Here is a 56,809-nt window from a genome sequence, read left to right as displayed (position 1 = left end):
CAGCCCCACCTGCTCCAGCCGGTCCTTGTAGTTGACGTTGACCTCGTAACGATGGCGATGACGTTCGCTGATCACGTCCTGACCGTAGATGTCATGCACCTTGGTGCCACGCCGCAGATGTGCCGGATAGGCGCCGAGCCGCATAGTGCCGCCAAGATCGCCATCAGCCTCGCGCTTTTCGACTCGGTTGCCCTTGGTCCATTCGGTCATCAAACCGACCACGGCGTGCTCGCAGGGACCGAATTCGCTCGACGAGGCATCCTCGATGCCCAGTAGATTGCGCGCCGCTTCGATCACCGCCATCTGCATGCCGAAACAGATGCCGAAGAACGGCACATCACGTTCGCGCGCGAACTTCACCGCATGGATCTTGCCTTCGGTCCCGCGCTCGCCGAAGCCACCCGGCACCAGGATGCCATGGACATGCTCGAGGCGGGCGACCGCATCGTCACGCTCGAATATCTCGGAGTCCATCCACTCCAGGCCGACCTTCACATTGTTGGCGAAGCCGCCATGGGTCAGTGCCTCGGAGAGCGATTTGTATGCGTCGAGCAGCACCGTGTACTTGCCGACCACCGCGATCGTCACTTTGCCTTCAGGCTCGCGCACCGACCGAACAACACCGCGCCAGCGCTCGAGGTTCGGCTCGGCTTCGGCGTCGAGGCCGAAGTATCGGCAGACCTCGGCGTCGAAACCCTGTTCGTGATAGGCGATCGGCACCTGGTAGATCGTGTCGACGTCGCGCGCCTCGATGACCCTTTCGGGCTTCACGTTGCAAAACAGCGCGATCTTGCGACGTTCGTTGGCCGGGATCTCCTTGTCGCCGCTGCGACAGACCAGCAGATCGGGCTGGATACCGACGCTCAGCAATTCCTTGACGGAATGCTGGGTTGGCTTGGTCTTGAGTTCGCCCGCTGTCGGAACCCAGGGAAGCAAGGTCAGATGCACGAACATCGTACGCTCGCGGCCGAGTTCGTTGCCGACCTGGCGGATGGCTTCCAGGAACGGCGTGCTCTCGATGTCGCCGACCGTGCCGCCCACTTCGACGAGGACGAAGTCCTCCTTGTCGGTATCGGTCAGCACGAATTCCTTGATGGCGTCGGTGACGTGCGGAATCACCTGCACGGTGGCGCCGAGATATTCGCCCCGCCTCTCCTTGGCGATGACAGTCGCATAGATGCGGCCGGTGGTGATGTTGTCGCTCTGGCGGGCATCGACGCCGGTGAAGCGTTCGTAGTGGCCGAGGTCGAGGTCGGTTTCCGCCCCGTCGTCGGTCACGAAGACCTCGCCGTGCTGGTAGGGGCTCATCGTCCCCGGATCGACGTTGAGATAGGGATCGAGCTTGCGGAGCCGGACCCTGTACCCGCGGGCCTGCAGCAGCGCGCCGAGCGCCGCCGACGAAAGACCCTTACCAAGCGAGGAAACCACGCCGCCCGTTATGAAAATAAAGCGCGTCATGGGCTTACAGCATACTAAACGTTGTTGGGTCCAGCCATGGGGATATCGTCTCGCCGGAGGTGCTTCGGCGAGGGAAACGGATGCGTTGCATCGAAGTTCCTAGCGGGTGGGAGCGGCGGGCTGTCCCGGCGCTGCAGGCGTCGTACCCGGTGCGGGCGTCGGACTGGTCGGAGCCGCCGACCCTGCAGGGGCCGCTGGCGCGCCGACCGGCGCACGATCCATGATCGATTTCGTGCCCCGGGTCGGATCGGTCAAGCTCCACGCCATCAGGAGGCTGAGGAACAAGAAGATACCGGCGAGGATCGCCGTCGCCCGCGACAGCACGTTGGCCTGGCCACGCACAGAAAAGAGTGCATCCGTGCGGCCCATGCCAAGGCCACCGCCTTCGCTGCGCTGAAGCAGGATCACGACGATCATCGCGGCTGTCACGCCGACATGGATGACGAGCAGCACCAGCCGCCATTCGTGAAGAAAGTGTCTTACGGCGTCCATTTTCGTCCAGCGCTAGGAGGGGTATCTCCGCAAGCGGGGGGCACCCGCAGCGGGCGCTTCTAGCCGCTTTACGCGGCCTTGGCGATAGCCAAAAATTCCGCAGCGTTCAGGCTGGCACCGCCAACCAGGGCGCCGTCGACATCACCTGCCGCCAACAGCTCGGCGGCATTGCTGCCCTTGACCGAACCGCCGTAGAGCAGACGAACCGCGCCGGCGTCGGTCATCAGGCCGCCCAGCACCTTGCGAATATGCGCGTGGGCTGCGGCCACTTCGGCAACAGTGGGGGTCTTGCCTGTGCCGATCGCCCAGACCGGCTCATAGGCGACCACGAGCTTCGCGGCCGTCGAGCCTGCCGGCACACTTCCCTTGAGCTGGGTCTCCAGCACCGTGAGCGTCTTGCCAGCTTCGCGCTCGGCCAGGGTCTCGCCGATGCAGACAATCGGCAGCAGGCCCGCACGCCAGGCCGCCTCGGCCTTGGCGCGAACGATCGCATCGGTCTCGCCGCAATCGCTGCGGCGCTCGGAATGGCCCACGATCACATGGCTGGCGCCGGCGTCCTTCAGCATCTCGGCCGAGATATCGCCGGTATGGGCGCCGCTTGCTTTGGCATGGCAGTTCTGGCCGCCAACTAGCAGACCGCTGCCCTTGGCTGCACCGGCCACCGCCATCACCAGGGTCGCCGGCGGGCAGACGAGCAATTCGCGGTCGGTCCAACCGGCTTGGCTCACACCGGCCGCGACATCCTTCGCAAGCGCCAAGGCATCGCTGGTGAGACCGTTCATCTTCCAGTTGCCGGCGATCAGCGGCCGCCTTGTACGCGCCATGATGTTCCCCTTTATTCGTCCGCTGGCGTGTCTAGCGGCGTCGGTGTTTGCGGTAAAGGCCGCTTGGTTGCCTGTCCGGAAGGCCGATGGTAGGCATGGCGCCCCGTTCGGACCCCCCATCACACCCCTGCAGAGCCGTGAATAAGTTCACCAAATACGCCCGCTTCGTCGTTCTGTTCCTGCTCTCCAGCATGCTGATCATCGCTTTTGCCTTCTGGGGGATCGGCGACATGATCCGCAGCGGGGGCCGCAGCGCCGAGGTCGCGCATGTCGGCGGCTATCACCTACCCATCTACGGTTGGGTCGGCGGCGCCTCGGTATCCTCGGCCGAAGTGCGCGAACAGTACAATCGGCAGCTCGAAGCCTTCGAGCGCCAGTACCGGCGTCGCCCGACGACCGAAGAAGCCATGGGCATGAGCCTGCATGTCAGCGCTCTCGAGGAGGTGATCCAGCGTACGGTACTCGACTATGCCATCCGCGAGTTCGGTCTTACCGCCAGTGAAGCGCAGGTAGCTGCTGCGATTGCGCGTAATCCGGCCTTCCAGGGCGCGGGGGGCACATTCGATCCCCTGCTCTACAGGAATCGTCTGCAGCAGGCGCGCATCAGCATCCCGCAGTTCGAGAACGACATGCGCCGCGAGATCGCGGCGGCCCAGCTCTTCGCCGTGGTGCAACCCAAGGGCCTCGCGCCCAATTCTTTGCGCGACGATATCTTCCGGCTCGACAGCGAGAAGCGCGTCGCCGAGACGATTTACGTGCCCGACGCGATCGTGGTCGACGTTCCCAAGCCCACGCCTGAGCAGCTCAACGCCTACTTCGAAGCCAACAAAAGCAAGTTCCAGATCCCGGAGTTCCGCGCCTTCTCCTACATCATGCTGACCGTCGACGATGTGCAGAGTCAGGTCGCCGTCACTGCCGACGCCGTAAAGCAGGAATACGAGGCGCGCGCTGCCGAGTTCGGCACGCCGGAGAAGCGCGACGTCGATCAAGCCATGACCGACAGCGAGGACAAGGCCAAGGCGATCATCGCAGTAGTCAAGGCCGGCAAGTCGCTCGAAGATGCCGCCAAGGAAGTCACCGGCAATGCCGACGGCGTGATCAAGCTCGGCCCCGTGACCAAAAAGGATCTGCCGCCGGGTGCGCTGGCCGACGGCATTTTCGGCCTGCCCGAGGGCATTGCGGCGGCACCGCTCCAGTCGCCGCTCGGCTGGCACGTCATCCGCATCAACAAGATCGAGGCCGGCAAGTCCGTGCCGTTCGAAGAGGTGAAGGACAAGCTCGAAAAGGAGCTAAAGGCCCAGCAGGCCCCTGACCTTCTCATCAAGCTCGTCACTGATTTCGAGCGCGTGCTGAGCAAGACCCAGTCGATGAAGGCCGCCGCCGAGGATCTTGGCCTCAAGATCCGGACCTACGATAATGTCAGTTCCAGTGGCCAGGATGCGACCGGCAAGCAGATCGTCATTGGTCCTGCGGCCGCCGAGCTGGTGCAGGCTGCCTTCTCGACCCGCGAGAGCGCCGAGAGCGAGCTGCTCGAAACGCAACGCGGCGAGTATTTCATTGTGCGTACCGATCGCATCACGCCAGCCCGCGTACCTGCTCTGAACGAGGTCGAGGCTAAGGTCGTCGATGCCTGGCAGGCCGACGAGCGCCGCAAGCTCGCCGACGAGAAGGTCAAGGTTGCAGTCGAAAAGGCCAATGCCGGAACCGATTTCCCTACCCTCGCCAAGGAACTGGGCCTGGAGGCACGCATCGCCAAGCCGGTAACGCGGTTCGAGAATGATACCGGCAACTACCTGAACCCGGCCGCCGTGCAGGAACTCTTCAAGCTCGCGCTCGACAAGACGCAGGCCGTACGCACCGCCGAGGGAAGCGTGCTGGTCCGCTTGAAGCAGATCGACGCCCCCGATCTCGCCAAGGAGAAGGACGCGCTGGAGCGCTATGGCAAACAGCTCGATACGATGATCGCCAACGATCTCATCCTGCAGCTCGTGGCGGCGCTGCGGGCCAAATATGGCGTCACGGTCGACCAGGACGCCTTCACGACGCTCTTCCAGCAGCAGCAGCAATAGGCCTCCTCCCATGTCGATTTCGCCCGACTTCGGCGCCTTTGAGGCTGTCTATGAAGCTGGCAAGCCGCAGGTCGTTTCGACCAAGCTCGTCGCCGATCTCGAAACACCCGTCTCGGCCTACCTGAAGCTGGCCGACGGACGCGCCAATTCCTTTCTGCTCGAATCCGTCGAAGGCGGTTCGGTGCGTGGCCGCTATTCGATCATCGGCTTCAAGCCCGACGTCGTGTGGCGTTGCACCAAGGGCCAGGCCGAGATCAACCGCCACGCTCGCACCGACGCTCGCGCCTTCGAGAAGCTCGATGGTCGGCCACTCGAAACACTGCGTACGCTGATCCGCGAATGCCAGATGGACCTGCCGCCCGGCCTGCCGCCGATGGCATCAGGCCTGTTTGGCTACCTGGGCTACGACATGGTCCGCGACATGGAGCGGCTGCCCGACACCAATCCCGATCCGATCGGCCTGCCCGACGCCATCATGGTGCGACCGACCCTGATCTGCATCTTCGACCGTCTGGAAGACAACGTGACCCTGGTCACGCCGGCCTGGCCGCAGGCAGGCGTCTCGGCCCGCGCCGCCTTCGAGGCTGCCCAGGAACGGTTGGGCGACGCCGTCGCCGACTTCGAGCGCACACTGCCTTTCCGCCGCGAAAGCGCCGACGCCCTCGATGGCCTGCCCGAGCCGCAGGCCAATATGTCGAAGGACGACTTCAAGCAGATGGTCGAAACCTGCAAGGAGTACATCCGCGCCGGCGACGCCTTCCAGATCGTGCCATCGCAGCGCTTCTCGCTGCCTTTCAAGCTGCCGCCGCTGTCGCTCTACCGGTCGCTGCGCCGCATCAACCCCTCGCCGTTCCTGATCTTCTTCGACTACGGCGATTTCACCATCGTAGGGTCGAGCCCGGAGATCCTGGTGCGGTTGCGCGACAACACCGTCACCATCCGACCTCTGGCCGGCACCATCCGGCGCGGGGCGACCCCTGACGAGGACAAGCAACTCGCCGACAAGCTGCTGGCCGATCCCAAGGAGCATGCCGAGCACCTGATGCTGGTCGATCTGGCACGCAACGATGTCGGTCGCGTCTCCAAGATCGGCTCGGTGCGGGTCGTCGAGCAGTTCACCATCGAGAAGTACAGCCACCTCCAGCACATCAGCAGCCACGTCGAGGGCACGCTCGAGGACGGGCTGGATGCGATCGATGCGCTCAAGGCCGGCTTCCCGGCCGGCACGCTGTCGGGTGCACCCAAGGTGCGTGCCATGGAAATCATCGAAGAAGTCGAGCCGGTGCGCCGCGGCATCTATGCCGGCTGCGCCGGCTACTTCGCCGCCAACGGCTCGATGGACACCTGCATCATGCTGCGTACTGGCCTGGTGAAGGACAACACCCTGTATGTCCAGGCGGGTGTCGGCGTCGTGGCCGATTCCGACCTCGAGGCCGAATACCAGGAGAGTGTGCTGAAGGCGCGCGCCTTGGTTCGCGCCGCGGAAGAAGCTGTACGCTTCGCCAGTGCCGGCCAGTGGAGCGCCGGCAACACGCGTCGTTGAGGCGCCGACACGAAGCGGGCTAGGCTCCTCCGCAACGGAGGAGACCTCATGTCCGATTGGCAAAAGAGATACCAGCGCCTGCTGTTCGATCGTCCGCACCCCAAGGTGCTGCGTGTCACGATGAACCGGCCGGAGAAATACAACGCCACGGACGCGATCATGCATCGCGAGCTGGTCGACGTATGGCGCGATATCGACGGCGATGACACGGTCAACTGCGTCATCATTCAGGGCGCAGGCGGCAAGGTGTTCTCGGCCGGCGGTGATTTCGACATCATCGAAAAAAACATAACCGACTACAACGCGCTGCTCCGCACGTGGAAGGAAGCTCGCGACATCGTCTACAACGTTATCAACTGCTCCAAGCCGATCGTCAGCACCATGCGCGGCCCCGCCGTCGGCGCCGGCCTCGTTGCCGGCATCCTGGCGGACGTGTCGATCGCCTCGAAGAAGGCCAAGATCATCGACGGACACACGCGGCTCGGCGTCGCCGCCGGCGACCACGCCTGCATCGTCTGGCCGCTGCTCTGCGGCATGGCCAAGGCGAAGTACTATCTACTGCTTTGTGAGGCGGTCGATGGCGAGGAAGCCGAACGCATTGGCCTCGTCTCCCTCTGTGTCGAAGACGACCAGCTCGAAGCCAAGGGACTCGAAGTCGCGACCAAGCTCGCTGAGGGTGCACAAACTTCCATCCGCTTCACGAAGTACGCACTGAACAACTGGCTGCGCATGATGGGCCCGACCTTCGACACGTCGCTTGGACTGGAAATGCTCGGCTTCCTCGGTCCGGAGGTAAAGGAAGGGCTCGCTTCGCATCTCGAGAAGCGCAAGCCCAAGTTCGATCCCTACTCGCCCCTCTGAGGAGCAGACCATGCGCGGATTGAACGGCAAGAGTGTCATCGTCACCGGTGGTGGCGGTGCGATCGGCAGCGCGATCTGTCGGCGCTTCGCCTCCTATGGTGCGAAGGTCGGCGTGTTCGACCGCAACCTCGACGGCGCCAACAAGGTCGCCGCCGAGGTCAAGGGATTCGCTTCCGGCGTCGATATCTCGGACTACGATGCCGTGGGCAGCGCCATCCTGCAGTTCGAGCGTGAAGTGGGCCCGACCGATATTCTGGTGAACAATGCCGGCTGGGATCGGTTCGCCAATTTCGTCGATACGACACCCGACCTGTGGGACCAGCTCATCGCCATCAATCTCCGCGGACCGCTCAACATGAGCCACTTCGTGCTGAAGGGCATGGTGGCGCGCGGCAGTGGCCGCATCGTCAACATCGCCTCGGACGCTGGGCGTGTCGGCTCGTCCCAGGAAGCCGTCTATTCAGCCTGCAAGGGCGGCATCATCGCCTTCACCAAGACAGTTGCGCGCGAAGTGGCGCGCAAGGGCATTACGCTCAACGCCGTGTGCCCCGGCCCCACGGATACGCCGTTGCTGGCGGCCGTCGCTGGCGACGACGAACGTGGCCAGAAGGTGCGTGCGGCCCTGGTTGGAGCCATTCCGATGAAAAGGGTCGGCCAGCCTGAGGATATTCCTGGTGCGGTGTGCTTCCTGGCCAGCGACGATGCCGCTTTCATCACCGGGCAGACGATCAGCGTGTCCGGCGGCTTGACCATGCACGGCTGACCGGCGGAAAGTCGCGACATGCCTGAATTCCAGTGGCTGGTCGCGGCCTTCCCCAACTTCGTCCGCTACGTCGTCGTCGGCTTCGGCCTGATTGGCCTGTTCCTGTTCGTCTACACACTGATCACGCCGTGGCGGGAATTCACGTTGATCCGGGCCGGCAACTCGGCCGCCGCAACGGCACTGGTCGGTGCCCTGCTGGGCTTCTGCCTGCCGCTGGCCAACACCATCGCCCAATCCGTCAGCCTGACCGACCTCGTGCTCTGGGCGTTGGTCGCTCTCGTCGTGCAGCTGATCGTGCATATCGGCATGCGCCTGATGCTCCCCCAGCTCAAGATGGCGATCGAGTCCAACCAAGCGTCAGCCGGCATCACAGCCGGTGGATTTGCCGCCTGCTTCGGCTTGATCAACGCTGCCTGCCTCACGAGCTGAGGTCGCCCAATGCCTTCGCCCAGCACCCCACCCCCCAACTCCCGTATGTCACGTGGCGTAAAGCTCGTGCTGATGGGCGTCGCCGGCGCGGCACTCCTCTATTCTTGCGCGCCGGGTGTCGGCGCTGGTCTCGGTGCGCTGCCCTACCTCTGGTTCCTGCCGAACCCGTTCTTTCGCGGGCCCGCCGTCTCCGGGCCGCAGACGCCAGGAAGCACGGCGACCACGACGCGTCCCGGCGGCACCGCGACCTCGCCAGGTGCCACCACGCCTGACGCCCCCAAGGCGACGCCGGCTCCCAGCCAGAGCCAGCGCGGCGGTTTCGGCAGCACAGGATCGAGCGGCGGCTCGTCCGGCTCGAGTTAGGCATGCGTCGCGAAAGCATTTCGCCACGGCCGGGCTGGCAGCAGAAGCTCGAACAGCTCGGGTTCGACTTCTACGTCCTCGATAGCAAAGCCTATTGGACCGAGCAGGCGTGTTACGCCTTCACGTCGGACCAGATCGACGAGCTCGAAGCCACGACCGAGGAGCTGCATGGAATCTGCCTCAAGGCCGTCGAGTATGTGATCGCGAACAAGCTGTGGGAACGCATGCGCATCCCACCTGTCTGGGGCGACTACATCGAACGCGTATGGCGCCGGTCCGACCCGACGCTCGTCGGCCGCTTCGATCTCGCCTACGACGGCAGGAATCCGCCGAAGCTTCTGGAGTACAACGCCGACACCCCGACCGCGCTCTACGAAGCCGCCGTCGTGCAGTGGTATTGGCTGAAGGACGCCAAGCCCGACGCTGACCAGTTCAACTCGATCCACGAAAAGCTGATCGAGGCCTGGCGTGCAATCCTGGCGCGCCTGCCGCCGGAAGGGCTCGTCCACTTTGCGCGCTTCGAGGACCATCCCGAGGATCTCGCGACCTCCGAGTATCTCCGCGACACCGCCCTGCAAGCCGGCCTCGCCGGCAAGCCGATCAGTGTCGCCCAGATCGGCTGGAATGGTCGCCGCTTCACCGATCCCGACGAGATGCCGATCCAGGTGATGAGCAAGCTCTATCCCTGGGAATGGATGGTGCGCGAGGAGTTCGGCATCCATGTGCTCACCGATACGACGGCCTTCCTCGAACCGGCGTGGAAGATGATCCTCAGCAACAAGATGCTGCTGCCGCTTCTGTGGGAGGGCTTTCCCAACCATCGCAACCTTCTGCCAGCTTTCGACAGCGAGCATCCCGATCTCGGCCGCGCCTTCGTGAAGAAGCCGATCTTCGGCCGCGAGGGCCACAACGTCACGGTCGTCGGTCCCGGTGTCTTCGACACCGCTGGTGGCAACTACGGCACCGAGGGCTTTGTCTGGCAGGCCTACGAGCCTTTGCCGGTGTTCGACGGCAACCATGCCCTGGTCGGCTCCTGGGTGATCGATGGCAAGGCCGCGGGTATCGGTATGCGCGAGGACGAGCGCCGCATCACGCACAACAACAGCCGTTTCGTGCCGCACTATTTCGATCCTGCAGGTGGCGTATGAGTGAACTCTGGATCCAACCGACTGGCGCAACCCTTGCCGCCGATATCCATGGCGTCGATCTTTCGAGTGCGATGAACGACACTACCTTCGGCCGCATCGCCGAGGCCTGGGCCCAGCATCTCGTGCTGCGCTTTTCCGGTCAGAAGATCGATGATCGCATCCTGATGGCCTTCAGTGCCCGCTTCGGTGAACTCGATCGTGTGCCGATCGCCGCCGCAAGCCTCGACCGCGCCGACTCCGATGTCGTCGCCGATGCACGCGACTGGGTCGCCGTGATCTCGAGCGTCAAGAAGGACGGCAAGGCCGTCGGCAGTCTCGGCAGCTACGAACTCGTCTGGCACACCGACATGTCCTACAATCCACTGCCGCCGCGTGCGTCGCTACTCTACGCGCTCGAAGTGCCCCCCGGTGGCGGTAATACCGGCTTTCTCAACATGTACGCGGCTTATGAGACCCTGCCGGACGATCTCAAGCGCGCGATCGACGGCAAGACCTGCATCCACGATTCCAGCCGCAACTCGGCCGGTGAATTACGTCGCGGCTTTCAGCGCACGCTCGACGTGCGCCAGACGCCGGGCGCCGTGCATCCGCTCGTCCGCCTGCATCCGGTTACGAAGCGCAAGGCGCTGTTCCTGGGCCGCCGTCCCGGCGCCTATATCCATGGATTGCCCGTCGAGGAGAGCGAGGCCCTGCTCGACGCGGTGTGGGCGCATGCCACACAGGAACGCTTTGCCTGGTATCAGAAATGGCGCGCCGGCGATCTCGTCCTTTGGGACAATCGTTGCGTCATGCATCGACGTGATGCCTTCGACGAGAGTCTGCGACGGCTGATGCATCGTACGCAGATCGTCGGCGAGGCCGTGCTCGCGGGATGACAATCGCAATGCGTATCCTTTTGCTGTCGACAGCCCTGCTCGCCCTGCCACTCGCGGTTCAGGCAGCTCCCGACGCATCCCAAACCGCCGCGATCTGCCAAGCACGGACCACCTGCAAGATCGCCAAGACCTACGATGCTGGAAAGTCTCCCGCGGGCACGCCGCTCAGTGTCGCGGCAGTGAGCCTCGGCCTCGCCGACAAGCCGGAGGACCAGGACGATGGCTGCCGTAGCGGCAACGGCGATAGGAACGGCGGCACCGAATACTGGCTGCTCGAAGGCACCTCCCCACCCAAGCAGATCCTCAAGCTGTGCAACGACGGCTATGGCTCGTCGGGTGTCGGTGAGGACGAAGTCACGATAAGCCCCAATCGGCTGGCCCGTTGGCAGACCGGTGGTTCGTCGTGGCGGTGGGAGGGCACCGTCACTTACTCGCTCTCGCCGTGGCGACCGCTCAGCGAGCGTTCGTGCAGTTATCATACGAGTTCGGAAACCAGCGGAACCAAAACCGACTTCGACTACGAGACGATGGTCGTTCGGTCGATCACCGAGGATCGCGCGACCCACCCTGATCCCGGAATCGGTTGCCCTGATTGGCCCAAAGGTCCGGCACCCTTCGCTCCCAAGCTGGCTCCCGGCGTGGTTGGCGCTTACGACATCGTCGGTCCGGTGCTGGGCGACGACCCGAAGATCCCGACCGGCACTGCGATCGGCAATTGCGTAGCAACGATGACGACCGCCGGCGCCAATGGTTTCATCGTCTACGGCAAGCCGGCGCCCACCGACCAGGTGGCCGAGATCAAGGCAATGGCGGTCGGGCTGAAGTCCCTGCTGATCCAGGTCTACGACCCCTTAGCCGCGTCCCAGCCCGCGACGGCCAATAGCTCCTGGATCAATCTCCCACATGTCGAGCTGTGGATCGGCCAGAACAGGGAATATGCCCGCACCAGCCTGCCGCTGAACCAGCTCCAGCAAATCGGCATCGATCTCGACGGTCGCGTTCATCGTGGAGTTGGCAAGGCAGTGCCCCTGCCCTCCGCGCAGCGCTGGTCGGCACGCGATGCTGACGGCCGGTCTGTGACTGTGCTGCGCCTCGATTGGACCGACGACTATGCCCTGCTGAACGGCGTGGCCCTTGTCTACTCGCAGGCCGAAGCGGGCAACCAAACGCGCCTGGTCTCGACGACAGGCATCATCAACAATCGGCCGCTCTACGTGCCGAGCATCGTCCAGCTCTACGATGAAAGCCCGACGAAGAAAATCGACCGTTGCGACCTTCGTGACGGCCGACTGTCGATCGTGTCGCCTTCCCCTTGAGATCCGTTCTCTCTGTCCCGGCTTTCTGCGCTGTCTTCATCGCTTCGATCGTCTTCGCCTACGCGACGCTCAATGCCTGGGTGAAGCCGGTCGTCTGGTCTGACAGCGGCTTTGGTCTGCTCGTGTGGGATGCGCGGCACGAGCGGCCCGTCAACGAGATGGCCGAGCCGGACGCCCGAGATTTGTCGAAAGTAACCGGCACGTTCATGGCCGCCTGGTCGCCAGGCCAATACCTGCTGCCCGGTCTGCTGGAAGAAGCCGGGCTGAGCCTCGGTGTTGCCATCGTCGTGGTCGTAACGATCTTCTCAGTCCTGGGGCTGTGGGGGTGGCTGACGCTCTACACGGCGTTCGGATTCCCGTTGCGAACCTCTGCCATCGCATTGGCGATCATCGCCGGGACACGTCACTTCTCCTTCCCATTCGGAATATATGTCGGGGGTGAGCCGCTGCTCTTCGGAGTTGCCCCCTGGTTCCTGCTGCTGGTCTGGAAACTCAGTGACTTGCGCTGGTATGCGATCCTGCCCCTCGCCGCCGGAACAGCGGTAATGTTCCTTGCTAAATTGAACGGCATCATTCTGTCCGCGGCGGCGATCTTTGCTGCCGTGCTTTCGGTGCCCAAGCCATGGGAAGCGTGGCGCGAAACCGTACGCAAGGGCTTCATTGCCGGGACGACACTCACCATCGTCGGCATCGCTTTCTACTATGCCTGGTACCGGCACGGCTGGAGCGGCGCCGTTGGCGGAAGCGCATTCGACTGGTCGAATGCGTTGGCCATGGCAGTGCTCGCGTTCAGCTCAACTTGGGGGGCTTCGCTCTCCCTCGGTGAACTCGGGAACTACATCTTCTCCCATCCGAGCCGCCCCGTCTTCCAATCACCGATCCCGGTTGCTGTCGCGATGGCTGTTCCCGCCACTGTGACGTTCTACTTCGTCTGGCATCGTTTGCGCGCGAGCCATGCCGGGTACCTTCGCTTTGCGACCCTGACGGCGCTCTCTTATGGCCTCGTGCTGGTCTGGATCAGGGCGCGCGGCGGCATGATCGGCGAGGAAGAACGCTACTTCCGGATCGTCTCGCTTTTGTTGTTCATCGGCATCGTGCAGACGGCTCTCGATCTGCCGTACAGAGCGGCTCGGTTGGCCGCCCTTGCGGTCGGCCTGCTGAGCATTGCCTACGGCATTTCTTCCCAGACGGCCCACCTCCTGGCCAATCTGCGTTATCCGTTGGGCCTTCGCGAGTTCAGGCATTCGACGGCCAATAGCGATGTCATCAAATTCATTCGGGAGATCGACGTCGCTTCGCCTGACCGAGCGTCGACGCTCGTCTATGTCACCTCCCCCGAGATCGGCCTCGAAGTCCGCAACGTCCGCGTCATGGCGAATCATGCCGACTTTGGAGATGCCAAGGACCTCGCCAAAGTCACCTTCCGGGGGCGCGTACCACACCTCTACTTCATCGTGCAGAACAAGCTCATCACTGACGGCAAGGCCGAGGTCATGCTCAAGTCCTTCCGCGACTATCCGATCGATGAATGGAAGAAGATCCCGCTCGGCGACTTCACGGCATTCTATGCCGGCAGTTGAGAAGGTGATTAAGTTAGGTCTTGGCGCCGCCCGGCATCTTGATTGCAGCGTTGCGGCGTTCGACCATCGGATCTTCGAACGCTCGAGGGTATCGGTGCGGCTGCTTGGAAATCTTGTCGAGCTTCGCCAGCGCTTCGCCCGGCAGGCGCCAGCCACCCGCTGCCAGGGTTTCGCCGAGCTGCTGAGCATTGCGGGCGCCGACGATGGCGCTGGTCATGAAAGGCTGGTCCATGCCCCAACGCAGCGCCACCTGAGCCGGCGACTTGCCGATCTCCTTCGCGACGTCGAAGAGGGCTTGCAGGATCTCAGCGTGGTTGGGCGCGAAGAAACGGCTCTGGAATCCCCAGCCTTCGGCTGAGCGCGTGCCCTGCACCTTGAGGCTGCCTGGGGTGTATTTACCCGTGAGGTAGCCGCCGGCGAGCGGCGACCAGGCGACGACGCCCAAACCTTCGGTTTGGCATGCCGGGACGATCTCTTCGTCGATGTCGCGCACGACCAGGCTGTATTGCGGCTGATAGGCCACGAAGCGATTCCAGCCCCTGGCGTCGCTGATCGACAGCGATTTCATCAGGCGCCAGGCTTCGTAGTTGGAGCAGCCGGTGTAGAGCACCTTGCCCTGGCGTACGAGGTCGTCGAACGCCTGCAGCATCTCGTCAAGAGGCGTCTGAACATCGACGTGATGGATGTAGTAGAGATCGAGATAGTCGGTCTGCAGGCGACGCAAGCTGTCCTCGACCGCCTGCAGGATGTGCAGCCGAGACATGCCCGAGTCGTTCGGCCGCCCGCCCATCGGATTGAAGACCTTGGAGGCGACGATCGCATCGGACCGCCGCCCCTTGAGCGCCTTGCCCAGCATCGTCTCCGACACACCGCCGACATAGGCGTTGGCGGTGTCGAAGAAATTGACGCCGGCATCGAAAGCGGCGTCGACCATCCGTTTGGCCTCCGCCTCGTCAGCGCCATTGCCGAAAGTCATGGTGCCGAGACAGATCTCGGAAACTTTCAGGCCAGCGCGGCCGAGGCGGCGGTAATCCATGGTCAGAGCCCGAGCATCGCCTTGGCCAGCACGTTGCGCTGCACTTCGGACGAGCCGCCGTAGATGGTCGTCTTGCGAGTGTTGAAGTAACGCGGCGAGACGTCGTCGACATACTCGCCACCCACCGGCACGACGTTGCTGTCGTAGTTGCGCAGCTCGGTGAAGGGTGTGCCGTACCAGCCCACTGCTTCGACGGCGAGTTCCGTCACCTTCTGCCCCACTTCGGTGCCACGCATCTTCACCACCGAGCCCATGTTGCCCGGCGCATCGCCAGTCTTCAGGCTGGAGTAGAACATCAGCTCGTTCATTTCGATGGCGTCGATCTCCATCTCCACTGCAGCCATCTTCTCCCGCCAGCTCGGGTCCGCCGACAGCGACTTGCCTTCGCTCATCTGCGTCTTGGAGAGCGTCTGCAGATGACGGAAGGCTTTGCGTAGCCGCGGACCGAAGGCCTGACCGCCGCGCTCGAACTCGAGCAGGTACTTGGCGTAGGTCCAGCCCTTGTTCTCCTCGCCCACCAGATTCTCGACCGGCACCTTTACGTCCGTGAAGAAAACCTGGTTGACCTCGTGCCGCATCGGCGTGCGCGTGCCGTCGACCAGATAGATGGGATCGAGGGTGATGCCCGGCGACTTCATGTCGATCAGCAGGAAGGAAATGCCTTCCTGGCGCTTGCCCTCGTTGGAGGTGCGCACGAGGCAGAAGATCCAGTCCGCGAAATGGGCATTGGTGGTCCAGATCTTCTGGCCATTGACGACATAGTGGTCACCTTGCCGTTCAGCCTTGGTGCGTAGCGACGCCAGATCCGAGCCCGAACCCGGCTCGGAGTAGCCCTGGCACCACAGTTCCTCGGCGGCGGCGATCTTGGGCAGGAAGCGCTTTTTCTGCGCCTCGCTGCCGAACTTCATGAGGACCGGTGCCACCATCTTGATGCTGAACGAAGATAGATAAGGCGAGTCGGCTCGCGCCATCTCCATCTCGAAGATGAACTTCTGTGTCGAGCTCCAGCCCGGACCGCCATACTCCTTGGGCCAGTTCGGGCAGAGCCAGCCCCTGCTCGCGAGCTTCTTCTGCCACTGCACCAGCCGCTCCTTCGAAACGTGGCTGGTGCGGCTGCGGCGGCTTTCTTCCGCCACTTCGGGTGGCATGTTGGCGGTGATCCAGTCGCGGACTTCCTGCTGGAATGCCAGTTCCTGATCGCTGAACGCTAGACGCATTTGACTAAAGCCCCAACATCACTTTCGACATGATCCCGCGCTGCACTTCCGACGAGCCGCCGTAGATCGTCATCTTGCGGCCGTTGAAGTAGCGCGGCGCCAACACATCGACACCTTCGGGTCCGATCGGCTCGACATTGGCGTTCCACGCGCGCTGCTCGGGGAATGGCTGGCTGTAGTAGCCTGCGGCCTCGACCGCATACTCCTGGACCTGCTGCATCACTTCCGTGCCGCGCAGCTTGATCATCGAAGAGAGCGGACCAGGGTTCTGGCCCGAGGCGAGCTTGGAATAGAACTCCTGCTCGAACATCTCGAGGCCGGAAATCTCGATGTCCATGCGGGCGAGTTTCTCGCGCCACGCCGAGTCGCTCAGGATCGAGTCCTCGCCTTCCGGTATCGACTGCGCCAACCGCTTCAACCGCTCGAAGCCAGACCGCAGGCGCGGGCTGTACGGATTGCCGCCGCGCTCAAACTCGAGGAGATATTTGGCGTAGGTCCAACCCTTGTTCTCCTCGCCGACGCGATTCTCGACCGGCACCTTCACGTCGGTGAAGAACACCGAATTCACCTCCTGCGTGCCGGCCCGGTTGCCGTCGGCCGTGATGATCGGCTCGACGGAGATGCCCGGCGTCTTCATGTCGATCAGCAGGAACGAGATACCCTCCTGCGGCTTGCCCTCGCCGGAGGTGCGCACCAGGCAGAAGATCCAGTCGGCAGTCTGGGCCAGCGTCGTCCAGGTCTTCTGGCCGTTCACGATATAGAAATCGCCCTCGCGCACGGCCTTGGTGCGCAGGCTGGCGAGATCGGAGCCCGACCCCGGTTCGGAGTAACCCTGGCACCAGATCAGGTCGGAGTTCAGCATCGGCGGCAGGTGGCGCGCCTTCTGCTCGGCCGAGCCGTACTTCATGATCACTGGTGCGCACATCTTGGGACCGAACGGCGAGGTGCCGGGTGCGCCGGCCTTCGCCATCTCCATTTCAAAGATGTACTTCTGCGTCGTCGTGAAGCCCGGACCGCCGAACTCCTTCGGCCAGCCGGTGCAGAGCCAGCCCTTCTTGGCCAAGCGCTTCTGCCAGTCGATCAGCCGTTCCTTCGGCATGTAGGCGTTACGGCCAACCTTGATCTCGCCCATGATCTCGGGCGTCAGGTTCTCCTTCAGCCAGTCGCGCACTTCCTGTTGGAAGGCCAGTTCTTCCTTGCCGAATGTCAGGTCCATTGGGGGCTCCTTTTAGGGGCCGGAGGGTACCGCGCCGGGTTCCAGCCCGTAAAGCGTAGGCTACAGTGCGCCTCCCGCGTTTCGCTTTCAGGAAATGTGCATGTCTCCCCCTGTCCAGCCCGTCGTCAGCGATGAAAAGCTCCCGGCGTCGGTCGATGTCGTCGTGATCGGTGCCGGTATCGCCGGCTGTGCCGCCGCTTACTGGCTCGCAAAGAAGGGCCACTCGGTCGCACTGCTCGAAAAGGGCAATGTCGGTGGCGAGCAGAGCAGCCGGAACTGGGGTTGGTGCCGCCAGCAGCATCGCGACCTGCGCGAACTGCCGTTGGCGATGAAGAGCCTGGAGATCTGGAAGGAATTGAACCGCGAGCTGGGTGCGGAGACCGGCTTTCGCCACACGGGACTGCTCTATGTCACCAACCGCTCTGCCGATTTCGCACAATGGGAGGAGTGGACTCTGCGGGCACGCGAATACCAGATGCACAGCCGCGTGCTGAGCCCAGCCGAAGCCAAGGCGATGACGCCTGGCAGCACGGGCGACTGGATCGGAGGCGTGCACTCTCCAGGCGACGGCCGCGCCGAGCCGTCGCTTGCTAGCCCCGCCCTCGCCGAAGCCGCGCGCAAGCTCGGCGTCACCATTCATCAGAATTGCGCTGTCCGGGGCCTCGACATCGCCGCCGGGAAGGTTGCGGGCGTCATTACCGAGCGCGGCATCATTCGCACGACCGCTGTGCTCTGCGCTGGAGGCGCGTGGAGTTCGTTGTTCCTGCGACGTCATGGTCTCCGTCTGCCGCAAGCCGGAGTCCGCTCCACCTCCTTCGCGACGACGGTAGCGCCCGAGGTTACCGACGGCGGCCTCTCCATGCCTGACGTCACGATCCGCCGGCGGCTGGACGGCGGCTATACCGTGGGTCTCGGCGGCCGCGGCACGGTCGACCTATCTCCACAAGCGCTCCTTTACGCATGGCAGTTCCTGCCCACGCTCAAGAAGCGCCACAAGGGATTGACCTTCAGCATTGGCCGCTCGTTCCTCGAGGGACCGGAGGCCTTCGCCCGCTGGTCCTTCGACAAGGTCTCGCCGTTCGAGCGTCAGCGCACGCTCGACCCCGCGGCTGATCCCAAGCTCGTGAACCAGGGGCTGACGAAGCTTGCCGAGCACTATCCTGCTCTAAAGGGCCTGCAGGTTGCGCGATCCTGGGGCGGCCTGATCGATTCAACGCCCGACGGCATCCCGGTGATCTCGGCGGTCGACCCGATGCCCGGCCTCTACCTCTCGACCGGCTACACGGGCCATGGTTTCGGCATCGGCCCCGGCGCCGGCCGCCTGGCGGCCGACATCGTCGCCGGCGATCCGCCGATCGTCGATCCCCATCCCTTTCGCTACAGCCGCATGATCGACGGCACCGATCTCGGCGCGCCGGGGATGATGTAGCTCAACCCGCCTTGGTGTCCCGCGCATAGAGCGTGAGGCCATGCTTGCCCACGCCCTCTTCCAGCGGCATCCAACCACGTTCGACATAGAAGCCGCGCATCCCCGGCCGCGCCACGAGGTAAACCCGAGGAACGCCCAGCAGAGCGCACCGCCGCATCCCCTCTTCCAGCAAAGCCGCGGCAATGCCTTGTCCGCGGGCCGCTTCATCCACCCAGACCGCTGCGATCCACGGCGTGAGCGCCGGCCGCGTTTCCTCGTCGTTCTCGATGACCAGCGCGTTGCCACACACCTGGCCATCGATCTCGGCGACCATCGCGAAAGGAATCGGTTTCTCCGCTTTCAGGAACGGCTCGAGCCCGTTGCGAACTTGATCATACGGCGCGCCGTAAGGCTCCCAGAACGCCTTCCAGATTCGCATCGCGACGGCATCGGTATGCTGCGGCCGCTCGCTGAGATCGGTGATGGTGAAGGTCGCCATGCTACTCCGGCTTCGCACCCGATTCCTTGATGATCGGGTCCCAGAAGGCCATCTGGCTGTCGTAGAACTGCTTAGCCTGTTCCGGCGTCGAGATAATCACTTCGATCGCCAGCTCGTCGGCCTTCTTCATCATGTCGGGCTGCTTCAGCGCCTGGTTGAAGGCGGCGTTGAGCTTGTCGATGATCGGTCGCGGCGTCTTGGCCGGCGCGTAAGCCGCGTACCAGGTGTTGATCGAGTAATCGAAGCCCGTTGCTTCCTTGATCGTCGGCACGTCGGGAAGCTGCGGCAGGCGCTTGTCGGCCGCCACGCCGATCACGCGCACCTTGCCGCCATCGATGAAACCTTTGCTCGATTGCAGTGTGTCGATCTGGAAGCCGTGGCGGCCCGCGATCATGTCGACCATACCGGGCGCCGAGCCCCGGTAAGGCACATGCAGCGCATCGCCACCGGCGCGCTTGGCGAACAGATAGCTCGCGAGGTGGATCATCCCGCCGTTGCCAGACGAGGCGTAGGAGTACTTGCCCGGATCCTTCCGCAGCATGCTCACCAGCTCGGGCGTGCTCTTCGCGCCATCGACCGGCGTCAGCAGGATCAGCGGCACGCTCGCCACATAGGCGATGGCCGCGAGCCCGTTCACCGGGTCGTAGCCGAGCTGCTTGCCATAGAGCGCCGGTGCCATGGCCATAGTCGAGGCGCTGAACAGGATCGTGTAGCCGTCCGGCTTGGCATCGGCGACCATCGCCGTGCCGATGTTGCCCGTGGCGCCCGGCTTGTTCTCGACGACAACCTGCTGCCCCAGGATCTCCGACAGTCGCGGTGCCAGGAGCCGGCCGACGACATCGGTAGGACCACCCGCCGCAAAGGCGATGACCATACGGATCGGCTTGTCGGGATAGTTGGCCTGCGCTGCGGCAGGCGTTGCTCCCGTTGCAGCCACGGCCGCGCTGGCGGCCAGCAGCTGCCGCCGTCCTATCGTACTCATATACTCCTCCCCTTTCTTATCTAGACATTATCTATTTTATATTCTGACGATGACTAAACAGCGATGACCACGCCGTCGTGACCGGGGTCGGCCCCGCCATCCAGCCCGTCCTCGTGAATGCGAATGGCGTGAACGGCGGCGAAGCCGAAGCCATAGGGGCTACGGACCACCGGATAGCCCATGCCCTGCAGTTCGCGCTCCACCCTGCCCTGGATGCGGTTGGAGATATCGATCGTGTCCGAGGTCGCTGAGAAGCGCGGCGCACTCACGGCCTCAACCATCGTCATGTCGAAATCGAGCGCGTTCAGGACGACATGCAGCACGCCCATCGCGATCTGCGTGGCACCTGGTGCACCGATGATCAGGTGCGGCTTGCCGTCCTTGAAGATGATCGAGGGCACGACCGAGCTGAAGCGCGCCTTGCCTGGCGCGATCGATCCGGCCCGGCCCGGCCGCGGATCGAACACGCCCATGCAGCCATTGTACATGAAGCCCAGCCCCGGCGTGACGACGCCCGACGGCATGCCAAGCGAATGGGTCATCGAGAAGCAATTCCCATCCTTGTCGAGGACGGAGATGTGCGTCGTATCCTTGGAAACAGCGCCCGAATTGAAGCGCTGCACCTTGGCCATCACACCGGCCTGGATCTCCTCGGCCATGCCCTTGGCATAGGTCTTAGAAGTCAGATGCTCGACCGGCACTTTCACGAACTTGGGATCACCGACATAGGCGTCCTTGTCGATGGTGGCGCGCTTCATCGCCTCGCTGACCACACGCAGATACTGCGCCGAGCCGTGCTCCATCGATCCGAGATCGAAGTTCTCGAGGATGTTCAGCATCTCGAGCAGCATCACGCCGCCGCCCGGGGGCTGGTTGGTCGAAACCTTGTAGCCGCGATACTCACCCCACAGCGGCTGGTTACGGATTGGCGTCCAGGCCTTGAGGTCTTCGGCGGTCAGCAGCGCCTCGTTCTTCTTCATATCCTCGGCGATCGCGGCCGCGATCTCGCCCGTGTAGAAGACGTCGGCGCCGCCCTTGGCGATGGCGCGCAGGGTCTGGCCGTAGTCGCGATTGACCACCCGGTCGCCTACCCGCTTGGGAGTCCCATCGGCACGGCAGTAGAGATCCCGCGCCGGCCTGGTGAAGTTGGTGCGCTCGTGATTGGGCGCCCGGCCGAAGGCGCCATCATCGGACCACCAGTAGTGAACGTGTGGCCGCACCGTCCAGCCACTTTCAGCCCAGGCGATCGCCGGCTCGACGATGCGCGACCAGGGCAACTTGCCGTGCTCCTTGTGCGCTTCGTAGTACATCTTGAGATTGGCCGGCGCACAGATCGACTTGTAGCCGATGTCGTTCACGCGACCTTTCAGGATGAAGCCGTAGCCGTCGCGCGTCTCGCTCTCGATCAGGTTGGCCCACATGTCGGGCCGAGCGCCGAGCGGCGCCGGCGCGTGGGCATCGATGTAGCCGTGGAACTTCTTGCCCGGCATGTAGATACCGCAGCTGCCGAAGCCGGCGATACCGCACATTAATGGGTCGACCACGCCCTGGACTAACGCGCAGGCAATGCCCGCATCGACGGCATTGCCGCCTTCGCGCAGCACGTCGGCGCCCGCCTCCGTCGGTTCCGGTTGCGGAGCCACGATCATCGCCTGCTTCTTGTAACGCACTGATTCCTCCAAGTTCGTTGGAGTGACTCAATCCCAACCGTTCCGCTTGCGCAACACAGCCGATGACGGTGCGAGCGCGAGACCCTTGCTCTGGACGGTCGGCAGCCATTCCGCCAGCGCTTGCAGAGTGACGTCGTGCGGGTGGCCAATTGCCACCGCGAAGCCCTGCCGCCGCGCCACCGCTTCGGTCTCCGCGAGCTTGCGCCGTACGGCGTCCAACGTCTCTTCGTCGTCGAGAAAGACGTGGCGCACGATCGATGGCACGCCCTGCTCGTGCGCCGTCTGGTCGCCCACCGATTGGGCCGTCGTGCGCGAGTCGAGGAACATCACGCCGCGCGTCTTGAACTGGCGCATGACCGTTTCCATGCCCGGCCGGAACGCCGTGAAGCGGCTGCCCATGTGGTTGTTGACGCCGACGAAGCCGTCGAAACTGTCGAGCGCAGTGTTGGTGCGCTGACGTAGTTCGGCATCGCTCAGCGAGACCAGAAGCGCATTCGGCCCCGGATCGTTGCGTCCGTTGGGCTCCATCGGCAGATGGAGCATCAGCTCATGCCCCTTCGCCCGTGCCGCCTTTGCCTGTTCACGCAAATCCTTGGCGTACGGCAGGAACGACATGGTCATGGGGCCCGGCAATTCCCAGGCGCGCCGGGAGCGCGGCCGGTCGAGCCCGACATCGTCGATTACGATCGCGATCAGCGGACGGCTGTTGAGGTCACGAAACGGCAATGCGTTGCGCCGCCATGTCTGCTCGGCCGACGCCGCTGCCGCGACCTGCTGTGGCTTGGCCGGCGCGGGCCTCGGCTTCTCACCGAGCGTTGCCCGTGGCTTGCCCGGTTCGGCCTCGGAGTATTTGGGAAAGTCCGGCAGATCTTCGAGGCGCGCATACTTGGGCTCAGACTCGCGCGTCGCCGAGGAGCCACCACGCTTCATGTCTTCGAGCGTATCGCGCGCCAGCCGATCGCGATCCGTCAGATCGAAGCGTTGAGCGAGCCAATAGCCACCGAACAGACTGCCGACGAACATCAGCACAACGGCCACGATGATCGAGTGCCAGCGATGCGCCTCGATCCATGACAGAAGTGCCCCAAACCGCGCGCGCAGGCGCTCACCCAGTCCCGGTGGCGGTTTCGGACTCCTTCTGTTCGCCTTCCCGCTTCTGTTCTTCCTAGACGCCATATCAGAGATTCGCCCTAAGCTCTTGGCGGGTCGCTATTCTTTTGCCTTGGCGCAGGGTGGGCAGCAAAACAAAAATTACAAACTGGCCAGCGACTTCACCACACGGATGTCCGGCTCGCCGGCGCGGCCACTCTCACGCCGAAAGCCAAGATGTTTGGCGAGCTCCAGCATCTTGCTGTTTTCGCGCAGCACGTGGCCGATCACGCGCTTCACGCCGCGCGACTTGCCATAGCGCAGCACGTGATTGAGCAGCAGCGCGCCATAGCCGTGACCCTGGCGATCCGAGGCCACGATCAAAGCGAATTCTGCCTGCTCGAAGCCCGGATCGGCGGCGAGCCTGCCGACGCCTAGCAATTCCTTGCCATCGAGCAACAGGAACGCCATGGCGCGGTCATAGTCGATCTGCGTCAGCCGTGCCGCCATTTCGTGTGACAGCTCACGTATCGGCCCGAAGAAGCGCAGTCGCACATCCTCCGGTGTCAGCCGTTTGGTGAAGGCCTGTATCAACGGTTCGTCGTCGGGTCGGATTGGCCGGATGCGCAGCGTCTCGCCGCGGTGCTCGATCTCGGTCTCAAGTTCGACCGGATAGGGCCGGATGGCAAAGCGCGCCGCCCGCTCGTGCCCGGCCTGCGGTTTGCGCACGACGATGCGCGCATCGAGCGCCAACACGCCATCGGCATCGGCCAGCAGTGGATTGATGTCGAGCTCGGCGATCTCGTCCACGTCGGCGATGAGCTGCGATAGCCGGACCATCGCCTCACCGACGGCGCCACGGTCGGCCGGCGCGCGATCGCGATAGCCGCGCAGCAGGCGGTCGACGCGGGTCCGGCTCAGCGCATCCTCGGCCAGGACGGGATCGAGTGGTGGCAAGGCCAGCGCCTTGTCGTCGATCACCTCGGCGGCGACGCCACCATGCCCAACCAGCAGGATCGGCCCGAACACCGGATCTTCGGCCGCCCCCAGGATCAGTTCCACTGCATGTGGCCGCTTGATCATCGGCTGCACGACGAAGCCGTCGATGCGCGCCTTGTTGGCCTTGACCAGCACCTTGCCGATCATTTCGCGGACAGCGTCGAGGACCGCCTGTTCAGAGACAAGGTCAAGCGCCACGCCGCCGACGTCACTCTTGTGCGTGATATCGCGCGACAAGATCTTTACCGCCACCGGAAAGCCGATACGGACCGCGGCAGCAGCAGCCTCGGCGGCATCGAGCACGATCTCGGTCGGCACAACGGGAATGCCATAAGCTGCGAGCACGCGCTTGGCCTCGGGTTCGGTCAGGATTTCGCGCTTCTCGGCCAGTGCACCGGCCACAATCGAACGCACGAGGTGCGGGTCGGCGCGCGCTTCGGAGACTGACGGCGGCGTGCGCTGCAGGGCGCGCTGGCCGCGGCGGTACTCGATGATGTGCATGAAGCCACGCACTGCGCGCAGCGGCGTGTCGTAGGCCGGGATACCAGCCTCGTGCAGGACGCGGCGGCCGGCCTGCGCCTCCGGCCCACCGATCCAGCAGCCAATCACTGGCACGACCTTGGTTCCCTCGGCGCTGGCAAGCGCGCGGGCCGCCTCGACCGAGGAAGTGAGCGCCGTCGGCACGTTCATCGCCAGCACCGCGCCGACGCCGCGATCGTCGGCCAACGCATCGAGGGCGGCGGCATAGCGCGCGCCATTGGCATCGCCCACGATGTCGACGGGGTTGGCCCGCGACCAGCTGCGCGGCATCTTCTTATCGAGCTGTGCGATCGTGCGCGGCAGAATGGAGGCCATCTCTCCGCCCTCGTCCGCCAGCAGATCAGTGGCCACGATGCCCGCTCCACCGCCGTTGGTCAGGATCGCCAACCGGCTGTTGCGCGGTGCGAGGCCATGTCCCAGCGTCTCGGCCGCATCGAACAGCTCGCCAAGCCCCAATACGTTCACGAGACCGGCACGGGCGAAAGCTGCGTCATAGACCGCCGCAGAACCTGCCATCGACCCGGTGTGCGACGCCGTGGCGGCAGCGGCAGAGGCGTGGCGACCACCCTTCAGAACAATCACCGGCTTCACGCGCGCAACGCTGCGGGCTGCGGACATGAACTTGCGGGCCTGGGTGATACCCTCGACATACATCAGCACCGCCCGCGTGTCGTACTCACGCGCCAGCATGTCGAGCGTATCGCCGAAATCGACGTCGGCCATGTCGCCCATGGAGATCAGGTGCGAGAAGCCGATGCCCTGCGCTACGCCCCAGTCGGCGAGACCGGCCAGCACTGCGCCCGACTGGGCGACCGCGGCGATGCGGCCCGCTTTCAATCCCGAAGGCCCGAAGCTCGCATTCAATCCGATGCGCGGCGCGGCAAAGCCGATGCAGTTGGGCCCGACGATGCGCATCAGATAGGGTTTGGCTGCCCGCAGCAGGCGCTTGCGCCAACGCGCATTGACAGCGCGTGCATCCGAGCCAGCGCCAGGCCCGGCGCTGATTAAGACGGCAGCACGGGTGCCGAGCTCGCCCAACGCCACGATCAGGCCGGGAATGGTCTCCGCCGGAGTCGTGATCACGGCAAGATCCGGCGCCGCTGGCAGCTCGGAGACCTTGCGGAACACGGTACGGCCTTCGATCGTGCCGCCCTTGGTGTTCACCAAGTAGATGTCGCCCTGGAAGCCACCTGCCAGCAAGTTGCGTGTGACGGCTTCGCCGACCGAGTGCGGCCGTGAACTGGCGCCGATAGCCACGACGGAGCGCGGGGACATCAGCTTGTCGAGGTTACGGGTGGACATGCCTTCGTCCTCTCGCCGACAATCGTGTCTGAGCCATGACAGCGAATCATATTGCACACAAGGTCGACGCCGCTGCAGTGGAATTGCGTCTCGACCGGATTTCGCGTCTCTATAATTCGCTCGATCCCTCGCCCTTTCAGGAGAAGGAGCTCGACGCCGCGGCCGACGACTACATTGTCGGATCAGCCGAAGATCTCGGCAGCCGGCCGATGCGGTTGATCATTTTTCTTCCCGAAGACGAGCTCGTACGGTCCGAAGCGGCACATGTGGCGACATCGATCAGGCATCACTTCGAACTGCGCCGCCGCAGCGAATGGCGGCAACTTCGCACCATGTGGTGGCGCGCTCGTACAAGCCTCGCAGTTGGAGTCATCTTCCTTGTGGTCTGCCTCGTGGCGCGCCACTTCCTTGCGGGTTCGCCTTCGCCCATCGCCCACATCTTCTCCGAAGGTCTGTTGATCGTCGGCTGGGTCGCGATGTGGGGCCCGCTCGATATTTTCCTCTACGGCTGGTGGCCGATCTATGCGCGCCACAAGCTGCTGGAACGATTGTCTCACCTCGAGGTCGAGCTTCGTCCCCTCAAATGAGCTGCGGGCCGTTCATCAACACCAGGCCAATCACGATCACTGCCGCGGCGGCAACACGCCGCCGTCCGAACGGCTCGCCCAGCAGCAACGTGCCGATCAGTGCCCCGAAGAGGACGGAAGTCTCGCGCAAGGCCGCGATATGCGCCATGGGGCCCAGTACGAGCGCATAGATCGCAATGCCATAACCGACATTGGCGACCACGCCGCCGATCATGCCGCGATACCAGGTGCGTTTGACGTGCGTCCATACCGTCCCCGGCCGCAGCACCGCCGCAAGAACCAGCAGCCATGGCCCTTCGATCACGGCGAGCCAGGCGATATAGGAAATCCTGTGCTCGAAAGTCGGTCCGGCGGCCCGCACACCCAGGCCATCGGCAATGATGTAGGCCGCGATGGTCACGCCCGTCAGCATGGCGAACAGGGTGGCGAGCCCATGTCGGCTCCCCGGCCGTGGCACGACGTTCTTCAAGGGCATCGCGAGGGCTATCAGGCCGAAGCTCAGCAGCAGGACGCCCGCGATATCCTGGGGGCGTAGATGCTCGCCGATCATGCGGCCCGACACTAGCGCGACCAGAAGCGGCCCCAGGCCGCGCGCGATGGGATAGGTGTGGCTGAGATCGCCGTAGGAATAGGCTTTGAGCAGGAAGAAGTAGTAGGCGATGTGGATCGTCACTGACGTCAAAAGGTACTTCCACGCGGCCGGTTCGATCATGGGCACGAAGGGGACGACGCAGAGGCCCATCACGGTACCGGTCGTCATGATGATGCCGAACGTCGCCAGCCGGTCCGACTGGTCGGACTTCAAGATGGCGTTCCAGGTAGCGTGCATCAGTGCTGCAGCAAGCAGCAGCGCGACAATGAGGGGTTCGACGACCAAGGCGGTTCTTTTCTCGTTGGCCGCACCCTACGCTCGACGGTGGAACGGGAGTAGTGCGCTTTTCTTGATGCAGCCCCTCATTCGGCTCAGGATCAGTGCAAGCAAGGTGGAAACGAACGAGGCAAGGCAATGGGTGTAGAGGCGTACAAGGCGGCGCGAGAGTTCTTGTTGGCCAAGCGTGGCGACTACGACGCGGCCTACCGCGATTTCCGCTGGCCTGAGCTCGACCAGTTCAACTGGGCGCTCGACTGGTTCGACGCCGAGTTGGCGCGTGGCGAGGCTGCCAATCGTGTCGCCCTCAAGATCGTCGGCGATGGCGCGGCCAGCCTTACCTTCGCCGAGCTGTCGGAACGTTCGAACCGCGTGGCCAACGGCTTGCGGGCGCTGGGCGTGAAGCGTGGCGACCGTATCCTGTTGATGCTCGGTAATGTGGCGCCGCTCTGGGAGATGATGCTGGCGGCCATGAAACTCGGCGCCGTCGTCATTCCGGCGACGACCCTCCTCACCCCAATCGATCTCGCCGACCGCTTCGAGCGCGGCCGTGCCCGCCACATCGTGGCGGCCGCTGGCGAAGCGGCCAAGTTTGAAGGTTTCGATCCCAGCCTGACACGCATTGCCGTCGGCGACGCGCCTGAGGGCTGGCACGCCTATTCCAAGTTGCTCGACTCGCCCGCCGCTTTCACGCCTGACGGCGTTACGCAGGCCGACGATCCGATGCTGCTCTACTTCACGTCGGGAACCACGGCGAAACCCAAGCTGGTGCTGCATTCCCACCGCAGCTATCCCGTGGGCCATCTCACGACGATCTATGTGCTCGGCCTGCAGCCGGGCGACGTCCACCTCAACATCTCCTCGCCGGGCTGGGCCAAGCATGCCTGGAGCTGCTTCTTCGCGCCGTGGATCGCCGGCGCCACGATCTTCATCACCAACCAGCCGCGCTTCAACGCGCGCTATCTGCTGGATGCCGTCGTCGCCAACGAGGTCACGACGCTCTGTGCGCCGCCCACCGTCTGGCGCATGCTGATCCAGGAAGACCTGAAGGCCCGCAAGACCAAGCTGCGCGAAGTGCTGGCCGCCGGCGAGCCGCTGAACCCGGAGGTGATCGAGCAGGTCGAGAAGGCTTGGGGTCTCACGATCCGCGATTTCTACGGCCAGACCGAGACCACGACGCAGGTCGGCAATCCGCCCGGCCAGCCGGTGAAGCCCGGCTCGATGGGCCGTCCCCTGCCCGGCTACAAGATCCGCCTGCTCGATGCCGACGATAGGGACGCCGAGGAAGGCGAGATCTGCATCGCGCTCGACCAGCGGCCGGCCGCTCTCATGCGCGGCTACCAGCAAGAGGACGGATCGATCGCGGCCATCGCCGGCGAGGTCTACCGCACCGGCGACGTCGCCTCGCGCGATGCCGACGGTTACCTCACCTATGTCGGCCGCGCCGACGATGTGTTCAAAGCCTCGGATTACCGCATCAGCCCGTTCGAGCTTGAAAGTGTATTGATCGAGCATCCTGCCGTGGCCGAGGCCGCCGTCGTGCCGGCGCCTGATCCCGTACGGCTCGCGGTGCCGAAGGCTTATGTGATGCTGACGGCGAGCGGCAAACCCGACCGCGAGACCGCGCTCTCGATCTTCCGCCACTTGCGCGGCCGACTGGCTCCTTTCAAGCGCATCCGCCGCATCGAGTTCGCCGACCTGCCCAAGACCATCTCCGGCAAGATCCGGCGAGTTGAGCTGCGCCGCGACGAAGAGAAACGGGCCTCAGAAAATCAGCGCGGGCCGGGCGAATTCAGGGAAGAGGATTTCCCGGAACTGGTGCAAGGCTGAGGAAAACCGCTAATATCCCACCATGCTTCTCCTGATCGATAACTACGACAGCTTCACCTACAACCTCGTCCATTTCCTGGGCGATCTCGGCGCGCACTGCGTCGTGCATCGGAACGACCAGATCACGGTCGACGAGGCGCTGGCGCTGAAGCCGGCCGGCATCGTGCTGTCGCCGGGCCCCTGCACGCCCAATGAAGCGGGCATCTGCTTGGACCTCATCAAGGCCGCCGCCAAGGATCAGGTGCCGCTGTTCGGTGTCTGCCTCGGCCATCAGGCGATCGGCCAGGTGTTCGGCGGCAAGGTCGTGCGTGCACCGACGCCGATGCACGGCAAGCTGTCGGGCGTACAGCACAAGAACCAGAGCGTGTTCGAGGACGTGCCCTCGCCTTTCCAGGCGACGCGTTACCATTCGCTGATCGTCGACCGGAAGGATTTTCCCAAGGACCTCGAAGTCACCGCCGAGACCGGCGAGATCATCATGGGCCTGCGCCACAAGACCCTGCCGATCCATGGCGTGCAGTTCCACCCCGAGAGCATTGCCTCGGAGCACGGCCACAAGATCCTCGAGAACTTCCTGAAGATTGCCGGCGACCATCCGAGCCAGCAGAACAAGAAGAAGGCAGCCTAACGCCGAATGTTCAATCGTCGGCTCTTCCTCCTTTCGTCTACCTCCGCTGCCGTCGCCCCGGCGGCCCTAGCACAAACGTGGCCCACCAAGCCGATCCGCATCATCGTGCCGTTCCCCGCCGGGCAAGCGACCGACATCCTGGCGCGCCTGATGGCCGATCAGCTCACCAAGTCGCTGGGCCAGCAGGTCATCGCCGAGAACCGTCCCGGCGCCGGCGGCCAGATCGGCGCTGACGTCGCGGCCAAGGCCACGCCCGACGGCTACACCTTGCTGATGGTGACGATCTCCACCCACGGCATCAGCCCGGCGCTCTATCCGAAGCTGCCCTACGATCCGCAGAAGGACTTCGCGCCGATCGCCAATATCGGGCTGACGCCGCAGGTGCTGATGACCAGCCTGAAGAGCGGCATCGGCTCCGTCGCCGATCTCGTTGCCAAAGCAAAGGCCGGCGCCGACCTCAACTACGGCTCCTCCGGGAACGGCTCGGCCAGCCACCTCGCCGTAGAGATGCTGAAGAGCGCGGCCGGTATCAAGCTCATGCACGTGCCCTTCAAGGGAAATGCCGAGGCGCAACTCGCATTGCAGAGCGGCGACATCCAGCTCCTGTCCGATGCCATCCCGGGTGCAGTCGGTCCGGTCCGGGCGGGCAAGGTGAAGGCCATCGGCATCGCCGACGAACGCCGCTCGCCCTTCCTTCCCGACCTGCCTACGGTCGCCGAGCAAGGCATCTACGGTGTGGTCGCTGTCGGCTGGATCGGCCTCTCCGCGCCGGCGCGCACGCCCGAGCCGATCCTCGACAAGATCAGCGCCGAGGTGATGCGCATCCTCAAGGATCCTGCGGTTCTCGAGAAGATGAAGAGCCTCTCCTTCGTACCCGCCAAGGAATCGCGCCAGGAGTTCGAGGCCTACATCGCCATCGAGAATACCAAGTGGCGCAAGATCGTCCAGGATGCAGGTGTGAAGATCGAGTGAGCTGGCTGGAGTGCGTTACTCCAGCACCGCCGCGTGGCCGTCACTAGGCCCCTTGGCTTTCTTCAGCAGAAGCACCAGCGGCAAGGCAACCAGCGCCACCAGCATCATCAGCTTGAAGTCGTTGGCATAGGCCACGACGCTCGCCTGCCTGGTGACTTCGGCATTAAGTGCTGCCTTACCGACCGTCGTCGCCATGTTCCAGAAATGCGATGGGCCGATCTGGCCGAGTGCATCGTTGAACGGCGTCACATGCCCTACCAGCTCGGCGTGGACGAGCTGCGTATTACGCGTCAGCAGGAAGATCACCAACGAGATGCCAATGCTCGAGCCGATATTGCGCATCAGGCTGTAGAGCGCCGTGCCCTGCGTGCGCAGATGCGGCGGCAAAGTCGCAAAAGTGATCGTCGAGAGCGGCACGAACATGAATCCGAGCCCCATGCCCTGCAGCACGCCGGTGCGGATCAAGGTCCACTCCGAGATGTTGGGCGTGAAGCGGGTCATCTCCCACAGAACTGCGGCCGTGATCAGCAGGCCGACGACCAGCAGTATTCTCGGATCGACCCGGTTGATGATCCGGCCGACCAGCATCATGGCGAACATCGTGCCGATGCCGCGCGGCGCAAGGACCATACCTGCCGTGATCACCGGATAGCCCATCAGGTTCTGCAGATAGGGCGTGATCAACGCCAGCGATGCCAGCAGGATGATACCAACCACGAAGATGAAGCAGAGGCCGACGGAGAGATTGCGATCCTTGAAGATCGCTGGATCGATGAACGGCTGCTTCACCGTGAATGTCTGGACCAGGAACAAGTAGAAGGCGAGCGCCGCCAGCACCGCTTCGATCACGATCTCGGTCGAGGAGAACCAGTCCAACTGCTCACCGCGGTCGAGCATCGTCTGGAACGAGCCGATGGCGATGCTGAGCATGGCAAAGCCGAACCAGTCGAAGCCGCCTTTGCGGGTCTCCGTTTCGGAGAGGTATGCGGACAGGCCCAGGAACGTCAGGATACCGATCGGCACGTTGATGTAGAAGACCCAGCGCCAATTGTAGACTTCGGTCAGCCAGCCGCCGAGTGTCGGCCCCAGGATCGGACCGACCATCACGCCGATGCCCCACATGGCCATCGCCGAGCCATGCTTCTCCTTCGGATAGGAGTCGAGCAGCACAGCCTGCGAGAGCGGCACCAGTGAAGCGCCGAACAGACCCTGCAAGAGACGGAACAGCACCATCTCGGGCAGCGAAGTTGCAATGCCGCACAGGACGGATGCGCCAGTGAAGCCTGCAACCGCGATCTGGAACAATCGCTTGCGGCCGAGTCGTTGTTCGAGGAAGCCGGTGACCGGCGTCGCGATGGCGGCAGCCACGATGTAGGACGTCAGCACCCAGTTGATCTGGTCAGTCGTCGCCGACAGCGAGCCCTGCATATAGGGCAACGCCACGTTGGCGATGGTCGTATCCAGCGCCTGCATGATCGTGGCCAGCATGACGCAAAGCGTCAGCAGCACGACGTGACGTGGGGTGGTCGTTGTCATGGCCGGGGGCGCGCCACTCCAGCGGCGCGATCATGACCGCGCCACTGGAGTGGCGCGCCCCCGGCAGAGCTCGATCTGAACATGGCTAGGTCCGATGCCTACCGGGCGCCGCTGAACAGGTCTGCAATCTGACGCTGATGGCCGGTGTCGATCTCGACATAGGCGCTCATGCCGGTGCGCAGCGGCGGTGCATCGGCCGGCATCTCGACCTTGAGACGGATCGGCACGCGCTGCACCACCTTCACCCAGTTACCCGTGGCGTTCTGCGGCGGCAGGACCGAGAACTCCGCGCCCGTCGCCGGTGCGAGGCTCGTCACCGTGCCGTGCCATTCGCGACCCGGATAAGCGTCGATGGTGATACTCGCGATCGCACCGGGTTTCAGATAGGTGAGATCGGACTCCTTGGGATTCGCTTCGACCCAGACATCGGCCGAGGAAACGAGGCTGAATGCCGCCTGCCCTGCTGGCAGATACTCGCCGACCTGCAGCGCATCGACATTGGTCACGATGCCTGGGATGGGTGCCACGACGGTGGTGCGCGTGAGATCGCGGCGCGCCTTGTCGACCTGCGCTTGTGCAGCAAGGAAATTGGGGTGGTCCTCGATCCGTCCATTGGCATTGCCGCCGAGTTGAGCGAGCGCCGCCTCGGCGTCGTGCTGCGCCATGCTGAAGCGTTCGCGTGCCGCATCGAGGTCGCGCTTGGCCTGGTCGAAGGTCGCTTGTGCCGACACGCCGCGCTTCAGCAGGTCCTGCTGGCGCTGGGCCGTGGTCTCGTAGAAGCCGACATCGGTCTTGGCCTGCTCGATCTGCGCCACCTTCTGGCGATAGGTCGCCTGTTGGGTGGTGATCTGGTTGCGCACACTGCCGAGATTGGCCTCCGCACCTGCCAGAGCGATCCGGAACGGTTCCTGGTCGAGGGTGAACAGGACATCCCCCTTCTCGACCCTCTGGCTCTCGTGAACGGCGACGTTGGCCACGATCCCGGACACATCGGTGGCGACCGTCAGCTTGCCAGCATGGACATACGCATTGTCGGTCGACACGTAGCGTCCGCCCGTCATGTAGACGAATATTCCGGCTGCAAGTACGAGGGCCGGCCCGAGCGTCAGTAGGAAACGACGCAGGTTTTGCGGTCGGCGCAGTTTCAGCCTGGAGAGAATTGACACGCGTGCCGGGGGTGTCGCGAGAGCCGGTTCGGGCGCCGGAACCTCGTCGACGAGGTCAGTGCGCCGGAAGGAATTTCTATCAGCCATTGCTCGCTCTCCTGTCGCCGGCGTTCGTCGTCAGCCTGCCGAGAAGGTTTCCCTTCATGCTGGACAGGATGGCGAACAGCCGGTCGCGATCTTCTTCGCTCACGCCTTCAAGGGCCTCGCCGCGCGTCACGGCGCCGACGGCGAAGATCTCGCCAAGCAGCGGAGGCGCCTTGTCGGTGAGGTGAAGCTGGCGGATGCGTCGGTCGGTCGGATGTGCCCGGCGCTCCACCAGGCCCATTTCCTCCAGCCGGTCGAGCAGGCGCGTCAGCGTAATGGGTTCGACTTCGAGGATATCGGCTAGCCCGCTTTGCTGGATGCCCTCGTTGCGCGCCAGGTGAGCCAGCACCTGACACTGCGAGCGCGTCAGCCCGAGGTCTCGCGCGTTTTGCTCGAAGCGCTTGCGCATGAGCCGGGCCACGTCGTGCAGCAGGAAGGCAACATTGCGCTCGGGCAGTTCCATGGCTTCTCCTAAGGTCACTTAATATAAGCTTGCTTATTATATTTGCAAGCAGCGACACTTAGAGGAAATTACCAATTGATTCAGTTTGTTATGGCTGGTCGCTCAGCTTGCGACGCCAAAGCCCGCGCGCTGGATCGCCTTGGTGATGGCGGGCACGTCGGCCTCCGCCGGGAGACGCATCTCCCCGCTCTTGAGGTCGACGGAGAGAGGCGCGGTACCTGCGCCGGTCGCGGCACGCGTGACAGCCTTTACGCAGCCGTCGCAATCCATGCCGGTGACCTTGAGGATGAGTTCTTGAGCCATGTGATATAGCTTCGCGCCCGCCGGCTGGACCGGCAAGGGGCAAATCAACACGGTGTTCTTCCGGTGAGTGGCGATATCGACGATTTTCGGGGCCTTCTGGCCAAGGTAGGCAATGGCGAGCCGCTCGGCATCGACGAGGCAGAGCGCGCCTTCGACATCATGACCAGCGGCGACGCCACGCCGGCACAGATGGGGGCCTTCCTGATGGGGCTCAAGGTGCGCGGCGAGACGGCCGAGGAGCTGGCCGGCGGTGCCCGCGTGCTGCGCGCCAAGATGCTGCGCGTACGTGCGCCCGACGGCGCCATCGATATCGTGGGCACCGGCGGCGACCACCACGGTACCTACAATGTCTCCTCCTGCTCCGCCCTGGTCGTGGCCGGCGCTGGCGTGCCCGTCGCCAAGCACGGCAACCGCGCCTTCACCTCCAAGTCCGGGGCCGCCGATGTCCTGGACGCACTCGGCATCAATCTCGATCTGCCGATCGAGACGCTCGAGAAGGCATTGGTCGAGGCCAAGGTCTGCTTCCTGATGGCACCCCGCCATCACAGCGCCATGCGCAATGTTGCCGGCCCGCGGGTCGAACTGGCACCCTCGCGCACGATCTTCAACCTGCTCGGTCCCCTATCGAACCCCGCTGGCGTTAAACGCCAGCTCGTCGGCGTGTTCGATCGCCGCTGGCTGCGGCCCGTCGCCGAAGCGTTGGGCCAGCTAGGCTTGGAGCGCGCATTGGTCGTACATGGACAGGACGGCATGGACGAGCTCACCACGACCACCAAGAGCTGGGCGGCGTCGCTCGAGAACGGCAAGGTAAGCGAAATTGAGATCGCGCCCGAGGATATCGGTGTTAAGCGCGCCTCCCTCGCCGACCTCAAAGGTGGCGATCCGGCGCATAATGCCGAGGCCATTCATAAGGTGCTGGCCGGCGAGAAGAACGCCTTCCGGGACATCGTGGTGCTGAACAGCGCCGCGGCGATTATGGTAGCGGGCAAGGCTCGTGACCTGAAGGAAGGTGCGGCACTTGCCGCCGCTGCAATCGACAGCGGCAAGGCCAAGGCCGCACTAGAGACGCTGAAGAGGATCTGCGCATGAGCGACACGTTGACGAAAATCGTCGCCGACAAGCGCCGCCACGTCGAAGCCTGCAAGGCCAAGCGCTCCCTCGCCGAAGTGGAAGACGCCGCGTTGCGCGCCGACAAACCGCGCGGCTTCGCCGCTGCCCTGAAGCGCACCATAAAGTCGGGCCGATACGGGCTGATTGCCGAGATCAAGAAGGCCTCGCCGAGCAAGGGCCTGATCCGCGAGGACTTCGATCCCCCGACGCTCGCGCGCGCCTATGAACGCGGCGGCGCAACATGCCTTTCGGTTCTGACCGACGAGCCTTACTTCCAGGGTAAGGACGAGTTCCTGGTGCAGGCCCGTAATGCCTGCGGCCTGCCGGTCCTGCGCAAGGATTTCATGATCGACCTCTATCAGGTCGCCGAGGCACGGGCGCTGGGCGCTGATTGCATCCTGCTGATCATGGCCTGCCTCGATGACGAGATGGCGTCCGATCTCACCAAGCTCGCCCATCGCTGGGAGATGGACGTGCTGGTCGAGGTGCACGACGCCGCCGAACTCGAGCGTGCGCTGCGCATCGACAGCGACCTGATCGGCGTCAACAACCGCAACCTCAAGACGCTCGCCGTCGATTTGGCCACGACCGAACAGCTTGCGCCGCGGGTGCCGCGCGACCGCGTGCTGGTCGCTGAAAGCGGGCTCGGCTCGCCGGCCGATCTCGCACGCATGGCCAAGGTTGGTGCGTCGGCCTTCCTGATCGGCGAGAGCTTCATGCGCCAGCCTGACGTCGAGGCTGCCGTGCGCGAGATCCTGGTGCGCGAGGCGGCATGAGTCGCAAGGCCGCCCTCACCCATTTCGACGACACCGGCAATGCGCGCATGGTCGATGTCGGCGACAAGGACGTAACCGAGCGTATCGCCGTGGCTCGCGCCAGCGTCACCATGCAGGCTGCGACCTTGAAGTTGATCCGCGAGAAGAAAGCCAAGAAGGGCGACGTGCTCGCTGTCGCACAGCTCGCTGGCATCATGGCGGCCAAGCGCACGCCGGAGCTGATCCCGCTCTGTCATCCGCTGTCGCTGTCGTCGGTCGACGTGAAGCTGTCGCTCAACCCCAAGCGCAAGGCCGTTGATATCGAGGCGACCTGCAAGCTCAAGGGACGCACCGGCGTCGAGATGGAGGCGCTTACCGCCGCCTCCGTCGCCGCCCTGACGGTCTACGATATGTGCAAGTCCGTCGACCGCGGCATGACGATCTCCGAGGTGAAACTCCTGCACAAGTCCGGCGGCAAGTCCGGCACCTGGAGTACGAGCTGATGCTCTCCGTTCGCGACGCCCATGCCCGCGTGATCGCTGCCTTCGAAGTACTGCCGGCCGAGATGGTTTCGATCGCCGATGCAGCGGGCCGCGTGCTGGCAGTGCCAGCGACGGCGCGACTCACCCAGCCACCGGCCGATCTCTCCGCGATGGACGGCTATGCCGTGCGCGCAGCCGACGTGCCCTCGGCGCCGGGCACCCTTACCCTCGTCGGCCAGGCACCGGCAGGTGGCTCCTACGACCAAGTCCTGAAAGCTGGCGAGACGGTGCGTATTTTCACCGGTGGGCCGCTGCCGCAGGGTGCGGACGCGATCGTGATTCAGGAAGACACGAAGGCCGATGGCGCGCAGATCACCATCCTCGAAGCACCGCGCCCTGACCGACACATTCGCAAGGCCGGCCTCGATTTCAAGGCAGGTGACCAGCGGTTCCAGGTGGGTCGCACACTCTCCACGCGCGACGTGGCACTCGCGGCGGCGATGAACCTGCCGTGGCTTTCCGTTCATCGCAAACCGCGAGTCGCGATCCTGTCGACCGGTGATGAGCTGGTGATGCCGGGCGAGCCGGTCGGGCGAAACCAGATCGTCTCCTCCTCGGGCATCGCGGTTGCTGCCTTGGTCCGCGGTTGGGGCGGCGACCCGACCCTGTTCGATATCGCCCGCGACGACGCCAAGTTGATCGAGAATCGCATCGCCGCCGGCGCCCAGCATGATCTGCTGATCACCCTGGGTGGCGCCTCGGTCGGCGACCACGATCTCGTGCAGGCTGCCCTCAAGGCCCAGGGCTTCTCGATGGACTTCTGGCGCATCGCCATGCGCCCCGGTAAGCCGCTGATGTTCGCCGCCAGGGACCGCGCCCGCGTGCTCGGCCTGCCCGGCAATCCGGTTTCCACGATGGTCTGCGCCCTTCTGTTCCTGAAGCCCGCAATCGAGCGGATGCTGGGCCAGCCTGGCGACCTGATCGCGACGCAGCCGGCCCGTCTGGCTGTAGATCTGAAGCAGAACGACCAGCGCGAGGACTATGTCCGCTCGACACTGACGCGCGCCGCCGACGGCGGCCTGACGGTCGATCCCCACCCCGTGCAGGACAGCTCCATGCTCTCCGTCCTCGCTAGTTCGAATGCCCTGTTGGTCAGGCCGGCGCACGACCCCGCCCGAACGAAAGGCGAAACCGTGCAGATTGTTGACCTGGCGAACCTTTCCGGCGGCTACTGATCCCCGTCTTCCCCGGGATAACTTGACCCAGAGGAGGAACTAAACTAGAACATGTGCCGGGTTTCAGGATTTGTTCCGAAATCTGGTAGGCAGTCTGGGGAGAAGACGGTGTTAACCCGCAAGCAGAACGAACTGCTCATGTTCATCAACAAGCGCCTCAACGACGACGGCGTGTCGCCCTCGTTCGACGAGATGAAAGAGGCGCTGCGGCTCAAGTCCAAGTCGGGCATCCATCGCCTGATCACGGGGCTGGAGGAACGCGGCTTCCTGCGTCGCCTGCCGCACCGTGCGCGGGCGCTCCAAGTCCTGAAGCTGCCGGACACCGCCGCCATGCCGGCCCCCAATGTCACCCCCCTGCTCGCCGACGCCCGTCGCGCGGGCCTTGCGGAAGCGCGCGAAGGCTTCGTGCCACAGATCGTGCGCGGCGACCGCCTGCCGCTCGCCGGCGCCATCCAGGCCGCCAACGAAGCGCAGGCCCTCAGCCTGCCACTATATGGCCGGATCGCCGCCGGTACGCCGATCGAGGCGCTGCGCGACAATTCCACGACCGTGGATGTGCCCGTCTCCCTGCTGGGCTCCGGCGCTCACTATTGCCTCGAGGTGCAGGGCGACTCGATGGTCGAGGCCGGCATCCAGAACGGCGACATCGCCATCATCAAGAGTGCCGACACCGCCGAGTCCGGCGAGATCGTGGTAGCGCTGATCGACGATACCGAGGCAACGCTCAAGCGCCTGCGCAAGAAGGGCGCTTCGATTGCCCTGGAGCCCGCGAACGCCGCCTACGAGACGAGAATTTTCGGACCGGATCGCGTGAAGATCCAGGGACGGCTCGCCGGCCTCTATCGCCGCTACAACTGAGCCCGTTGCTCTGCGCGCTCGGTGCGCGGAGGTAACCGACTTCCCACCTGCAGACTGGATCGCCGAACGACGCGGCCCCTAGTTTCGTGTATGAATACTGACGAAACCGCCGCGATCCGGCAAACCGCCCTCGACTATATCGAGGGCTTCTACGAAGGCGATGCGTCACGCATGGAGCGCTCGCTCCATCCCGAACTCGCCAAGCGCATCACCCATCCCGACTCGGGTACAGGACGCTCGCATCTCGCCGAGATGCGTGCGCTCACCCTGACTCAGCTCACCAGGGACAAGGCCAACCGACCGACGCCCAAAACGGAGCAATTAAAGGACGTCACCGTGCTCGACGTCTTCCAGAATGCCGCCAGCGCCAAGGTCGTGGCCTCGACCTGGATCGATTACCTGCATCTGTCCAAATTCAACGGACGATGGGTGATCGTGAACGTGCTGTGGGAAATGAAGCCCGGCCATCCCTTCACGCCCTACTGGTGATGCTCAGGCGCCCGGCGCCCTGACCGGCATGGCTTGCCGCGACGGGCTGTTAGGCACCCACGGTCGATCGCCGCGAGCGGCGTTGGTGGTCTCGCGGCGCACATCGAGATCATTGAGCCAGAGGGCCTGAGCCCCCTCCTTCCAGGCGTCGCGCCGGTCGATCACCACGCGAGGGCCGCGACAGCGTGCCTTCGCATCGACCGTCGCCAGTACGACGTCTGCCGACCCGCAGGCTTCGGAAAGACGGCGCTCGTCGCTCACTAGCGCAATGCGCCACGGCCCTTTGCGCCAACGGCAAAGGCCGGTGCTGCAGCCAAGTCCGGTCGCCTGCTCCTCGGCGCTCACGGTCCAGCGCTTGGCGCCCTCCTGACCCTGCCGCCGCGCCCAGGCATCGCTCACGAACCGGTCGGTGCGCGCCGACGCGACATGCACGACGCCGTGCTCGTCACGCAGGCCGAGCACGCGGCCATCTTCGCTCATCAGCAGGTCCGGCGGTGGCGGCGGCCCGAGCAGAAGACCGATGGCAACAACCGGCAAGCCGGCATAGCGCCAACGCCGCCGCCACAGACAAAGCCACAAGCCGCCGGCCGTCAGCAGCCACAGGCTGGCGCCGGGCAACGATGGAACCAAGGTCGCGGCCTCGGGCCAGGCGGCCACATAGCGGGCAATTGCATTCAGCCCTTCGACGCCCCAGCCCATCGGCACCAGCGCGACCTGTTCGAGGCCGACCGGCATCAGCAGCATCGTCAGCAGGCCCCAGGGCATGATCCAGAAGCCGGTGAGTGGCACGCCCAACAAGTTGGCGACGACACCGAGCAGCGACAGCCGATTGAAATGATAGGCGGCGAAAGCCCCAGTCGCGACTGAGGCAATCAAGGTGGTGAGCAGGCTCGCAGCCAGTGCGGCACCGAGACGCCACAGCCAGCGACGCTGGGAAAGTTCGGCGCGCTCATGCAGATATCGACGCCATCCCGCAGCCGTCTCCCACGCTGCAATCAGCGCCACCACGGCAGCAAAGGACATCTGGAAAGACGCGCCGGTCAGCGACTCCGGTGCGACCACGAGTACGATGACGGCCGACCAGGCGACCAGCCGCAGCGACAACGCCGTGCGGTCGAGCAGGATGGCAAGCAGGGCAAACCCCGCCATGGCACAAGCGCGCTGCGCCGGCACAGGCGCACCTGCGAGGGCTGTGTAGAAAAGCGCGGCTGCCAAGGCGAGTACAGCGGCGATCTTCTTGGCATCGACACGCAGGGCCAGCGCCGGAATGAGGGCAATCCCATAGCGGACGATGCCCATCACCAGGCCGACGACGAATACGATGTGCAGGCCGGAGATGGAAAGGATGTGCGCCAACCCTGAGTCGCGCATGGCCTGGGCGACGTCCTTGTCGACGGCCGTCTGCTCGCCCGTCAGCATCGCCGCGACCACGCCGCCTTCGGGGTTGGGCAACGCCTTCAGGATGCGCTCTGTTATATCGGCACGCAGTGCATCTAGCGTGCGGACGAAGCCGTCTGGCTGCCCCTTCTCGATGATGATGGCCGGTGCCAACGCATAGCCCACGGCGCCGAGTTGCTGATACCAGGCAACCCGTTGGAAATCGAAAGCGCCCGGCGCTGCAGGACCTGCTGGTGGTGACAGATTGGCCAGGACCAGGAGCCGGTCACCGACAGTCAATGGTGGCGCGCCCCTGTTCAACGACACACGCACCTTCAGCGGCATCATTTCTGGCGGCGGCACATAGTTGCCCTTCAATCGGACCGCCTCGAGGACGACCCGCACGCCGTCCGGCAGCCGCTGGATGTCGGCCACCCTGCCCTCGACATTGATGCTGAAGAGCGGCCGGCTGAGCGTCGGTGCGGCGACGCTCGCCGTCCGCCAGGCAATCAGGCCGAAACCCGCCGATGCCGCCGCAGCGCCAACGGCCAGCGCGCGGGCGAGGCTGCCCGACGGCACGAGGAAAGCGGCCACGAGCGATGCACCGCCCAAAGCAGGTTCCAACCATAAGGCAGGCTCGCTCGGCAGCTCGAAGTAGATGGCGATGCCCAACCCCATGGCGACAGGCAGCCAGAGCATCCAGCGGCCGCGCTCAGCATCGAGTTGCTGCAGGATCCAGGTGCGTGCCCCCGCCACGCCGTCTCCTTTTTACCCTTGGCCTGCCGGCCAGTCCCACGTTTGACAGTGCAGGGACGCTCGCCTACCTACGGCGCGCTTTCGCGGCCTAAATGCGGCAAAACCCGCGCTTACCGACCCCAAAAGACCCTGGACAAATGACCGTCGTAACCCGCTTCGCCCCCTCGCCGACCGGCTTCCTCCATATCGGCGGCGCGCGCACCGCTCTCTTCAACTGGCTGTTCGCCAAGCACCATGGCGGCAAGTACCTGCTGCGCATCGAGGACACCGATCGCGCGCGGTCAACCGAACCCGCGATCGCCGCCATCCTCGATGGCCTGGGCTGGCTCGGCCTGCAGCACGACGGCGAGGTCACCTACCAGTTCTCGCGCGCGGCCCGCCACGCCGAGGTGGCGCACCAGATGCTGGCCGCCGGCAATGCCTACCATTGCTATTGCTCACCGCAGGAGCTGGACGAGATGCGGGCAGCGCAAAAGGCCGCCGGGAAGCCCATGCGCTACGACGGCCGCTGGCGCGACCGTGATCCCAAGGAAGCTCCCGCCGGCGTAGCCCCTGTCATTCGTCTGAAAGCGCCGCAGACCGGTCAGACCGTCATCAAAGATCTTGTGCAGGGCGAGGTCACGGTCGAGAACGCTCAACTCGACGACATGATCCTGCTGCGGGCTGATGGTACGCCGACCTACATGCTGGCTGTCGTGGTCGACGACCACGACATGGGCGTGACGCACGTCATTCGCGGCGATGATCACCTCAACAACGCCTTCCGCCAGCTCCAGATCATCCGGGCCATGGGTTGGCCAGAGCCGGCCTACGCCCACATTCCGCTGATCCACGGTCCCGACGGCGCCAAGCTCAGCAAGCGCCACGGCGCATTGGGCGTCGATGCCTATCGTGACTTGGGCCTTCTGCCAGCAGCCCTGCGCAACTACCTGCTGCGCCTGGGCTGGGGCCATGGCGACGACGAGATCATCTCGACCCAGCAGGCCATCGAGTGGTTCGACCTCGATGGCGTTGGCCGCTCGCCTTCGCGCTTCGACATGGCGAAGCTCGTCAATCTCAATGCGCACTATCTCCGCGAGATGCCGGACGAAGAGCTGTTGCCGATGGTGTTGCCGCGCGTCGAGGAGAAGCTCGGCGCCAAGGTCGATGCGATCGGCCTGGAGCGCATCACTCGCGGCATGAACGGCGTGAAGCAGCGGTCGCGCACCCTAATCGAGCTCGCCGACAATCTCGTTTTCTATGCTCGTGCTGGCGCGCCGCCGATTGCCGACGACAAGGCCCGCGGAGTGCTGACACCGGAGGCCAAGTCGCTGCTCGGCAAGCTCGCTGTTGCCTTGGAGGCCGATGCCGCCAACTGGGGTGAGAAACAGGTCGAAGATGCCGTGCGGCGCTTCGCGGAAAGCATGGGCGTAAAGCTCGGCCAGGTGGCCCAGCCGCTGCGTGTAGCCCTCTCCGGCTCGACGGTATCACCTGGCATCTTCGAGGTCGTTGCGATCCTGGGTCCCGCCGAAACGCGCACACGATTGCTGGCTGCAGCCGGATAGACGGACGTCTTGAGCATGCGCAAGGTCGGTTCATGACTGCGCGCGTCTGGGTCTGGCTTCTGTCGCTTTCCGTCTTGTGGGGCGGTTCGTTCTTCTTTGCCAAGGTAGCCCTCGGCGAACTGGCCCCCTTGTCGGTCGTGTTCGGCCGTGTGGCACTTGCCGCCATCGCCCTCAACCTCGTCCTGGCCCTGACAGCCGGCAGCCTGCTCCAGCGCAAGGTGCCGTGGCGGACCTTCTTCGCCATGGGCTTACTGAACAATCTCGTGCCGTTCGCTCTGATCTTCTGGGGGCAGACGCAGATCGCCTCGGGCCTCGCCTCGATCCTGAACGCCACGACGCCACTCTTCACCTTGATCGTGGCCCATTTCCTGACGCAGGACGAACGGATCGACGCGATCAAACTTGGCGCTCTGGTGATCGGCATTGGCGGCGTCGTCGTGCTCATGGGGCCGGATGCACTGGCCGGGAATCACGGCGTGTTGGGCCAGCTTGCCTGTCTCGGCGCCGCGCTCTCCTACGCCTTTGCTGGAGTCTATGGCCGTCGCTTCAAGGCGATGAATATCGCGCCCCTCGATGCTGCCGCTGGCCAGGTCACAGCCAGCACCATGTTGATTCTTCCAATCATGCTGATCGTCGATCAGCCCTGGACGTTGCCGGCTTTTCCATCAGCAACCGCGTGGGCATCGTTGGCCGGACTGGCGTTGCTGTCGACGGCCCTCGCATATGTCCTGTATTTTCGCATCCTTGCTGCTGCCGGCGCGACCAATCTTCTGCTCGTAACATTTCTGATTCCCGTGACGGCGATCCTGCTCGGCGTCGCGGTTCTCGGTGAACATTTGCTCCCCCGGCACTTCGCCGGCATGGCCCTGATCGGGCTCTCACTGGCTGCCATCGATGGCCGGCTTTTAAATTTCCTGCATACCGCGAAATAGCGGCCGGGCTGCACAATTGCGCCCTCCGGAGGGGCTTGTTAGGGTGCCGCCGAACCGGCGAGCAGCACCCGCAGTGCGCTCGCGCCTTGCCTGAATCGAGCTGAAAAGAGTTCACCAAATGGCCAAATCGACCGCGACGCTGACCGACAACGAAACCGGCAAATCCTATGAAATGCCGATCATCCACGGCACCCTCGGACCGCGCCTGGTCGATATCCGTAAATTCTACGGCGAATCGGGAATGTTCACTTACGATCCGGGGTTCACTTCGACCGGTTCGTGCGGATCGAGGATCACCTTCATCGACGGTGACGAAGGCCTCCTCCTCCATCGCGGCTACAACATCGCCGACCTCGCCGAGCAGAGCGACTTCATGGATGTCGCCTACCTGCTGATGAAGGGCGATCTGCCGAACAAGGTGCAGAAGGACAAGTTCGTCAAAGACATCACGAACCACACGATGGTTCACGAGCAGCTCAGCCAGTTCTATCGCGGCTTCCGCCGTGATGCCCATCCGATGGCGATCTGTTGCGGTGTCGTCGGTGCGCTCTCGGCCTTCTATCACGACTCGCTCGATATCAACGATCCACACCAGCGGATGGTCGCTTCCTATCGCCTGGTCGCCAAGATGCCGACCATCGCGGCGATGGCCTACAAGTATTCAGTCGGCCAGCCGTTCGTGTATCCGCGCAACGACCTCTCCTATGCGGCGAACTTCCTGCGCATGATGTTCTCGGTTCCGGCCGAGGAGTACGAGGTGAATCCGATCGTCGAGAAGGCGATGGACCGCATCCTGATGCTCCACGCCGACCACGAGCAGAACGCGTCGACCTCGACCGTCCGCCTCGCGGGCTCCTCTGGTGCCAACCCGTTCGCCTGCATCGCAGCCGGCATCGCCTCGCTGTGGGGTCCGAGCCACGGCGGCGCCAACGAAGCCGTCATCAACATGCTGAACGAGATCGGCGGCAAGCAGAACATCCCGGGCTTCCTGTCCCGCGTTAAGGACAAGAACGACCACACCCGCCTGATGGGCTTCGGCCATCGCGTCTACAAGAACTACGATCCGCGCGCCAAGGTCATGCGCCAGACCTGCCATGAGGTGCTGACCTCGCTCGGCATCCAGCACGACCCGCTGCTCGAGCTGGCCATGGAAATGGAGCAGATCGCGCTGAAGGACGACTACTTCGTCTCCAAGAAGCTCTACCCGAACGTCGACTTCTACTCGGGCATTATTTTCCGGGCGATCGGCATCCCGACATCGATGTTCACCGTTCTGTTTGCGGTGGCGCGCACCGTCGGCTGGATCTCGCAGTGGAACGAGATGATCGAAGATCCGGACCAGAAGATCGGCCGTCCGCGCCAGCTGTACAATGGTCAGACCGAGCGGCCCTACAAGCCGCTGCATATGCGCGGATAAGCAAGATAAGTTCGCTATCCGGGAGGGAAGCGAGAAACATGGCGAGATCGTCATACGGGCCGCGCCGGGCAACGACCTGGACGGCCACCGAGAAGCAAAGGCCGATGCCGCGGATCGTGCGGCTCGGCCGGCCGGCCAACGACAACTTCCGGCAACCCGGGCGGCTGACACGGGCGATCGTGCTCGGCCTCGCCGGTCTTCTCCTGACTTTCGTACTGGTGGAGTGGCGCTTCTTCTGATCGCCACTTGTGAGCTGGCTTTGTGGTGCCATTAGGCCGATCGCCTTGAACCACTGATATTGCTGGTGCCTACTCTTCGCTCAGTCGAAGGGGACCAGCATGCAGGTCAACGGCGTTGCTCATACCTTTATCACGGCCGGCAACTTCGCCGCGGCCCGCGAGTTCTACGGCAAACTCCTGCCGTTCCTGGGCATGACAATTGTGGCGGACACCCACAACACATTCTATGGGGTCGGCGGACGTACGGGTTTCGGCATTCATGCACCCTCCGCCGAGTTCGCCGGACAGCGCTTCCGACAAGGCGCCGTCGGTCTCCACCACCATTGCTGGCGAGCGCGGGAGCAGGCAGACGTCGACGAGGCGCACGCCTTCTTGAAATCAATCGGCGCCACAATCGTCCATCCGCCGCGCAAAGATGCTTTTGCGCCGGGTTACTATTCGATCTTGTTCGAAGACCCGGACGGGACGCGTCTGGAGATCAACTATGTCCCAGGCCAGGGACTGCTAGCGCCTGGGCAGCGCATTGGCGGCGGCTACGCCGACGGTACCCAGAACGAATAGCAAGCTGCCAAAGACAGCTTACTTCCTTTCGATCAGCTCGATCTTGTAGCCGTCGGGTTAGAGAACCCCATGCAGAAGGGATTTCGTCGTCTTTGGTACGCCCTTGGCACAGTGCCGCGTGCAAGCCTCAGGTCCAACCCGCCTACTCTTCCTCGAAGTACTCGAGGTCCATCCGCTTGACCTCAAACGTTTTGGCCGGTGCCACTCCGACGTTAAAGTCCATCATGAGCTGGGTTAAGCGCTCGCCGTTAATGAGCACGATCTTCTTGTGCTTAACATCTCGAACGTATTTTAAGGAGCTGGCGGTGAAGGTTGACGTAGTGATGAACACCCCCTTCTGCGCACCGTGTGCGTCGAGGCTGCCCGAGAAATTGCGAACCTCGTCGCCGCCTACCGAATTGGTCCACCGCTTGGCCTGCAGGTAAATAAAATCCAATCCGAGGCGATCCTCGCTGATGATGCCATCAATGCCGCCATCTCCCGACTTTGCAACATTCCTGGCAGCATCAGCGCGCGAGCCGCCATACCCCATTGCTAGCATCAGATCCAAGACCAGACGTTCGAAAAATGCAGGGGTTGCGGCCATAATGGCTACGTGCAGTTGCTGGCCCAGCGACGCCCGAACAGTGCTGTACGCGGCTTCCAAAGTCTCCTCGGGCGTGTCCTCCTTCTCGTTAACATCCGCCGCGGACGCTGCGGATGCTCCCGCCGCCGTCGTCTTGCCCACAAAGGCACTGAACTCCGGGTACTGTCTCAGCGTGTCCAAAGTGACTTCGGGCGGGTTGGTCGCGAGGAGTTTCTTCCCGCGGTCCGTTATCCGGAAACTGCCGCGCTCCACGGTCTCCAGGAGGCCCGCGCGGGACAAGTAGACCTTCGCCCAAGCCAAGCGGTTCCGGTAGCGGCTCTGCACTCCCGACGGCAAGAGCTCTGATAGGTCATCCGTAGTGAGGTTAAGATCTCTGGCAACAAGTGGTGCGAGAAGCGGAAGACGATGCTTTGCACCATCATGGGTGCGCTTCAAAAGCGACAACAGTAAGTTGTGAAACGCAGGGACGGCCATGGTGTTCTCCGCACATGGCGTACCAGAACTTCGCCCGATTGTTAACGCAGTGTTGTCGGACTGCTTGCGGTCAGATCAGGCAGGTTTTCCACACGACTGCAGGTGCACCTTAGGTGGAGGGACAAGTTCGGGCTACCAGCTTCCCTACACACTTGCCTCAACGATTTCGAGGTGTGGGATGAAGCGCAAAGAGCAGTCCGAGCTACGTGGTCAGGTCCAGCAATCGCGTCACCACTATAAGGATGTTCAATTTATTGGATTCTGTGACTAACTGGGTTTCCGCTCGATCAGCTCGATCTTGTAGCCGTCGGGATCCTCGACGAAGGCGATGACCGTCGTGCCGAACTTCACCGGCCCCGGCGCACGGGTGACCTTGCCGCCCGTCTTGGTGACCTGCTCGCAGACGCCATAGACATCAGGCACGCCGACGGCCAGGTGGCCGAAACCGGTGCCGAGCTCGTAGGGCTTCGCCTGATCCCAATTGTGGGTCAGCTCGACGACGCAGTGCTCGGGTTCCTCGCCATAGCCGACGAAGGCCAGGCTGTACTTGCCCTCGGGCACGTCGCGCTTGCGCAGCAGCTTCATGCCCATTGGCCCGGTATAGAAGGCCAGCGACTTGTCGAGATCCATGACGCGGATCATCGTGTGGAGCATGCGGTAGTTTGCGGCGGCGGCTGCAGACATCGTCCCTCTCCTACATGTCCCTGATCATGGCGGCGAACGTGGCTTCGGCGGCAACCTTGCCGTCGACCAGGGCGCGGCCCGAAAACTTCCAGACATTGGCCCGGCTCTGCACCTTCTGGACATGCAGTTCGAGCCGATCGCCCGGCACGACCGGCCGGCGGAAACGCACGCCGTCGATCGACATGAAATAGACCAGCTTGCCTTCCGACTGCGCCCCGAATGTCGACACGACGAGGACGCACGCGGTCTGCGCCATCGCCTCGACGACCAGCACCCCCGGCATCACTGGATCGGAGGGGAAATGGCCCTGGAAGAACGGCTCGTTGATCGAAACGTTCTTGATACCGACGGCGCTCTGGTCGAGCTGCATGTCGATGACCTTGTCGACCATGAGCATCGGATAGCGGTGCGGGATCATCTGCAGGATCCGCTTGATGTCCACCGAGGTCACCGGAGCGACGCTGGTCTGGTCGACTTGAACGTTCATGACCGCGACATCCCCACTCAGAAGCGTGTGCCGAAGCTGAAGCGTATGTTCTGCTGCTTGTCCCACGGCTCGTATTGGACCGGCCAGGCATAGTCAATGCGGATCGGGCCGAATGGCGACACCCACTGGACGCCGATGCCGGCCGCGACGCGCATGAGCTGGCTGTCCAGCACCGACGTCGTATTGGTCGTGCTGGACTGGACGCCCCACAGCGAACCGATGTCGACGAATGCCTTGCCGAGGAGCGCGACCTCCTTCGGAACGAAGGGCAGCGGATAGGAAAGCTCCGCCGTGCCCGTGTAGTAGTACTGGCCGCCGAGCGAGTCGGTCGTTCCGGCGTCGCGCGGGCCGATACCGCCGACGGCGAAGCCGCGCAGCGTGTCGCCACCGATGAAGAACAGGTTGTTCAGGCGGACATAGGAGCCGCCATAGGGCAGGACCAGGCCGACCGAGCCGCCGACCGACGCCACGACGTCCTCGAACAGCGAATAGTAATAGACCGCATCGGCCGTCGTGCGGACATACTGTTCGGTGCCGATCGCGCCGGCTATGGCCACGGTGTTACGGACCAGGAAGCCCTTGGTCGTATTGAGGCGCGTATCGCGGGTATCCCAGAGGAGCGTCTCGGAAACTTCCGACACGACCTGGGTGCCGGCCTGCGCCTGGATGATCGGCGAGGCCCAGAATTGCACGTTGTAGATGTCCGTCTGGCGCAAAGTATAGCGGACGAGTTGCCGGAGGTTTTCGCTGTAGGCCCAGCCGGCACGCAGAGCGAAGCCCAAGCTGGCATCGCTATAGCTCGCGACGTTCTGGCGGTCGTTCGACGTTCTGAAGATGTCGAAGCCGGCCGAGACTTGGCGATCCAGGAAATAAGGCTCGGTGAAGCCGAGATCGATGACCGTACTCAAGGTGCCGAGCGACAGGCCGAGGCGCAGTTCCTGGCCCTTGCCGAGCAGGTTGCGCTCCTTGATCGAAATATCGCCGACGATACCGGCGGTCGACGAGTAGCCGGCGCCGAACGAGATTTCGCCGGTGCTCTGCTCGACCACCTGGACTTCGAGGTTGGTCTTGTCGGGCGCCGAGCCCGGTGCGGCCGAGACGTCGACCTTCTCGAAGAAGCCGAGGTTGCGCAGACGCTGCTGGCTGCGGCGGACCTTGGCCGTGCTGAAGGCGTCGCCCTCGGCGAGACGGAACTCACGCCGGATCACCTTGTCGAGGGTTCGCGTGTTACCCGAAATGTTGATGCGCTCGACGTAGACGCGAGGCCCTTCCTGGACGTCGAAGGTGACGTCCACGGTCAGGTTATCCTTATTGCGCCGGATGTTCGGGCGGACATCGACGAATGCATAGCCCAGCGTGCCGACAGCCTCGGAGATATTGGAGACGGACTTCTCGACTTCGTCTGCGTCGTACCAGTCGCCTTCGCTCATGGTCAGGAAGCCCCTGATCACATCGACATCGAGGCCCTGGAAGCGGCTGGTCACGTCGACCTTGCCGAAGCGATAGCGTTCGCCCTCGTTGATCGTGAAGGTGATGAAGAAACCTTCCCGATTGGGAGACAGTTCGGCAACCGCCGAAACGACGCGGAAGTCGGCGTACCCCTCGGACAGGTAGAACTTGCGCAGAAGTTCGCGGTCGAGGTTGAGACGGTCCGGATCGAAACGATCGTCCGACGACAGGAATCGCCACCAGGCGCTTTCGGTCGTCCGGATCTTGCCGCGCAGCGTGCCGTCTCCGAAAGCCTCGTTGCCCACGAAGCTGATCCGCTTGACGCCCGTCACATCGCCTTCGTTGATCTCGAAGACGAGGTCGACACGACCTTGCTCGAGGTGGATGACCTTCGGCTCGACCGATGCGTTGTAGCGGCCGCCGCGACGATAGATCGTCAGGATGCGCTCGACATCGGACTGTACGCGCGCGCGCGTGAACACCTGTCGAGGCTTGGACTGCACTTCATCGCGCAGCTTGTCGTCCTCGATCTTGCTGTTTCCCTCGAACGCGACCCGATTGATGATCGGGTTTTCCGTGACCTTCACGACAAGGGTCGAGCCCTGCATCTGGATCACGACATCGGAGAAGAGCCCGGTCGCAAACAACGCCTTCAGCGAGCGATCAGCGGCGGCGGCGTCATAGGGCTCGCCCGGCTTGAGCTGAAGATAGGAACGGATCGTCGCGACTTCGGAGCGAACGTTTCCTTCGATCTGGACGGATTGAATCGTTCCGCCCGCCGCACCGCCCCGCTGGGCATGCGCCGTCGAACCGAATGCCAGGACTGCAGCAACGGCCAATAAGGCCCAACGAAAGATCAAACTCACCCCCGGCGCCTGCCAGACCTTGCCGATGGTCAAAACCGTGAACGCAGCTTCATAAACCGGCATCCGGGACTTAGCCACCCCTTTGTCCCCTGCTGTTTTCCCACAGGTTCGCGTCAACTCAACGCAGCAACAGTCTGATGTCATTGAATGTCGCAATCAGCGCCATGCCGATCACGAGCGCAAATCCAAGTTTTAGTCCGACCTCCTGCGCCCTAAGGCTCAGTGGCCGACCACGCACGGCTTCATACAAGTACATTGCGAGATGTCCACCGTCGAGCATGGGCACCGGCAACAGATTGAAGACCCCCAACACGACCGAAAGCGCGATCACGAGATTGAGGATGCCGGTCCATCCGGCATGCGACGCCTCACCTGCTGCCTTGGCAATGCGAATGGGCCCGCCGAGTTCATCGACCGGTCTTGCCGCCGTCAAGATCTGACCCATCGATGTGTAGAACATCGTGGTCATGCTCCAGACCGCGCGCACGCCGGCCCCCATGGCGCCGACGACGCCCTCTTGGCGGTACTCCGTGACGGCCGCAGGGCGGACGCGCAGCCGGCCGATCGCCTGTTCCTTGCCGGCGCAATCCTGCGTCTTGTCGGCAATCGGCACGACCGTCGTATCTTCGCGTTGGCCGCCACGCTCGTAGGTGACGGTCACAGGTTGACCACCACGGCTGCCGATCAGTTCGGGAATCCGTGAAAAGTAGTCGACCGGCTTGCCGTCGATCGTCAGCAGCAGATCGCCGACCTTGAGGCCCGCCGCCTCGGCCGGACTATTGGCCGTAAATCCCCCGACGACCGGCCGGATGAGCTGATCCATGCCAAGATCGCCATAACGCAGCGTATTGTTGTAGCGATCCGTCCGCTCGCAGAATCGCGGCGCGATCTCTCCACGCAGCAGCTGGCCACCGCGCCGGTATTCGATCGACATCGGCTGGGCGAGGTAGAGGATCTGCGAATCCTGGATATCCTCGTAGCGATCGACGCGCTTGCCATTGAGGCCGACGACCACGTCGCCGCTGCGCAGGCCCGCCCGGGCCGCCGGTCCGTCCGGCTGCACCGCCACGACCGCTGGCGAGTATGGCTCGCCCATAAAGTAGAAAACGCCCGTCAGAAGCACGAAGGCAAACAGCAGGTTCGCCATTGGGCCGCCGAGCACGACGGCGGTACGCGCATAGAGCGGCTGGCTGAAAAAGGCGCGCCGCCGATCGGCCAGTGAAAGCGGCTTGTCCGAGGGCGTGGCGCTGGTTTCGTCATTGTCGCCCAGAAACTTCACATAGCCACCCAATGGGATGGCGGAAATCTTCCACCGCGTCCCATTGCGATCGGTCCAGCCGACGATCTCCGGTCCAAAGCCGATGGAAAAGACCTCGGCATGAATGCCGAACCGCCGCGCTACCCAGTAGTGGCCGAACTCGTGAACGAACACGAGCAACGTCAGCACCAGAATGAAATAGGGAAGATAGGTCGTAAAAAGGCTGGCGACGCTTTGCATGGTTCAGTGGATCATGGGTTCAGTTCGAGTTCAATTGCCCAGCTCTTTGCCCTTGCAGATCACTTCGGCCCTTCGCCGGGCCTCCAGATCCGCCGCCTCGACCTGCGGGAGAGTTTCCACCGGATTCGCCAAGCCATTCCAGCCGATCATGACGTCCTCAACTGTGCGTGCGATGTCGAGAAAGCCGATACGACGAGCCAGGAAGGCCGCCACCGCCGCTTCGTTCGCCGCATTCAGCACTACCGGTGCAAAACCGCCAGTGACCAGCGCTTCGCGGGCCAATCGTAGAGATGGAAAGCGGCCAGAATCGGGCCGCTCGAATGTAAGCGCGGCGACTTGTGTGAAATCGAGTCGTGCCGCCGGGCCATCGATGCGCGCGGGCCAGCCGAGCGCATGGGTGATCGGGACACGCATGTCGGCCGTGCCAAGCTGGGCCAGGACCGAGCCGTCGCGATAAGCGACCATGGAGTGGATGATCGACTGGGGATGCACCACGATCTCGACCTGCCCTTCCGGCAGGCCAAACAACAGATGCGCCTCGATGAGTTCGAGCCCCTTGTTCATCATCGTGGCTGAATCGATCGAGATCTTGGCCCCCATGTCCCAATTGGGATGGGCCAGCGCCTGCTCCGGCGTTGCCTCGGCCATGTCGGCTAGCGACCAGTTGCGGAACGGCCCGCCGGACGCGGTGAGGATCAGACGGTCAACGGCATGCCGTTGGTGCGGCTCAAAGACCTGGAAGATGGCGTTGTGCTCGGAATCGACAGGCAGCAGCGCACCACCTGAACCCTTGATGGCTTCGAAGAGGAGCCGCCCTGCGCAGACCACTGCCTCCTTGTTGGCCAACGCCACCATGGCGCCGCGTCGCGCGGCAGCAAGTGTCGATGCAAGGCCCGCAAAGCCAACGATGGCGGCCATCACCCATTCTGCGGGCCGCGATGCCGCTTCGACCACAGCCTCGGGTCCCGCCGCGGCCTCGATCGACGTGCCGGCCAGCGCTTCCTTCAGGGCCTGGTAACGCGCCGGATCAGCCACCACCGCAAGGCGCGCCTTCAAACGCCTCGCCTGTTCAGCCAACAGCTCGACAGATGTGCCGGCAACGAGTGCTTCGACACGATAACTCGCAGGATCGCGGGAAATGAGGTCGACCGTGCTCTGCCCGACCGAACCGGTCGAGCCCAGGATCGTCACACCACGTGGACGATCGTGAGAAGGAGCTACCCACTTTGTCATGTCCAAGGCCATGTCCCGCCTATAACGAGCCGCGCCAGACCAACGACGACCAGCACCGCAATCAGACCATCGACACGGTCGAGCAGGCCGCCATGGCCCGGTATCAGCCGACCACTATCCTTGACCCCTGCCCGCCGCTTGGCAGCGGATTCAAGCAAGTCACCCAGTTGACCAACGACAGCCAGGCCCGCGCCGATCACCGCCAACGGCACCGTCTCGCCGAGGCCGAATGCATAGCCGACAGCGGCACTAGCCATAGCAGCCCATGCCATGCCGCCGATCAATCCCGACCAGGTCTTGCCGGGACTGATCCGAGGCGCCAGCTTCGCCCCACCCGCCGCCCGGCCGACGAAATAGGCGCCGATATCGGTCGCCCAGATGCAGACCAAGATCCAGATCAGGGTCTCGCGCCCCAGGGTCGGTTGATGGCGCAACCACAAGAGAGCGACCACGGCCGCCAGTGCGTAGAGCCAGGCCAGCAACCGCAACACCGGATTGCCGCGCGTCAGCCGCGTCCACTCGAAGATCATTATCGGCGCGGCAAGGGCCGCGACAAGATCGATCCAGGGATAACCATACCAGACGGCCGCCAGCAGCAGCGGGCCGAGAACGGCAGCCGACAGCAGCCGCAAGGCCAAGCCTGCGAACCTCCCGCCGCGACCCGTCGGAGCCTCAGCTCCCGACGCCGCCATAACGCCGCTCACGCCGACGGAACTCGGCTACCGCCTGTTCCAGATGTTCCTTGCCGAAGTCCGGCCACAGCGTGTCGACGAAAACCAGCTCCGCATAGGCGCATTGCCAGAGGAGGAAGTTGCTGATCCGCTGCTCGCCGCTGGTCCGGATCAGAAGATCCGGATCGGGCACGCCAGCCGTAAGGAGTTCGCGTTCGAAAGAGCCTTCGTCGATGCCGTCGGCCGTCAGCTCGCCAGCTACAGCACGCTGCGCCAGGTTGCGCGCGGCACGTACGATCTCGTCTCGGGAGCCGTAATTGACGCAGATGTTGACGTCGATGCGGTTGTTGTTGCGCGTCATCTTCTCGGCATCGGCAATGTCGCGCACGATGTCCGACGCCAGCCCGTCACGATTGCCGATGACCCTGAGGCGCGCGCCATTCTTGTGCAGTTCGTCGAGCTCGCTGCGCAGATAGTGGCGCAGCAGTCCCATGAGGTCGCTGACCTCGTCGGCCGGCCGCGTCCAGTTTTCCGTCGAGAAGGCAAACAGCGTCAGCACCGGAATGCCGAGCTCGCCTGCTCCGCGCACCACGCGGCGCACGGCATCGGCGCCGCGGCGATGGCCCGCCACGCGCGGCAACCCGCGTGCCTTCGCCCAGCGCCCATTGCCGTCCATGATGATGGCAACGTGGTGGGGCTCCGACGTTTCGCCGGAGGCTGCGGGAAGCGGCGCTGTCGACATCAGACCGTCTTGATCTCTTTTTCCTTGTGCGCCAGCGCTTCGTCGACCTGCTTCACGAAGCGATCCGTGAGCTTCTGAACCTCGTCCGACTTTTGACGATGCTCGTCCTCGGAGATCTTGTGATCCTTCTCGGCCTTCTTGAGCGCTTCCATGCCGTCGCGGCGCACGTTGCGCACGGCGACGCGGCCATGTTCGGCGTATTTGTGCGCGAGCTTGGCCAGCTCGTTGCGGCGCTCCGTCGTCAGTTCGGGAATCGGGATGCGGATCATCTGGCCATCCGGCGCCGGGTTGAGGCCTAGGCCGGCCTCTCGGATCGCCTTGGCCGTCGACACAACCAGACCCTTGTCCCAGACGCTGACGGTCAGCAGCCGCGGCTCGGGCGCACTCACGGTGCCGACCTGATTGAGTTGCATGCGCTGGCCATAGGCCTCGACCACGACGGGGTCGAGCAAGTTGACCGAAGCGCGGCCGGTCCGGAGGCCCGCGAATTCCTTCTTCAAAGAATCCATGGCGCCCAGCATGCGCTTCTCGAGCTCTTTGAGATCCGCGGTCATGATCAGGCCTCGTCCTTGATGATAGTGAAAGTACCCTCACCGCGCATCGTCGCCGCGAAGGCGCCGGGCTTGTGGATATCGAAAACGATGATGGGAATGCGGTTCTCGCGGGCCAGCGAGACAGCCGACGCGTCCATCACCTGCAGATCCTGAGACAGCACATCCATGTAGCTCAGCGTATCGTAGCGCTTGGCGTTCTTGTCCTTGCGCGGATCGGCCGAATAGACACCGTCAACTTGCGTGCCCTTGAGCAGACCGTCGACGCCCATCTCTGCGGCACGAAGGGCTGCGGCCGTGTCGGTCGTGAAGAACGGGTTGCCTGTACCGGCCGCGAAGATCACGACGCGGCCCTTCTCCATATGGCGGGCCGCCCGGCGCCGGATATAGGGCTCGCATACCGTCGTCATCGGGATGGCCGACTGGACGCGCGTCTGCAGCCCCTGCCGCTCCAGGGCGCTCTGCATGGCGAGCGAATTGATCACCGTCGCCAGCATGCCCATGTAGTCGCCGCTCGCGCGGTCCATGCCGGACGCTGCCGCCGAGACGCCTCGGAAGATATTGCCGCCGCCGATCACGAGACAGACCTGCACGCCCATGGCGTGCACGGTCTTCACTTCCTGTGCGACCATCGAAACCATGTCGGGATCGAGGCCATATTCCCGATTCCCCATGAGCCCCTCGCCAGAGAGCTTCAGAAGGACACGGCGATAACGGGGACCCGACGGCATCAGATTCCTCTGATTACGTTGTCTTGGGCGCGCAAGCCCAGTGCTCGCGCGCCAGTGATGGTTTTAATACTACTTCTTGAGCTGGGCGGCCACCTCGGCCGCAAAATCCTCGCTCTTCTTCTCGATGCCTTCGCCCAAGGCGAAGCGCAGGTAGCCCGTCAGATTGACCGGCGCGCCGACCTGCTTGGCCGCTTCCTCGACGACCTTGGAAATCTTGGTCTTGCCGTCCATCACGAAGGCCTGTTCGAGCAGGACGACTTCCTGATGGAACTTGCGCAAACCGCCTTCGACCATCTTGGCGATGATGTCGGCCGCCTTTCCGCTCTGGCCCGCCTTCTCGGCGAGGACGGCGCGCTCGCGCTCGATCAGTGCGGGATCGAGCTCGGCCACGGTCAGCGACTGCGGGCTGGCTGCGGCCACGTGCATGGCGAACTGCTTCGCCAGTGCCGCGAGCTTGGTCTTGTCGCCCGTCGACTCGAGCGCCACCAGCACGCCGATCTTGCCGAGGTCAGGCGCGACGGCATTGTGCGTGTAGGCAACCACGACGCCGTCGGAGACCGACAGCGAAGCCGAGCGGCGCAGGCTCATGTTCTCGCCGATCGTGGCGATCAGGTTCGTGAGCTCGCCCTGGACGTCGCGGCCGGTACCGGGAAACGGCGCAGCAGCCACCTTGGCCAGGTCGCCGCCGTTGTCGAGCGCGAGCTTGGCCGCTGCTGCGACGAACTTCTGGAACTGGTCGTTGCGCCCGACGAAGTCGGTCTCGGCGTTGACCTCGATCACGGCGCCCTTGGTGCCGTTCGCGGCGACGCCCACGAGGCCTTCAGCGGCAACGCGACCGGCCTTCTTCGAGGCGGCCGACAAGCCCTTGGTCCGCAGCCAGTCGATCGCCTTTTCGATGTCGCCCTGAACCTCGTTCAGCGCCTTCTTGCAGTCCATCATGCCCGCGCCGGTCTTCTCGCGCAGTTC

54 protein-coding genes (2 of these 54 cut by a window edge) are annotated in these 56,809 nt (G+C 63.8%); 26 read left to right on the top strand and 28 right to left on the bottom strand.

Annotated elements, in window-relative coordinates:
• From EPO50_RS04610 to tpiA, 3 genes are all read right to left on the bottom strand, one after another.
• A protein-coding gene (locus EPO50_RS04610; protein WP_296341473.1) for a CTP synthase crosses the window boundary here: on the bottom strand, positions 1-1,458 show its 5' portion. The gene continues 174 nt to the left of window position 1, outside the view; 1,458 of the gene's 1,632 nt are visible here — the first part of the coding sequence; the start codon lies at positions 1,456-1,458; its stop codon lies off the left edge, out of view.
• Positions 1,459-1,557: 99 nt separating this feature from the next.
• Positions 1,558-1,950 (bottom strand): preprotein translocase subunit SecG, encoded by a 393-nt coding sequence (secG, locus tag EPO50_RS04605; protein ID WP_296341472.1) that lies wholly within the window; start codon positions 1,948-1,950, stop codon positions 1,558-1,560.
• A gap of 68 nt (positions 1,951-2,018) precedes the next feature.
• The gene (gene tpiA, locus EPO50_RS04600; RefSeq protein ID WP_296341471.1) at positions 2,019-2,774 is read right to left on the bottom strand and encodes a triose-phosphate isomerase; all 756 of its coding nucleotides are present in this window, start codon (positions 2,772-2,774) and stop codon (positions 2,019-2,021) included.
• Between the two features lie 137 nt (positions 2,775-2,911).
• Here tpiA and EPO50_RS04595 point away from each other — a divergent pair, with 137 nt between their 5' ends.
• The 10 genes from EPO50_RS04595 to EPO50_RS04550 are packed head-to-tail and all read left to right on the top strand — an operon-like array spanning position 2,912 to position 13,721.
• The gene (locus tag EPO50_RS04595) at positions 2,912-4,843 is read left to right on the top strand and encodes a peptidyl-prolyl cis-trans isomerase (protein WP_296341470.1); all 1,932 of its coding nucleotides are present in this window, start codon (positions 2,912-2,914) and stop codon (positions 4,841-4,843) included.
• A 10-nt stretch (positions 4,844-4,853) separates the two neighbouring features.
• The gene (gene trpE, locus EPO50_RS04590) at positions 4,854-6,386 is read left to right on the top strand and encodes an anthranilate synthase component I (protein WP_296341469.1); all 1,533 of its coding nucleotides are present in this window, start codon (positions 4,854-4,856) and stop codon (positions 6,384-6,386) included.
• A gap of 48 nt (positions 6,387-6,434) precedes the next feature.
• Positions 6,435-7,247, top strand: a complete 813-nt coding sequence (locus EPO50_RS04585) for an enoyl-CoA hydratase/isomerase family protein (protein ID WP_296341468.1) — start codon at positions 6,435-6,437, stop codon at positions 7,245-7,247.
• 10 nt (positions 7,248-7,257) lie between these two features.
• Positions 7,258-8,010, top strand: coding sequence for an SDR family oxidoreductase (locus EPO50_RS04580; protein ID WP_296341467.1), 753 nt, complete (start codon positions 7,258-7,260; stop codon positions 8,008-8,010).
• Positions 8,011-8,028: 18 nt separating this feature from the next.
• Positions 8,029-8,439 (top strand): DUF350 domain-containing protein, encoded by a 411-nt coding sequence (locus tag EPO50_RS04575; protein WP_296341466.1) that lies wholly within the window; start codon positions 8,029-8,031, stop codon positions 8,437-8,439.
• A 45-nt stretch (positions 8,440-8,484) separates the two neighbouring features.
• Positions 8,485-8,802 (top strand): hypothetical protein, encoded by a 318-nt coding sequence (locus EPO50_RS04570; protein WP_296341465.1) that lies wholly within the window; start codon positions 8,485-8,487, stop codon positions 8,800-8,802.
• Positions 8,803-8,804: 2 nt separating this feature from the next.
• Entirely contained in the window at positions 8,805-9,950 is a 1,146-nt protein-coding gene (locus EPO50_RS04565) for a glutathionylspermidine synthase family protein (protein WP_296341464.1), read from the top strand.
• Positions 9,947-10,825 carry a TauD/TfdA family dioxygenase gene (locus tag EPO50_RS04560; protein WP_296341463.1) on the top strand — a complete coding sequence of 293 codons (879 nt, stop codon included), beginning with the start codon at positions 9,947-9,949 and terminating at the stop codon, positions 10,823-10,825. Before EPO50_RS04565 ends, EPO50_RS04560 begins: the two co-directional genes overlap by 4 nt.
• An 8-nt stretch (positions 10,826-10,833) precedes the next feature.
• On the top strand, positions 10,834-12,141 hold the full coding sequence (locus tag EPO50_RS04555; RefSeq protein ID WP_296341462.1) for a hypothetical protein: 1,308 nt from the start codon (positions 10,834-10,836) through the stop codon (positions 12,139-12,141).
• A complete protein-coding gene (locus tag EPO50_RS04550) occupies positions 12,138-13,721 on the top strand; it encodes a hypothetical protein (RefSeq protein WP_296341461.1) in 1,584 nt (527 codons plus the stop codon). The genes EPO50_RS04555 and EPO50_RS04550 overlap by 4 nt, the downstream gene beginning before the upstream one ends.
• 13 nt (positions 13,722-13,734) lie before the next feature.
• On the opposite strand, the gene EPO50_RS04545 is transcribed toward EPO50_RS04550, so the two are convergent.
• Genes EPO50_RS04545 through EPO50_RS04535 form a run of 3 tightly spaced genes read right to left on the bottom strand, consistent with a single transcriptional unit; the run spans position 13,735 to position 17,190 of the window.
• Entirely contained in the window at positions 13,735-14,757 is a 1,023-nt protein-coding gene (locus EPO50_RS04545; protein ID WP_296341460.1) for an aldo/keto reductase, read from the bottom strand.
• Positions 14,758-14,759: 2 nt separating this feature from the next.
• Positions 14,760-15,974: an acyl-CoA dehydrogenase family protein gene (locus tag EPO50_RS04540; RefSeq protein ID WP_296341459.1), complete on the bottom strand. Its 1,215-nt coding sequence runs from the start codon at positions 15,972-15,974 to the stop codon at positions 14,760-14,762.
• 4 nt (positions 15,975-15,978) lie between these two features.
• Entirely contained in the window at positions 15,979-17,190 is a 1,212-nt protein-coding gene (locus tag EPO50_RS04535) for an acyl-CoA dehydrogenase family protein (RefSeq protein ID WP_296341458.1), read from the bottom strand.
• 100 nt (positions 17,191-17,290) lie between these two features.
• Between EPO50_RS04535 and EPO50_RS04530 the strand changes: the two genes are divergently transcribed.
• On the top strand, positions 17,291-18,619 hold the full coding sequence (locus EPO50_RS04530) for an FAD-binding oxidoreductase (protein WP_296341457.1): 1,329 nt from the start codon (positions 17,291-17,293) through the stop codon (positions 18,617-18,619).
• Between the two features lies 1 nt (position 18,620).
• On the opposite strand, the gene EPO50_RS04525 is transcribed toward EPO50_RS04530, so the two are convergent.
• From EPO50_RS04525 to EPO50_RS04505, 5 genes are all read right to left on the bottom strand, one after another.
• On the bottom strand, positions 18,621-19,097 hold the full coding sequence (locus tag EPO50_RS04525; RefSeq protein WP_296341456.1) for a GNAT family N-acetyltransferase: 477 nt from the start codon (positions 19,095-19,097) through the stop codon (positions 18,621-18,623).
• A 1-nt stretch (position 19,098) separates the two neighbouring features.
• Complete coding sequence (locus tag EPO50_RS04520) at positions 19,099-20,079, bottom strand: tripartite tricarboxylate transporter substrate binding protein (protein WP_296341455.1); 981 nt, start codon at positions 20,077-20,079, stop codon at positions 19,099-19,101.
• A 53-nt stretch (positions 20,080-20,132) separates the two neighbouring features.
• Positions 20,133-21,728: a gamma-glutamyltransferase gene (ggt, locus tag EPO50_RS04515; RefSeq protein WP_296342331.1), complete on the bottom strand. Its 1,596-nt coding sequence runs from the start codon at positions 21,726-21,728 to the stop codon at positions 20,133-20,135.
• Between the two features lie 48 nt (positions 21,729-21,776).
• Positions 21,777-22,925: a divergent polysaccharide deacetylase family protein gene (locus EPO50_RS04510; RefSeq protein WP_296341454.1), complete on the bottom strand. Its 1,149-nt coding sequence runs from the start codon at positions 22,923-22,925 to the stop codon at positions 21,777-21,779.
• 75 nt (positions 22,926-23,000) lie between these two features.
• A complete protein-coding gene (locus tag EPO50_RS04505) occupies positions 23,001-25,679 on the bottom strand; it encodes a bifunctional acetate--CoA ligase family protein/GNAT family N-acetyltransferase (protein WP_296341453.1) in 2,679 nt (892 codons plus the stop codon).
• A 35-nt stretch (positions 25,680-25,714) separates the two neighbouring features.
• Here EPO50_RS04505 and EPO50_RS04500 point away from each other — a divergent pair, with 35 nt between their 5' ends.
• Positions 25,715-26,266: a hypothetical protein gene (locus tag EPO50_RS04500; protein WP_296341452.1), complete on the top strand. Its 552-nt coding sequence runs from the start codon at positions 25,715-25,717 to the stop codon at positions 26,264-26,266.
• Here EPO50_RS04500 and EPO50_RS04495 read toward each other — a convergent pair.
• Positions 26,259-27,143 carry an EamA family transporter gene (locus EPO50_RS04495; RefSeq protein ID WP_296341451.1) on the bottom strand — a complete coding sequence of 295 codons (885 nt, stop codon included), beginning with the start codon at positions 27,141-27,143 and terminating at the stop codon, positions 26,259-26,261. The genes EPO50_RS04500 and EPO50_RS04495 overlap by 8 nt on opposite strands.
• Positions 27,144-27,272: 129 nt before the next feature.
• Between EPO50_RS04495 and EPO50_RS04490 the strand changes: the two genes are divergently transcribed.
• From EPO50_RS04490 to EPO50_RS04480, 3 genes are read left to right on the top strand one after another with little or no spacing between them, the layout of a single operon-like run.
• Positions 27,273-28,964, top strand: a complete 1,692-nt coding sequence (locus EPO50_RS04490) for an AMP-binding protein (protein ID WP_296341450.1) — start codon at positions 27,273-27,275, stop codon at positions 28,962-28,964.
• A 22-nt stretch (positions 28,965-28,986) separates the two neighbouring features.
• Entirely contained in the window at positions 28,987-29,592 is a 606-nt protein-coding gene (locus EPO50_RS04485) for an aminodeoxychorismate/anthranilate synthase component II (RefSeq protein WP_296341449.1), read from the top strand.
• A gap of 6 nt (positions 29,593-29,598) precedes the next feature.
• A complete protein-coding gene (locus EPO50_RS04480) occupies positions 29,599-30,564 on the top strand; it encodes a tripartite tricarboxylate transporter substrate binding protein (protein WP_296341448.1) in 966 nt (321 codons plus the stop codon).
• Positions 30,565-30,579: 15 nt separating this feature from the next.
• On the opposite strand, the gene EPO50_RS04475 is transcribed toward EPO50_RS04480, so the two are convergent.
• From EPO50_RS04475 to EPO50_RS04460, 4 genes are all read right to left on the bottom strand, one after another.
• Positions 30,580-32,100 carry a DHA2 family efflux MFS transporter permease subunit gene (locus tag EPO50_RS04475; protein WP_296341447.1) on the bottom strand — a complete coding sequence of 507 codons (1,521 nt, stop codon included), beginning with the start codon at positions 32,098-32,100 and terminating at the stop codon, positions 30,580-30,582.
• 98 nt (positions 32,101-32,198) lie between these two features.
• Complete coding sequence (locus EPO50_RS04470) at positions 32,199-33,353, bottom strand: HlyD family secretion protein (protein ID WP_296341446.1); 1,155 nt, start codon at positions 33,351-33,353, stop codon at positions 32,199-32,201.
• A complete protein-coding gene (locus EPO50_RS04465) occupies positions 33,346-33,813 on the bottom strand; it encodes a MarR family winged helix-turn-helix transcriptional regulator (RefSeq protein WP_296341445.1) in 468 nt (155 codons plus the stop codon). Before EPO50_RS04465 ends, EPO50_RS04470 begins: the two co-directional genes overlap by 8 nt.
• A 102-nt stretch (positions 33,814-33,915) precedes the next feature.
• The gene (locus EPO50_RS04460) at positions 33,916-34,116 is read right to left on the bottom strand and encodes a heavy-metal-associated domain-containing protein (RefSeq protein WP_296341444.1); all 201 of its coding nucleotides are present in this window, start codon (positions 34,114-34,116) and stop codon (positions 33,916-33,918) included.
• A 75-nt stretch (positions 34,117-34,191) separates the two neighbouring features.
• On the opposite strand from EPO50_RS04460, the gene trpD reads away from it, so the two are divergent.
• The 6 genes from trpD to EPO50_RS04430 all read left to right on the top strand — a co-directional run bounded on the left by trpD (position 34,192) and on the right by EPO50_RS04430 (position 39,045).
• Positions 34,192-35,205, top strand: coding sequence for an anthranilate phosphoribosyltransferase (trpD, locus tag EPO50_RS04455; RefSeq protein WP_296342329.1), 1,014 nt, complete (start codon positions 34,192-34,194; stop codon positions 35,203-35,205).
• Positions 35,202-36,002: an indole-3-glycerol phosphate synthase TrpC gene (gene trpC, locus EPO50_RS04450; RefSeq protein WP_296341443.1), complete on the top strand. Its 801-nt coding sequence runs from the start codon at positions 35,202-35,204 to the stop codon at positions 36,000-36,002. Before trpD ends, trpC begins: the two co-directional genes overlap by 4 nt.
• Positions 35,999-36,484 (top strand): cyclic pyranopterin monophosphate synthase MoaC, encoded by a 486-nt coding sequence (gene moaC, locus EPO50_RS04445; protein WP_296341442.1) that lies wholly within the window; start codon positions 35,999-36,001, stop codon positions 36,482-36,484. Before trpC ends, moaC begins: the two co-directional genes overlap by 4 nt.
• The gene (gene glp, locus EPO50_RS04440; RefSeq protein ID WP_296341441.1) at positions 36,484-37,698 is read left to right on the top strand and encodes a gephyrin-like molybdotransferase Glp; all 1,215 of its coding nucleotides are present in this window, start codon (positions 36,484-36,486) and stop codon (positions 37,696-37,698) included. Before moaC ends, glp begins: the two co-directional genes overlap by 1 nt.
• A 108-nt stretch (positions 37,699-37,806) precedes the next feature.
• Positions 37,807-38,556: a transcriptional repressor LexA gene (gene lexA / locus EPO50_RS04435; protein ID WP_296341440.1), complete on the top strand. Its 750-nt coding sequence runs from the start codon at positions 37,807-37,809 to the stop codon at positions 38,554-38,556.
• A 90-nt stretch (positions 38,557-38,646) separates the two neighbouring features.
• Positions 38,647-39,045, top strand: a complete 399-nt coding sequence (locus EPO50_RS04430; RefSeq protein WP_296341439.1) for a nuclear transport factor 2 family protein — start codon at positions 38,647-38,649, stop codon at positions 39,043-39,045.
• 3 nt (positions 39,046-39,048) lie between these two features.
• Here EPO50_RS04430 and EPO50_RS04425 read toward each other — a convergent pair whose 3' ends face one another.
• On the bottom strand, positions 39,049-41,178 hold the full coding sequence (locus tag EPO50_RS04425) for a ComEC/Rec2 family competence protein (RefSeq protein WP_296341438.1): 2,130 nt from the start codon (positions 41,176-41,178) through the stop codon (positions 39,049-39,051).
• A gap of 137 nt (positions 41,179-41,315) precedes the next feature.
• Between EPO50_RS04425 and gltX the strand changes: the two genes are divergently transcribed.
• The 5 genes from gltX (at position 41,316) to EPO50_RS04400 (ending at position 45,871) form a co-directional block, all read left to right on the top strand.
• On the top strand, positions 41,316-42,722 hold the full coding sequence (gene gltX, locus EPO50_RS04420; protein WP_296341437.1) for a glutamate--tRNA ligase: 1,407 nt from the start codon (positions 41,316-41,318) through the stop codon (positions 42,720-42,722).
• Positions 42,723-42,754: 32 nt separating this feature from the next.
• Positions 42,755-43,654, top strand: a complete 900-nt coding sequence (locus EPO50_RS04415; protein WP_296341436.1) for a DMT family transporter — start codon at positions 42,755-42,757, stop codon at positions 43,652-43,654.
• A 118-nt stretch (positions 43,655-43,772) separates the two neighbouring features.
• Positions 43,773-45,071 carry a citrate synthase gene (gltA, locus tag EPO50_RS04410; RefSeq protein ID WP_296341435.1) on the top strand — a complete coding sequence of 433 codons (1,299 nt, stop codon included), beginning with the start codon at positions 43,773-43,775 and terminating at the stop codon, positions 45,069-45,071.
• A gap of 38 nt (positions 45,072-45,109) precedes the next feature.
• The gene (locus tag EPO50_RS04405) at positions 45,110-45,310 is read left to right on the top strand and encodes a hypothetical protein (protein ID WP_296341434.1); all 201 of its coding nucleotides are present in this window, start codon (positions 45,110-45,112) and stop codon (positions 45,308-45,310) included.
• Positions 45,311-45,409: 99 nt separating this feature from the next.
• Positions 45,410-45,871, top strand: a complete 462-nt coding sequence (locus tag EPO50_RS04400; RefSeq protein WP_296341433.1) for a VOC family protein — start codon at positions 45,410-45,412, stop codon at positions 45,869-45,871.
• A 142-nt stretch (positions 45,872-46,013) separates the two neighbouring features.
• Here EPO50_RS04400 and EPO50_RS04395 read toward each other — a convergent pair whose 3' ends face one another.
• From EPO50_RS04395 to tsf, 11 genes are all read right to left on the bottom strand, one after another.
• Complete coding sequence (locus EPO50_RS04395; RefSeq protein ID WP_296341432.1) at positions 46,014-46,931, bottom strand: restriction endonuclease; 918 nt, start codon at positions 46,929-46,931, stop codon at positions 46,014-46,016.
• A gap of 267 nt (positions 46,932-47,198) precedes the next feature.
• Positions 47,199-47,615: a lactoylglutathione lyase gene (gloA, locus tag EPO50_RS04390; RefSeq protein ID WP_296341431.1), complete on the bottom strand. Its 417-nt coding sequence runs from the start codon at positions 47,613-47,615 to the stop codon at positions 47,199-47,201.
• Between the two features lie 10 nt (positions 47,616-47,625).
• Complete coding sequence (gene fabZ / locus EPO50_RS04385; protein WP_296341430.1) at positions 47,626-48,102, bottom strand: 3-hydroxyacyl-ACP dehydratase FabZ; 477 nt, start codon at positions 48,100-48,102, stop codon at positions 47,626-47,628.
• A gap of 17 nt (positions 48,103-48,119) precedes the next feature.
• On the bottom strand, positions 48,120-50,495 hold the full coding sequence (gene bamA / locus EPO50_RS04380; RefSeq protein WP_296341429.1) for an outer membrane protein assembly factor BamA: 2,376 nt from the start codon (positions 50,493-50,495) through the stop codon (positions 48,120-48,122).
• A gap of 40 nt (positions 50,496-50,535) precedes the next feature.
• A complete protein-coding gene (rseP, locus tag EPO50_RS04375; RefSeq protein ID WP_296341428.1) occupies positions 50,536-51,915 on the bottom strand; it encodes an RIP metalloprotease RseP in 1,380 nt (459 codons plus the stop codon).
• 30 nt (positions 51,916-51,945) lie between these two features.
• Positions 51,946-53,106, bottom strand: coding sequence for a 1-deoxy-D-xylulose-5-phosphate reductoisomerase (gene dxr, locus EPO50_RS04370; RefSeq protein ID WP_296341427.1), 1,161 nt, complete (start codon positions 53,104-53,106; stop codon positions 51,946-51,948).
• A 38-nt stretch (positions 53,107-53,144) separates the two neighbouring features.
• Positions 53,145-53,786: a phosphatidate cytidylyltransferase gene (locus tag EPO50_RS04365; protein WP_296341426.1), complete on the bottom strand. Its 642-nt coding sequence runs from the start codon at positions 53,784-53,786 to the stop codon at positions 53,145-53,147.
• Positions 53,787-53,820: 34 nt separating this feature from the next.
• Positions 53,821-54,561, bottom strand: a complete 741-nt coding sequence (locus EPO50_RS04360; RefSeq protein WP_296341425.1) for an isoprenyl transferase — start codon at positions 54,559-54,561, stop codon at positions 53,821-53,823.
• Complete coding sequence (gene frr, locus EPO50_RS04355; RefSeq protein WP_296341424.1) at positions 54,561-55,115, bottom strand: ribosome recycling factor; 555 nt, start codon at positions 55,113-55,115, stop codon at positions 54,561-54,563. The genes EPO50_RS04360 and frr overlap by 1 nt, the downstream gene beginning before the upstream one ends.
• Before the next feature lie 2 nt (positions 55,116-55,117).
• Positions 55,118-55,843, bottom strand: coding sequence for a UMP kinase (gene pyrH / locus EPO50_RS04350; RefSeq protein ID WP_296341423.1), 726 nt, complete (start codon positions 55,841-55,843; stop codon positions 55,118-55,120).
• A gap of 69 nt (positions 55,844-55,912) precedes the next feature.
• Positions 55,913-56,809: the 3' portion of a translation elongation factor Ts gene (tsf, locus tag EPO50_RS04345; RefSeq protein ID WP_296341422.1), read on the bottom strand. The gene runs 30 nt beyond the window's last position; 897 of the gene's 927 nt are visible here — the last part of the coding sequence; the start codon falls outside the window, past its right edge — the gene reads right to left on this strand; it ends in the stop codon at positions 55,913-55,915.

The organism is Reyranella sp. (assembly GCF_004297405.1).
GTDB lineage: Bacteria > Pseudomonadota > Alphaproteobacteria > Reyranellales > Reyranellaceae > Reyranella.
This window is presented reverse-complemented; position numbering and strand designations above follow the sequence as displayed.

Excerpts from the sequence above, each read along its gene's own strand:
- secG (WP_296341472.1), bottom strand. The coding sequence starts at position 1,950 with ATGGACGCCGTAAGACACTTTCTTCACGAATGGCGGCTGGTGCTGCTC.
- tpiA (WP_296341471.1), bottom strand. The coding sequence starts at position 2,774 with ATGGCGCGTACAAGGCGGCCGCTGATCGCCGGCAACTGGAAGATGAAC.
- trpE (WP_296341469.1), top strand. The coding sequence starts at position 4,854 with ATGTCGATTTCGCCCGACTTCGGCGCCTTTGAGGCTGTCTATGAAGCT.
- EPO50_RS04585 (WP_296341468.1), top strand. The coding sequence starts at position 6,435 with ATGTCCGATTGGCAAAAGAGATACCAGCGCCTGCTGTTCGATCGTCCG.
- EPO50_RS04580 (WP_296341467.1), top strand. The coding sequence starts at position 7,258 with ATGCGCGGATTGAACGGCAAGAGTGTCATCGTCACCGGTGGTGGCGGT.
- EPO50_RS04575 (WP_296341466.1), top strand. The coding sequence starts at position 8,029 with ATGCCTGAATTCCAGTGGCTGGTCGCGGCCTTCCCCAACTTCGTCCGC.
- EPO50_RS04570 (WP_296341465.1), top strand. The coding sequence starts at position 8,485 with ATGTCACGTGGCGTAAAGCTCGTGCTGATGGGCGTCGCCGGCGCGGCA.
- EPO50_RS04565 (WP_296341464.1), top strand. The coding sequence starts at position 8,805 with ATGCGTCGCGAAAGCATTTCGCCACGGCCGGGCTGGCAGCAGAAGCTC.
- EPO50_RS04560 (WP_296341463.1), top strand. The coding sequence starts at position 9,947 with ATGAGTGAACTCTGGATCCAACCGACTGGCGCAACCCTTGCCGCCGAT.
- EPO50_RS04555 (WP_296341462.1), top strand. The coding sequence starts at position 10,834 with ATGCGTATCCTTTTGCTGTCGACAGCCCTGCTCGCCCTGCCACTCGCG.
- EPO50_RS04545 (WP_296341460.1), bottom strand. The coding sequence starts at position 14,757 with ATGGATTACCGCCGCCTCGGCCGCGCTGGCCTGAAAGTTTCCGAGATC.
- EPO50_RS04540 (WP_296341459.1), bottom strand. The coding sequence starts at position 15,974 with ATGCGTCTAGCGTTCAGCGATCAGGAACTGGCATTCCAGCAGGAAGTC.
- EPO50_RS04535 (WP_296341458.1), bottom strand. The coding sequence starts at position 17,190 with ATGGACCTGACATTCGGCAAGGAAGAACTGGCCTTCCAACAGGAAGTG.
- EPO50_RS04530 (WP_296341457.1), top strand. The coding sequence starts at position 17,291 with ATGTCTCCCCCTGTCCAGCCCGTCGTCAGCGATGAAAAGCTCCCGGCG.
- EPO50_RS04525 (WP_296341456.1), bottom strand. The coding sequence starts at position 19,097 with ATGGCGACCTTCACCATCACCGATCTCAGCGAGCGGCCGCAGCATACC.
- EPO50_RS04520 (WP_296341455.1), bottom strand. The coding sequence starts at position 20,079 with ATGAGTACGATAGGACGGCGGCAGCTGCTGGCCGCCAGCGCGGCCGTG.
- ggt (WP_296342331.1), bottom strand. The coding sequence starts at position 21,728 with ATGATCGTGGCTCCGCAACCGGAACCGACGGAGGCGGGCGCCGACGTG.
- EPO50_RS04510 (WP_296341454.1), bottom strand. The coding sequence starts at position 22,925 with ATGGCGTCTAGGAAGAACAGAAGCGGGAAGGCGAACAGAAGGAGTCCG.
- EPO50_RS04505 (WP_296341453.1), bottom strand. The coding sequence starts at position 25,679 with ATGTCCACCCGTAACCTCGACAAGCTGATGTCCCCGCGCTCCGTCGTG.
- EPO50_RS04500 (WP_296341452.1), top strand. The coding sequence starts at position 25,715 with ATGACAGCGAATCATATTGCACACAAGGTCGACGCCGCTGCAGTGGAA.
- EPO50_RS04490 (WP_296341450.1), top strand. The coding sequence starts at position 27,273 with ATGGGTGTAGAGGCGTACAAGGCGGCGCGAGAGTTCTTGTTGGCCAAG.
- EPO50_RS04485 (WP_296341449.1), top strand. The coding sequence starts at position 28,987 with ATGCTTCTCCTGATCGATAACTACGACAGCTTCACCTACAACCTCGTC.
- EPO50_RS04480 (WP_296341448.1), top strand. The coding sequence starts at position 29,599 with ATGTTCAATCGTCGGCTCTTCCTCCTTTCGTCTACCTCCGCTGCCGTC.
- EPO50_RS04475 (WP_296341447.1), bottom strand. The coding sequence starts at position 32,100 with ATGACAACGACCACCCCACGTCACGTCGTGCTGCTGACGCTTTGCGTC.
- EPO50_RS04470 (WP_296341446.1), bottom strand. The coding sequence starts at position 33,353 with ATGGCTGATAGAAATTCCTTCCGGCGCACTGACCTCGTCGACGAGGTT.
- EPO50_RS04465 (WP_296341445.1), bottom strand. The coding sequence starts at position 33,813 with ATGGAACTGCCCGAGCGCAATGTTGCCTTCCTGCTGCACGACGTGGCC.
- EPO50_RS04460 (WP_296341444.1), bottom strand. The coding sequence starts at position 34,116 with ATGGCTCAAGAACTCATCCTCAAGGTCACCGGCATGGATTGCGACGGC.
- trpC (WP_296341443.1), top strand. The coding sequence starts at position 35,202 with ATGAGCGACACGTTGACGAAAATCGTCGCCGACAAGCGCCGCCACGTC.
- moaC (WP_296341442.1), top strand. The coding sequence starts at position 35,999 with ATGAGTCGCAAGGCCGCCCTCACCCATTTCGACGACACCGGCAATGCG.
- glp (WP_296341441.1), top strand. The coding sequence starts at position 36,484 with ATGCTCTCCGTTCGCGACGCCCATGCCCGCGTGATCGCTGCCTTCGAA.
- EPO50_RS04430 (WP_296341439.1), top strand. The coding sequence starts at position 38,647 with ATGAATACTGACGAAACCGCCGCGATCCGGCAAACCGCCCTCGACTAT.
- gltX (WP_296341437.1), top strand. The coding sequence starts at position 41,316 with ATGACCGTCGTAACCCGCTTCGCCCCCTCGCCGACCGGCTTCCTCCAT.
- EPO50_RS04415 (WP_296341436.1), top strand. The coding sequence starts at position 42,755 with ATGACTGCGCGCGTCTGGGTCTGGCTTCTGTCGCTTTCCGTCTTGTGG.
- gltA (WP_296341435.1), top strand. The coding sequence starts at position 43,773 with ATGGCCAAATCGACCGCGACGCTGACCGACAACGAAACCGGCAAATCC.
- EPO50_RS04405 (WP_296341434.1), top strand. The coding sequence starts at position 45,110 with ATGGCGAGATCGTCATACGGGCCGCGCCGGGCAACGACCTGGACGGCC.
- EPO50_RS04400 (WP_296341433.1), top strand. The coding sequence starts at position 45,410 with ATGCAGGTCAACGGCGTTGCTCATACCTTTATCACGGCCGGCAACTTC.
- EPO50_RS04395 (WP_296341432.1), bottom strand. The coding sequence starts at position 46,931 with ATGGCCGTCCCTGCGTTTCACAACTTACTGTTGTCGCTTTTGAAGCGC.
- gloA (WP_296341431.1), bottom strand. The coding sequence starts at position 47,615 with ATGTCTGCAGCCGCCGCCGCAAACTACCGCATGCTCCACACGATGATC.
- fabZ (WP_296341430.1), bottom strand. The coding sequence starts at position 48,102 with ATGAACGTTCAAGTCGACCAGACCAGCGTCGCTCCGGTGACCTCGGTG.
- rseP (WP_296341428.1), bottom strand. The coding sequence starts at position 51,915 with ATGCAAAGCGTCGCCAGCCTTTTTACGACCTATCTTCCCTATTTCATT.
- EPO50_RS04360 (WP_296341425.1), bottom strand. The coding sequence starts at position 54,561 with ATGTCGACAGCGCCGCTTCCCGCAGCCTCCGGCGAAACGTCGGAGCCC.
- frr (WP_296341424.1), bottom strand. The coding sequence starts at position 55,115 with ATGACCGCGGATCTCAAAGAGCTCGAGAAGCGCATGCTGGGCGCCATG.
- pyrH (WP_296341423.1), bottom strand. The coding sequence starts at position 55,843 with ATGCCGTCGGGTCCCCGTTATCGCCGTGTCCTTCTGAAGCTCTCTGGC.